Genomic DNA, 57,671 nt, shown 5'->3' with positions numbered 1-57,671 from the left:
TCCGTTTTTATTCAGCACGTCCCATCCGCCGGCTGTCACCGCAGCTTGTATGGAAGCGATTGATGTATTGCTGGAGGAGCCGGAGCATATGGAGCGCTTATGGGAAAATACGGCCTATTTTAAATCAATGCTTATGAAAATGGGTTTGACTCTCACACAGAGTGAAACGCCGATTCTTCCGATTTTAATAGGTGATGAAGGTGTGGCAAAGCAATTTTCTGATCAGCTCCTTTCGCGCGGCGTTTTTGCCCAAAGCATTGTATTTCCGACTGTTGCAAAGGGGAAAGCCAGAATTCGCACGATTATCACCGCTGAGCATACCAAAGAAGAACTGAATGAGGCGCTTGACGTCATCAAAAAGACGGCTGAAGAACTCCAGCTATTGTAAGAGGAAGAGAATACTCTTCCTCTTTTTATTCCTTATTGATTATTATTCTCAATGAGTGTACAATGATAGGTTGCCAGTTGTGCAGAGCTTCAATAACCTTTATACTGGAGGGTGGAAGTTTGGTTTGAAAGGAGAAATCATGACATGAATGAAAAACAAAAATTAGAGAGCGGACAAGTTAATCCATCGGACAAAAAATCCGAGAAGGATTACAGCAAGTACTTTGAAGCTGTTTACATTCCGCCTTCCTTAAAAGATGCGAAAAAACGAGGCAAGGAAGCCGTTACTTATCATAATGACTTTAAAATTTCTGAACAATTTAAAGGGCTGGGAGACGGAAGGAAGTTCTATATCCGTACGTACGGCTGCCAAATGAATGAACACGATACAGAGGTTATGGCAGGGATTTTTATGGCGCTCGGTTACGAAGCGACAAACTCTGTTGACGATGCCAATGTTATTTTGTTAAATACATGCGCAATCCGCGAAAATGCCGAGAACAAGGTGTTTGGTGAGCTGGGGCATTTAAAAGCGCTGAAAAAAAACAATCCCGATCTGATTTTAGGCGTGTGCGGCTGTATGTCCCAAGAGGAATCAGTCGTGAACCGGATTTTGAAAAAACATCCGTTTGTCGATATGATTTTCGGAACGCATAACATCCATCGCCTGCCAGAGCTTTTGTCAGAAGCATACCTTTCAAAAGAAATGGTCATAGAAGTTTGGTCCAAGGAAGGGGACGTTATTGAAAACCTTCCGAAAGTCCGGAACGGAAAAATTAAGGGCTGGGTCAATATCATGTACGGCTGTGACAAATTCTGTACGTATTGCATTGTGCCTTACACACGCGGAAAAGAAAGAAGCCGCCGCCCTGAAGAGATCATTCAGGAAGTGAGAAGGCTTGCAAGCGAAGGCTACAAAGAAATTACACTATTAGGCCAAAACGTAAACGCGTACGGAAAAGACTTTGAAGATATGACGTACGGTCTCGGTGATTTGATGGATGAACTGAGAAAAATCGATATCCCAAGAATCCGTTTTACAACGAGTCATCCGCGTGACTTTGACGACCGCCTTATTGAAGTGCTGGCAAAAGGCGGCAACCTGCTTGATCACATTCATCTTCCGGTTCAATCAGGAAGCTCAGAGGTTCTGAAACTGATGGCCCGCAAATATGACAGAGAGCGTTATATGGAGCTCGTTCGAAAAATTAAGGAAGCAATGCCGAATGCATCTTTGACAACGGACATTATCGTCGGATTCCCGAACGAAACGGACGAACAGTTTGAAGAAACGCTTTCTCTTTACCGTGAAGTGGAGTTTGACAGCGCCTATACGTTCATTTATTCTCCGCGTGAGGGCACTCCGGCTGCCAAAATGAAAGATAATGTACCGATGCGCGTGAAAAAAGAACGTCTGCAGCGTCTGAACGCACTAGTGAATGAAATTTCTGCTAAAAAAATGAAGGAATACGAAGGCCAGGTTGTCGAAGTATTAGTTGAGGGTGAAAGCAAAAATAACCCTGATATTCTTGCCGGCTACACTGAAAAAAGCAAGCTTGTCAATTTCAAAGGGCCGAAGGAAGCAATCGGCAAAATCGTCCGCGTGAAAATCCAGCAAGCGAAAACATGGTCGCTTGACGGAGAAATGGTAGGAGAAGCAATCGAGGTGAAATAAGATGACGCTCTACTCAAAAAAAGACATTGTGCAGCAGGCACGAAACCTTGCAAAAATGATCTCTGAAACAGAAGAGGTTGATTTTTTCAAACGGGCTGAAGCGCAAATCAATGAGAATGACAAAGTGTCTGCAATCATTAATCAGATTAAAGCCCTGCAAAAGCAAGCTGTCAATCTGAAGCATTACGAAAAGCATGAAGCGCTCAAACAAGTAGAAGCAAAAATTGACGCGCTGCAAGAAGAGCTTGAAGAGATTCCTGTCATCCAGGAATTCAGAGACTCGCAGATGGAGGTAAATGACCTTCTGCAGCTCGTTGCACACACCATTTCCAACCAAGTCACAAATGAAATCATCACGTCAACCGGCGGAAACCTTCTGAAAGGGGAAACCGGTTCAAAGGTGAAGCATTCAAATAACAGCTGTTCTTTCTAAACACGGTGCCTTTACAGGCCCGTGTTTTTTTAGACTTATGCGGGTAAAAATGAACTAAAAAATCTATGTGCCAAATGTTCAAAGTATTTTTTGGGGTTCTCACCCGCGAAGAAACTTTATCGCACTTATAAGTAAAGTTTCTAGGCGCGCCTGCATACAATGGAACAGAAACTTTGTATTTTTATATTTTAATTATAAAAATGCACACTAGACAAATGCCCAGCATAAGATAACACGAAGAAGAACAAGGAGGCATGCCGGAATGTCTGAATACAGGGAAATTATTACGAAGGCGGTAGTAGCGAAAGGCAGAAAATTCACCCAATGCACCAATACCATCTCCCCTGAGAAAAAACCGAGCAGCATTTTGGGTGGTTGGATCATTAACCACAAGTATGACGCTGAAAAAATCGGGAAAACAGTAGAAATTGAAGGGTATTATGATATAAACGTATGGTACTCTTACGCGGACAACACAAAAACAGAGGTTGTCACAGAACGGGTGAAATACGTAGATGTCATTAAACTCAGATACAGAGACAACAATTACTTAGATGATGAGCATGAAGTGATTGCGAAAGTCCTTCAGCAGCCTAACTGTCTTGAAGTGACCATTTCACCGAATGGAAATAAAATTGTTGTGCAGGCAGAAAGGGAATTTTTGGCGGAAGTGGTGGGAGAAACAAAAGTTGTTGTTGAGGTTAATCCTGACTGGGAAGAAGAGGACGAAGAAGATTGGGAAGATGAGCTTGATGAAGAGCTGGAAGACATCAATCCTGAATTTTTAGTGGGAGATCCTGAAGAATAAAAAAGGGACTAGGGGAGGCAGTACCCCCAAGTCTCTTTTTTATATTGATATATCATTCTTTTATCACTTTTTGTTTATGTTATAATGAAGGCTGGAAAAAAGAAACGTTGATACATAGTGAGGGATTAAACAATGGCCGGTTATACGCCTATGATACAGCAATATTTAAAAATAAAGGCAGAGCACCAGGATGCCTTTTTATTTTTTCGCCTTGGTGATTTTTACGAAATGTTTTTTGAGGACGCCAAAAAAGCGTCACAAGAGCTGGAAATAACATTAACGAGCAGAGACGGCGGTGCGGCTGAAAAAATACCGATGTGCGGTGTGCCGTATCATTCTGCTTCTGCGTATATTGAGCAGCTTATTAAAAAAGGGTACAAAGTGGCGATCTGTGAACAGACGGAAGATCCGAAAGCCGCAAAGGGCGTCGTGAAACGGGAAGTGGTTCAGCTTATTACGCCCGGAACAGTAATGGACGGTAAAGGCATCCATGAATCAGAAAACAACTTTATCGCATCTGTTTCCGTCTGCTCGAACGGATACGGACTGGCGCTGTCTGATTTAACAACGGGAGAAAATTTGGCTGTCTTGATTGAACGGCTTGAAGACGTCATATCAGAAATTTATTCAGTCGGTGCACGGGAAATCGTCGTTTCAGGAAGCATGGATCCTGATAAGGTCGTACAGCTGAAAGAGCGGTGCGGTGCAACGATCTCAATTGAAGACGGAGAAACAGACGAACACGTAACGATCATTGAGCACTTAAATGATGGAGATGTAATAAAAACGTTTTTACGCTTATATACGTATCTGAAAAGAACCCAAAAGCGCAGCCTAGATCATCTTCAGCCCGTACAGGTGTATGAGCTTGAGGAAGCGATGAAAATTGACTTGTACTCAAAGCGAAATTTGGAGCTCACTGAAACGATCCGTTCGAAAAATAAAAAAGGCTCTCTTTTGTGGCTGCTGGATGAAACAAAAACTGCCATGGGAGGCAGGCTGCTTAAACAGTGGATTGACCGGCCGCTCATCAGAGTCAATCAAATCGAAGAGCGCCAAGAAATGGTGGAAACATTGATATCCCATTTCTTTGAACGGGAAGATCTGCGTGAACGTTTAAAAGAAGTATATGACTTAGAACGCCTTGCAGGCCGTGTTGCATTCGGAAATGTCAATGCACGGGATTTAATTCAGCTGAAGGAATCGTTAAAGCAAGTGCCTGGTATCAAACAGCTGGTTGCTTCACTGGCTCATGACAAAGCTAAGGAACGTGCGGAACGGATTGATCCTTGCGGGGATGTGCTTGAATTGCTGGAAGAAGCGCTGTACGCTAACCCTCCTTTATCGTTAAAAGAAGGGAACCTGATTAAAGACGGATACAATCAAAAGCTCGATGAATACCGTGATGCAAGCAGAAACGGAAAGGACTGGATTGCCCGCCTGGAACAGCAGGAGCGTGAATACACAGGCATTCGCTCTTTAAAGGTCGGCTTCAATAAAGTTTTCGGTTATTATATTGAAGTGACAAAAGCGAATTTGCACTTGCTTGAGGAAGGGCGCTATGAGAGGAAGCAGACGTTAACGAATGCAGAGCGCTACATCACACCTGAATTAAAAGAAAAAGAAGCGCTCATTTTAGAAGCGGAAAATAACATCTGCGAACTGGAATACGAGCTGTTCACCGAACTGCGTGAGAAAGTGAAGCGGTATATTCCGCGTCTGCAGCAGCTTGCCAAACAGATGAGCGAGCTTGATGCACTTCAGTGCTTTGCGACAATCAGTGAAAATCGTCACTATACGAAACCGGAGTTCTCTGAAGATGAAGTCGAAGTGATTGAAGGCAGACACCCGGTTGTTGAAAAAGTCATGGACAGCCAGGAATATGTCCCGAACAATTGTATAATGGGCGATAACAGACAAATGCTTCTCATTACCGGTCCAAACATGTCAGGGAAAAGTACGTATATGAGACAAATCGCGCTCATTTCCATCATGGCGCAAATCGGCTGCTTTGTACCCGCGAAGAAAGCGGTGCTTCCGATTTTTGATCAAATATTCACGCGAATCGGCGCTGCAGATGATTTGATTTCCGGACAAAGTACATTTATGGTGGAAATGCTTGAAGCCAAAAATGCGATTGTCAATGCGACGAAAAACAGCCTTATTCTGTTTGACGAAATCGGCCGGGGAACGTCCACTTATGACGGTATGGCGCTGGCACAAGCGATTATCGAATATGTTCACGATCATATCGGCGCCAAAACGCTGTTCAGCACACACTATCACGAGCTGACCGTTCTTGAGGACAAGCTGCATCAGCTGAAAAACGTTCATGTGCGTGCAGAGGAATATAATGGAACGGTTGTCTTTCTTCATCAAATAAAAGAAGGGGCAGCCGACAAAAGCTACGGTATCCATGTAGCCCAGCTTGCCGAGCTGCCGGAAGATCTCATTTCGCGCGCTCAAGATATTTTAAAAGAGCTTGAGCATTCAGGGAACAAACCGGAAGTGCCAGTGCAGAAGCAAAAGCCCGAGGTGAAAGAAGAGCCGGCACAGCTGTCCTTTTTTGATGAAGCGGAAAAGCCTGCTGAAGCGCCGAAGCTTTCAAAAAAAGAAAAGCAAGTGCTTGATGCCTTCAAATCACTTAATATATTAGATATGACACCGCTTGAAGCGATGAATGAGATGTACAAGCTGCAAAAGAAATTACATTAAAACGGGGTGATGAATGTGGCAAAAGTCATCCAGCTGTCAGATGAGCTTTCAAATAAAATAGCGGCGGGCGAGGTTGTGGAACGGCCCGCCTCAGTCGTCAAAGAATTGGTGGAAAATGCGATCGACGCTGACAGCACAGTCATTGAAATCGATATTGAGGAAGCAGGTCTTGCATCCATTCGAGTGTTGGATAACGGCGAAGGAATGGAAAATGAAGATTGCAAGCGTGCTTTCCGCCGCCACGCAACGAGTAAAATTAAAGATGAAAATGATTTATTCAGGGTGAGAACGCTTGGGTTTAGGGGAGAAGCACTGCCGAGTATCGCGTCAGTCTCCCATCTGGAGATTACGACAAGCACCGGTGAGGGCGCAGGGACGAAGCTCGTCCTCCAAGGAGGAAACGTCATTTCTGAATCACGTTCCTCAAGCAGAAAGGGAACTGAAATCGTCGTTTCTAACCTGTTTTTTAACACACCGGCCCGCTTGAAATATATGAAAACCGTTCATACAGAGCTTGGAAATATTACTGATGTAGTCAACCGTATTGCACTGGCGCATCCGGAGGTATCAATTCGCCTGCGCCATCATGGGAAAAACCTGCTTCAAACGAACGGAAACGGAGATGTGCGTCATGTCCTGGCAGCGATTTACGGAACGGCTGTCGCCAAAAAAATGCTTCCGCTGCATGTGAGCTCTTTGGATTTTGAAGTAAAGGGATATATCGCTCTCCCAGAGATTACACGGGCGTCGAGAAATTATATGTCGTCTGTGATCAATGGCCGTTACATTAAAAATTTCCCGCTCGTCAAAGCGGTCCATGAAGGATACCATACGCTTCTGCCCATTGGGCGTCATCCGATTACCTTTATAGAAATTACAATGGACCCGATTTTAGTCGATGTCAACGTGCACCCATCGAAGCTTGAGGTCCGTCTCAGCAAGGAAACAGAGCTACATGACTTAATTCGTGACGGAATTAAAGATGTATTTAAACAGCAGCAGCTGATTCCGAGTGCCCAGCTTCCGAAAAAATCAGTACCTGTCATCAAAAATGAGCAACAGTTTATAACCTTTGATGAAAAGCCTGCGGAAAGAAAAGTTCCGGAAAAAGCGCCTGCGCCATCTTATTCCCCAATGAAGCTCAGCTCAGTCGTGAAAGAGCCGGTTGATGCGGAGGAAGAATTGCCTCCTCTCCAATTTAATGCTCCTCCTATCGTTGATGAGGAACAAAGCATTGAGGTGCCTGATGTTTCAGAAGAACAGCCTGAAGCATTTGAGCAAGAATACCACCAAGAAGAACAGCCAGAGCCAACGTCTGAGCGGGTGCCGATTATGTACCCAATCGGCCAAATGCATGGGACTTATATATTGGCACAAAACGAAAACGGCCTGTATATTATCGACCAGCACGCCGCCCAAGAGCGTATTAAGTACGAATACTTCCGTGAAAAGGTGGGAGAGGTTGAATCTGAGGTGCAGGATATGATCGTGCCGTTGACGTTCCACTACTCCACGAACGAGGCATTGATTATTGAACAGCACAAACAAGAACTCGAAAGCGTCGGTGTTTTTTTAGAGTCATTCGGCTCAAACAGCTACATCGTCCGCTGCCACCCGGCCTGGTTTCCAAAGGGGGAAGAAGCTGAGCTGATAGAAGAAATCATTCAGCAGGTGCTCGACTCCAAACATATTGATATTAAAAAACTGCGCGAGGAAGCGGCGATTATGATGAGCTGCAAGGGCTCCATCAAAGCGAACCGCCACCTCAGAAATGACGAAATCAAAGCGCTTCTGGACGACCTCCGAAGCACATCAGACCCATTTACATGCCCGCACGGCCGGCCGATCATCATACACCATTCGACATATGAAATGGAAAAGATGTTCAAACGCGTGATGTAGCGGGGTTGGGCAAAGGGTAATACCCTTTGCCCAATATTTTGTCCATACATTTTTCAAGCATTGAGATATTCTTCGAATTGATCAATGCTTTTTTTATTGTGTTTTTTGGTGATATGAATATAAACATCTGCAGTCAATATTGACTGTAGTATCGGCCAAGTCGTTCACTAACATATTTGAGATCAGCATCAGTTTCTAACAGCATGATTGCATGAGTATGCCTTAGATCATGCGGAGTAATATGGTGCAAATCTGTTTTTTCTAGAACCGCGTTTATCACTTTATTAATTGAACTTATTAATAGGGATTTATACACTGGGCTGAAGGATAAAAACGGCAGAGAGATTTACGAACATGATTTGGCCGTTTTTCTTGGTAGAACATACACGGTCTGTTACTTCAATGGTTACTATGCTTTAACACTAAATTCAAGCAATATCAACTGTATCCCGTTAAATAGCGGAATACAGTTAGAAGTGATAGGTGACGTATATCAAAATCCAAAAGTGTTAGGCGGTGCAAAATGATGATTCCTTTACAAGTTGAGCTTCAGCGGGCAGTCAAAGCCACGAAAGACGAAGCGATGACAGTTGAGCAGGCGGCGGAATATTTGAAAGTACATCCCGATTACATACCGGTGCTCGTGGCAAAGTCAGACGATCTGAAAATGATCGGTGATACCATTATCGCAAAACGGGATAAAACACATATCTGGCTGGTAGCAATCGCAGTTGCAGGGGGTATTTCCGCATTGGAAGTACTGCCGTAGTGGTTGGGAGATAGTACCAAAACTCTTATATTAGTTATCTTTTACACTCATTAAACAGTAGTCTGAGTTATAACTAGCAATAAAGTGAAACCTTCTATTCTTTTTTTCGTAATTACGATAAGGAGGTGTCATGCAGTGATGGATATAGAGAATGAATTATTCGAACTTTACATGGAAGTAAAAAAAGTTAAGAAGTTTAAGAGCATGTTTTTAGATTCACCTTTTATAAAAAAAGAGAGGGCTCAAGAAAAGAACAAGATTTATTTGCTCCTTTTTTGTAAATTAATTTCTTGTTTAGTGTTGTATATATTATGTTGGTTTTTCTTAGATAAATACTTATATGAAAATAAATTACCTTATACAGTACTTTTATTAGCTTCTTTCTTTACTTTTTGTTTTCTTACCGGTTTAAGTGTAAATCAGGCTTCAACTAAATTTGCAAGATTAGCCGGGTTTCGGGAGTTTCATCTTTTGAAAAAAAAGGTTGTTTATGAAGCTTTTGAAAAACGCTTGAGGTCTCGTAATTTTACTGTAAATCAAATAGAAAAATATCTTTTACCTTATCTAAAATCACAAAATGAAGATAGACTAGCAGGCTCTACAATAACATTTCTAAAGAATATCATTCCAACTATTTTTGTTTCGATAATTACCAGTTTTTTTGCGCTTCTTATTAACACTGCCGTTAGAGAACCGAATCTAAAACAAGAAGATTTTGATGTTGCCATGGTTACATGGATCTCATTAGGGATACAAACAATAGTAATGGGAGCTTTTATGTTTAAATTAATACATCATTTGCAGAGTATTTTAGACTATAAAAAAAATCATAAATTACTTGAAACTCTTTTTTATAATTATCTCTTAAAGAAGGATAGAAAACCATGAAGACATCCTAATAGCACAGGTCCAAGATGGAGACGCCTGCGGACACTGATCACTGTACAGAGAAATCTGTGCTTTGGTTGGTGTCAGTTTTTATTTGAACGGAGGGACGGCATGAAGAAGAGGAAGAAAAAGTCCAATAAAAACGCGCAGGAGCGTTCTGAACGGTTTTGTCGGCAAATGGTAGGGTCAAGATTGAAAAGAGGCAAAGGTGGGGTTTTAAAACGTAAATAAACGGGAGGGTAAAAATATGATCAATTAACATTAAACATTCCTCAGATTGACGAAGAAGCGACTAAATCAAAAGCAGAGAAGCTGCTTGATCAATACCGGTTATATCTCTTGCAGGTGCCAGATGATTTTTTACCAAAGGTTACACCTACTTACAGTATTGTTCCGCCCAGCATTACAAATGAGTTTCATTCTTCTACAGAAGATGCAGCATTAAAGCGTCTTGATTGGGAGATTCAGCGTGACAAATTCTTAAAAAGGATTCAAAGGGCTGTTAACCGGCTTTTTCAAAGAGATCGGCAGATCATTGTCATGCTCTATATGAAGCCGGAAGAAATGTACGATTATGAAGTGTATGCAGAAATGGGCTTAGTCAGCGCAGCTATTATCGTGTAAAAGCAAAAGCTCTCTATCGGCTGGCGATTGCTCTGAGAGAAGAAGTCTACGGCTTCTTAATGAATTTTGTTCAACCAATATGTGATCCGGAATGTATCTTCTACATCAAGAGGTTTTTAAAAAAGCAAAACATGAAGAATTACATGTTATTCGTGACCAGTATCAATTCAGGGCTCCGCATATCTGATATTCTGCAGCTGAGAGTAAGAGACGCTAAACGGCCATACTTCAATCTAATCGAGAAGAAAACGAAAAAGAAAAAGAGAATTGATATGACGCCAGAGAATAAAAAGGACGTTTAATCATAAAAATCTACCCTCGATGTATAAACCGGGGTTTTTTTATGCAAAAAAACCTATTAAATCAGGCTTTCCAGTTTTATAGTTAACATACTGTGAATGATCAGAAATTCTTTAAAAAAAGTTATTTAAAAAAGTTTTTTATAGCCTCTAAACGTATGTTATGACCACATTCTTCACAAGTATATTTTCCTTTCATATTTTCTTTAAATTGCTTATATTTCAATGTGCCTTCATATACTCTAAATTTTTTCCTGCAACTTATACAAATTACTTCATAATAAAAAATCACAAACCCCTCCTTTTCTTAAAATTAATATATACAACAAAGGACTTAATTTAAGAATTTTCATTTGAACTTTGAGCGAACTATTCAAGATACAATGAAGCATCACTCATAAAACCTAATTACGTCAGAAAAGAATTTTTGTTAGAGTATTAAACGTAATGCTTCTCCAAAGTAAAAAGACATTAGTTGCACATACAGCCAGCAATAACTACTATATGCGTTCCATACTTTATTTTAAAACAAAATGAGTGCAGTTTTCTATTCTATACTGGGGCTTAGGCAAGACAATATTTACGGACCTAAGACTAAAGCGAAAATTGAAGCGAAATTGAAATAAAAAGGGCCTTCCTCTTTATGAGGGGGCCTGTTTGTTTTTATCTCCATCTCCAATTTATTTGGTTATCTTCTTCGTAGATTCCTGGAAAAGAATTCCTACTCTTTTTTTCTCATTGTCGATGATAAACCAATTATCATCATCTAGTAGAGCATCGTCAAACTTCTCAATTGCAGAAGGATCATCTCCATCCACCACTGCTCTAAAAAATTCTTTGAATTTTTCCATATTCTCATTAGGTTTGATTTTTCCGTAAGTCCAAGGCCCCTCTATTGTTGCTCCATCTATTTCACCTAAGCATTCATTTTGATAATAAAGAAACATACTCTTCACTCCTTGGAAACATTTTTAAGTATTCTTTTGGTATCTCACCTTTAACAACTACTCTGTATCTCTACTAGTCCATTTATAGCTTTTTTCTTCCAATTGTCTGTTTGTCTCGTGTCGTTTTTTATAAGTCTCTCAATTTGTTTTGGATTCAGGATAGCAACTCCTTTTAGTTCTCCAAAACGTATGGCTTTTCGTAGAGCTGGTATATTTAATTCAAAAGTATATTCACCATAACCTTTTGCTATCTTTTTGTTAATTGTAAAACTGGTATATGGACTATTGGATTTTCCGCCTTTCCTATACCCTCCTAAAATATGTTCCGTAACAGTTACCTGACGGCCTTGATACATTCCGCTTTTGTTTGCGGGGACAAGGTTCCCGGTCTCAGGCGAAATATGAGATTTGCCGATACCATTTGGTCTTTTTGTTGCATAAGGGAAATTTTCTCCTCTGAATAAGTTGGAAGGTTTACCTGCGCCAGAATTTATTTTTAATGCTTTACCTGCACCAATCATTCCTATTGGAGCAAGTGAGGCAAGCGCACTGTTTAAGCTGTTCTCACGTCTCTCCTCGGAAATCTTATTCCCAAACATATCTCGGCCGGTTACGGCTTCTAAAACCGTTTGCTGAAGTAAGCCCGTATAGTCCTTTACTGGAAGTTTGAAGGGCAGGGAAGGTCTTAGATGTTTTATAGATATCAAGTGCTTTGTCTGCTCTATAAATGGCCTTGTTAGTTGAGTCACAGCTTTTACACCTTTGCCTAATTTACCTGCCCATCCCACAATGGGTACATTACCATCCGCATCCAGCGCGCCAGCTGCTACACGTTGGCCCTCTGTCAACTTTTCGCCGGTTACAGGATCCACGCCATCGGCGGCTCTTTTATAATCATAATATCCAGAGACTTCCCCTGTAAAATTACAAACAACATCCCACGTCTTTTCGTACCATGGCCTGTTCGCTAGCTCTTCCTGTTCTTTTACTATCCTTCTTTGTTCGGCCTGCTGATCTTTAAAGGCGATATAATCAGTTGATTGTTTTTTTACATCCTCAGTCATTTTGTGAATTTCACTGTCTCTATAGGCCTTTGCGTTATAGTGGATGGGAGAGGAACTCTTGACTTTTGCTGTTGCGTTTATGAGTGCTTGGTAATCAGCCTGAATCATTTGTTCATTTGCTTCCGATAAGGCGTATTCTGACGTTAGGTTCTCATCGACTTCACTTATTTTCTCGACTGTATTTTTTCGTTTTTTCTCAGCAGAAGATAACTCATTTTTAAAATCGTCGTTGAAAAAACATCTAAGGGAAGGATATCGTGTATTTCATTTAAGGTGTCTGTGATGGCCTTTTTTTGTTCTGACATGATGGAATTTGACTTAGAATTAGCATTAGCCAACTCATGCTCTAGGAAGGATTCTTCTATGTAGGCATCTGATAAGCTAGCGTCTTCCAAGATACCAGGAATACTCGTTAAAAAAGATATTTTCATTTTAATTAGATCAATCCATTGGTCATCAATGCCGGCCTGATCTTCATAAAATGATTTGATGTTATTGGCGCCTTTTCCTGAAAACTCGCTGTCATCTAAATCAGCGACAGCTTTGAATGCTTTCTTTAATTTGACCATTTTACTTTTTAAATCTTTGTATTCTTTTGTACAGTTGTCAGACTCGGAAAGCAGTGTTTTTGCTTCAAATACTTTCATGATCATATCTTTTCAATGAAAATCCCTTCAACAAGATATTGCCATAGGAAAATAAGGAAATAGGATACGGAGTGATTTAAAAATGCAAAATGATCAATTTAATCTGCAATTTTTACTATCCTAAATTCTTATTTGCCATAGACATGTTGTATGAAGGTTCCAACAGAATTGGTTTTCTCCTGAAAGATAAGCTCCTAATATTAATAACACAAAAAAAGTGACGATATAAATAGATGTAAAATCTTTAGGAGGGTTAATTTTGAAAAAAAATTATATTGTTTTTATTTATTTTTGGTTTTTCACTGATAGCGGGTTATATACCGGCACATGCTGAACAAACATCAACTGAAGCAAACCAAGAATGGACACTGCAAGCAAGTTTGCCTCAAGATCGAACCTCTGCTGCCACTGCTGTAGTGGGTGGAAAAATATATGTATTAGGTGGTCCCTATAAAGGGAAAACTACGGACACAAATTATATGTATGATCCAAATAATAATACATGGATACAAAAAAAGAGTATGCCTATAGCCGTAAAATAACACCACTTATGAAATGAAAAGATGTTCAAACGAGTGATGTAGCGGGGTTTGGCGGGACAACCTAGCGATACATCGGAATCAATCAAGACGCCATGAACAACGATATGAAGAAATTTAAAATATAACCAGGCTCATCCAAAACAACAAGGATGAGTCTTTTCTTTAAATCTTCATAAACAGGAATGGAATTCATTTATGAGATATCTTCAAAAAGAGAGGGTAAGTGATCGGCAAATATATAGTATTTGATTAATTGCTAAATCCTTATATAAAAAATGGTCTTAAGGAAAATGTTTGAAATAGCATAACTTGTACTATTTGTCCAAACAAAATTGTTGAAAGATTATACCTTATATGGAATAAAAATTATTGATATGAAGGAGTGAATAATTCGTGGAAAAGAGAAAGAAAAAGCGGCCGGATCAAGAGCAGGAACCTATTTTAATTAGTATTATCAACTTTAATGACTCTGCAATTTCTATTGATAATAGTAATGCTGCTGAGTGTAATGATGACAGTGCAGTTGCCCAAGGTCATAGTAGTGCTTCAGATAACCCGATGGATAGTGCAGTTGCTCAAGATTACAGTAATGCATCTAGGGACCCTGAAGATAGTTATTTTGATCAATCTGTAAAAAACAAAAAGGATTAATATAAGGGAGGTTATTATATGTTTTTTGATGATAAATATAAAGATATAGATCATAAAGATAAAGAAAAAGATAAGGAAAAGTCAAAAAAATATCAAAAACAGAATCCGGTACTAATCTCGATTGGAGATTTTGCTGATACTGCAATTGCTATTAGAAATAGTAATGCGGCCGAGGATAACGACGGCAGTGCAATTGCCCAAGATTATAGTCAAGCTTCAGATAACCCAATGAAAAGCGCAGTTGCTCAAGGTCATAGTAATGCATCTCGTGATCCCGAAAATTCAGATTTTGATCAGTCTGTTAAGCATAAAAAACGTAAAAAAGACACTGAATATAAGAAAGATGACGGTAAGCATAAAGGGAGTTCTAAAATCTGGACTCCTAAACATTAGCTGAGTGCTATTTAAGGGGAATAGTGGCACCACCCTATCTACATTCTTAAACAGTAGTAGGGTGGTATCTTTTTATTAGAAAGAGGTGAAAGCACCATGTTTAATAGACCAGAAAGACATATGGACAGGAGTTTTAAAATCAATGATAGAGATTTAATAAATAAAGAAATAAAAAAGAAAATAGAAGAAGTATTAGAAGATACACCACTTCAAATAAACATTAATCTTTATTTAACGCAAGAACAAAACCCTGAGCTTACAAATATTAGCAATGTAAAGAGAGCAGCAATAGCTATGAAGGAAAGTAATGCAGCCGAGGATACGCGAGATAGTGCAATTGCTCAAGAAAAGAGTAACGCAGTTGATAAAACAATTAATTCAGGTGAAAAATACGTGAATAAACCTATTACCAAACAAAAAAGAAATAAAGTGAGTAAAGGATCAACTCCGTTCTATCCTAAATAGAGAAGGTTGGTTATTCTTAAAATGGACAGTAACGGCCTATGACTAGAAGCTTCATGAAAACCACTTTATAGTGTTTCCCTAGAAATATTTAAGTAATAAGCAATAAATCAAATCGATAGACGCTTTCCTAAAATCGGGAGAGCGTTTTTTATTGGGATTAATCACTTGCTAAACTGTGTCTTAGCATTTAGCTTTTTTAACATTGTTTTTAATGACTCATCCAGAACTCTATGGTGAACGTTTTATTTTAATTTTTTTGAGTTCCATAAAAGATAACAGGTGTGTAATTCATTTTAGGGTTTTAGCTTGAAAACAGATAGGGCAAGGGGTTGGCGCAGTTCGACGAGTTGCACAGTATAAAACATATGGGGAATTGAGAAAAATAGGGTATTAAATGAAAAGGGGGTGTGGAACTTTGGAAATAGAGATAAGAAATGCTATCGAAATAGATAATAAACAATATAGTTTAAGTGATAATAAAATGGATCTATTTAAAAAGTTATAGAGAATCTAGCCAACACAATTTTAAAGACAGATAAGTTAGAGAAAATAGTGTTTACTGAATGCTATGAAGAAGATTTATTTGCAGTACTCAAGGAAAAAGGCAAGCCTCTCAGATATACAAATGATAGTATTGGAAATGGCCGTGCGATGATGGTGAAGTATTTAGGAGCCGAGAATATACAAAAAGCTACTATTGTTTATCACTCTGAAATTTTAACGGAGATGATATCTAATATTAGAGCAAAAGATAAAGATAATCCAGAAAACAATAGAGGTCTGAATGTCTTTTTTCATGAATTAGCTCACGTAAATGATCCAGTAAAACTTTAGTGTTAATGATTTTAATGCTAAAGGAACAGATCTAGCAATAGTTCCACTAGCTCTCATGGTTTGGAAAGAATATTTTGCAAATCGAATAGCAAATGAAATGTAACTTGATCAAGAATAAGCAGACTTTTTAATGGCGAAATGGGGAAGATCAAATAAATGACTTTGCCCATATTTTGCCCATGTTCTTCGTAATGGGTTTATGGACATATCCCTTGCCATAATAAAATGTTGCAAATAATTCAAATAAATGTATATTTTAGGTAGGGAGGTGGGAACATGACATTCGATTCAAATAGAATTATCCTTTTGGATGAGCTTGAGCATGAGATTGAAGGAATTATTTATGAATGCAGAATCTAAATCAAATCAACATTGTTTTGCTTCCTGTTTTTATGAACAGGGAGTTTTTTTGTGATGAGAAAGCAAAAAGATGTGAGCTGTTGTTTGAGTGTATCAGTTATGGAAATGTATTTTTGTTCTCTCATATTTCAATCTGGGTAAGAGTAAAAACCACTTGAAATCTCACAGGCTGTTTTTAACAGTTCCTTCATTAGGCTGTTCATCAAATGCAAGTTCAATGAAAGCCATCAATGCTGATATCACAAAAAGCAAGACATCTGGGATATATATTGACTGCATAAAGTAATCCGCAAAACAGATCGTTATGAAATTGCTGATAAAGTACAGGATAAAAGCAAAAAGTGCAGTCTTTTTCAATGAAAGTGATTTTGTCAGAATCATAGAGACAATCATTGTGAGTGGGTCTATGATCAAGCCTGCAGCAAAACAGACTAAAATAAATAAAACTAATGCTTGATTGGAATCGTATGTGATGCCCAGTATAGAGAATAACCCTTTCATCCCGAAGAAATAGCCGCCGAAGATCACTGCTAGTGCAATGGCAACGATAAGAATGATAGATACAATTACGATTAATTTCGAGCTCAGCTTTACCTCTTTAAACTGCTCGTTCTGTTCTTTTTGGCTCAAGCACGACACTCCTTTCACATGCTTACTTACTCATTGTAATATGAATCTCCTAAGCTTATTTTAATGAAAACAGCAATGGTCGAGATCCCAGTAGATCACCGGAAAACAGTATAACATATTTTTACAAAAACTTAAAAAGCCCTTTTCCAGCGAAAAGGACCTTCTTTTTTCATATTAACTCCTGAGATTCTCCGAAGCTTTTTCTTTTTTTGGCCAAATAAAATAGCTGGCGGTAAAGAGAAAATCAATGCCTAAAATGACTGTCCATGTTTTAAGAATGCCGCTTAATGCCTCGGTTCGGGCAGAATCATTGATGAAGTAGATCATTCCTGCTAATAATCCCGCACCAATAAGGTAGGCCAGCACGTGTCTTATCCAGCTTTTTGCATAGTGCTTGGCATGATCCATTCCATAACGCTTCAGCGGTTTGGCTCCTTGTTTTGTCACATAATATTGAAATCTTTCATCCGCCCATTGAATCATTTGTTTCCCGTAAGCGATCGATATACCGATGTAAACAGCCGCAATCCCGTGGGCAGCAGTTGCTGATGCTCCGCGGTAAAGGTCCACAGCAGTTGCCGCTAATAAGATCAAATCGATGACTGGGGTTAAGGCCAAGAATAGCAATCCTAAAGTACGTTGTTTGAATAGGTAGCGTACAGCAAGCCCTAAAACAATCACAACCCAAAACGCAATTTCACAGAAGACAATCATCCATGCGATACCGTTCAATCCATTCCCCTCTTTTCAATACAGTTGTATTATTTAAATGATATTTTATCATCTTTATTTTTATAACACAACTGTATTATAAAAATTGCTCTCTTATTTTTTTCTTGTTACAATAAAGCTATGCCAAAACAAATTGACCATGAGAAAAGAAGAAAACAAATTGCAGAAGCGACGTGGCGCGTGATTTTAGAACGGGGGATGGAGGGAGCCTCAGCCAGAAACATTGCAAAGGAAGCAGGATTGTCATTGGGTGCGCTGCGCCATTATTTTTCTACTCAAGATGAACTGCTTGTTTTTGCAATGAAACTTGTTCAGGAAAAGGCGATGGCCCGAATTAAGGACATTGCAATGAAGGATTTGCCCCCTAAGGAAAAAGTGTTGCATATTTTGCTTGAAATTGTCCCAACGAATGAAGAAACGATTAGAGAGATGGAGGTGTGGTTCGCCTTTACGGTTTACGCCAGACATAAAAAGGATATGTTTGATGCGGATCATGACGGGATTTACAGCGGCATGCGGAATCTGGTTGCCTATTTAGATGAATTTGATTTACTGAAGCAGAATGCTGATAAAGACATTGAAGCTGAGAGACTTTACGCGCTAATTGACGGCTTGGCTTTACATGCGATGCTTGACCCTGTGCGAGTGAATAAAGATCGCATCAAACGTGTCATTATGCAGCATGTAGCATCAATTTGCATAGAAGAAACATGTGGGATAGAAGAAAGAAATACCTAAACGAAGAGCTATTCTTGTTGGACATGCTTCCAAAGGAATAGCTTTTTTATATGCAAAAAGAACAAGGGCCTCTGAAAAAAATGGAAAACAATCATGCCGTTTGGTAAAGTGGAATGAAAGACGGACTGAGGGTTGAACAGTTTGTCTAACTTTCATTTAAGAACTTTACATGATAGGAATGGTGTAAATGAATCTTACTTATAAGGTACATCCAATTAAAACAAGGTATCAGGGCTGGACGAATTATTGCTATATCATTGAAGATATTGTAAGTAAATCTGCAATTGTTGTTGACCCCTCATGGGAACTGAGTAAAATAACATCTAAACTTTCAGAACTCGAAGCTGAATTAACAGCGATTGTATTGACACACTCTCATTATGATCATGTAAACCTGGTAGAGCCGCTGACAAAGATGTTTAACGCTCAAGTTTATATGTCCCAAAAAGAAATTGATTATTATCAATTCCGATGCAGAAATTTAATTGGCCTTCATGATCATCAGACGATCAGCATAGGAAACACAAGTGCGCAATGCCTTCTTACACCGGGGCATACAGCCGGCGGAATGTGTTATTTGTTTTCTAATAGTATTTTTACAGGAGATACGGTATTTACAGAAGGGTGCGGCATATGTGAGGATGATGGCAGTTCTGCGGAAGAGATGTTCAGAAGTATTCAAAGGATTAAGTCAGAGGTTTCACCCTATGTACGGGTTTATCCTGGTCACTCATTTGGCAAAGCGCCCGGTTATACGATAGAGGATCTTTATCAGCATAATATTTATTTTCAAATTGATAAGATAGAATATTTTGTGAAATTTCGCACCCGTAAAAACCAAAAAGGTATTTTTGATTTTAAATAATTCTTCTGAATCTATTATCCTATTTTTCTTCGAATATCTAAATAATTAGTATTTTTTAAAATGATTACATAGAAGGATTTGATTTGTATCGAAAAGGCTCAGGTGATAAGTTGAAGCGCATTGTCAGCATATGGCGACCTTTATGTGATGCAGGTCATTTTTCTTATGTTGTGTGATATGCCCTGATCCTTTATACCTTAATTGAAAAAAGCAGGAAAGCAATCGAGTAAACTGTAGGAAAAATTAACTTGACGGACATATTGACAGAGGTTACCATCAACATGAACATGCTACTATTTATCCGGTCATCACTATTTTTTAAAAAAATCATACAGAAGTGATACAAATCTACTTATCGGAAGGGTGGCTTTGAGATAATGATCACATATGTTTTTCCGGGTCAGGGTTCACAGAAACAGGGAATGGGCAGCGATCTATTTGCTGAATTTAAAGAACTGACGGCTCAGGCAGATGAGATCTTAGGGTATTCAATTAAACGTCTTTGCTTAGAAAATCCTTATTCTAATTTAAACAAAACGCAATTTACTCAGCCGGCTTTATATGTGGTAAACGCATTAAGCTACCTGAAAAAAATCCGAGAAGCAGAAGCTACGCCTGACTTTGTCGCCGGGCACAGCTTGGGTGAGTACAATGCGCTATTTGCAGCCGGGGCCTTTGACTTTGAGACAGGTTTAAAGCTTGTCAGAAAAAGAGGCGAGCTGATGAGTATGGTGAGCAACGGCGGTATGGCCGCTGTTATGGGATTAAATGAAGAGCAGGTTGCAAAGGCTCTGCAAAAATACCATTTACACAATGTTGATATCGCTAATGTGAACGCCCCATATCAAATAGTGATTTCAGGCCGAAAAGATGATATCGAAAAAGCCGCATCTCTTTTTGAAACGATGACTGAAGTTACAATGGTACTCCTCTTAAACGTAAGCGGCGCGTTTCATTCCAGATACATGAATAAAGCAAAAGAAGAATTCGAGCAGTTTCTTCATACCTTCCATTTTTCGCCTCCGTCTCTCCCGGTTATTTCTAATGTGTATGCCAAACCGTATACATACGAATTTATGAAGCAGACGCTGGCCGATCAAATCAATCATTCAGTGAAATGGACTGAGAGCATAAGCTACTTAATGAAAAAAGGCCAAATGGAGTTTGAGGAAATAGGGTCAGGAAATGTTTTAACAGGGTTGATTCACCGTATTAAGAAAGATGCGGAACCAATGCCCCGCTGAAAATGATTGTTCCTAAGACCATGCACCGCATAGGCAAGGCTAAGGACAGATTTCCTTTTATTTAGGGTATAAAGCTTTAGAGACGCAATCGTTCAATAGACACTGTTTCTAAATGAATAACTTTATATACTGTTACATAAAGAGGCTGATCAAACATATCCGCACCCTATTAGACATTTGAACTATGTCAGACAGCCGGAATATCATGACTGACCATCGCTCTCACATCAAGATGGCCTACTTTTTAACCGCACCCAAATTTAGAGTCGATGTTCTTTGCTGATCCTGTCATAACTATTTTTGAGACTAACAACATACATCTATGACCACTTCATAAAAGAGTTGCATCCAGAGCACTAATAGCAATCCTCCTAAAGTTGATTCTTCTCATTTTCTTTTTTACATCATGTCTTACCGATTAAATAATCGGATCTCAATCGCTGTTATGTATTGCATACAATGAGTTGAGATATCAAAATAGCCGTCATAAATATAAAAAAAGAAGGTATGCACATGAATGAACCGCTCGTTTTTATGTTTTCCGGACAAGGTTCCCAGTACTATCATATGGGGAAGGAATTATTTAAGGAGAATATCGTGTTTCGCCAATTGATGCTTGAAATGGATGCCATTGCAGCACGGCGCATTGGCGCATCGATTGTTGAAGAAATCTATCATCCGGATAAACGTGTGTCGGATCCGTTTGACAGCATTCTTTTTTCCCACCCTGCAATCTTTATGGTTGAGTATTCCTTATACAAAGTTTTGGAAGATAGGGGAATCTATCCTGATTACGTCTTGGGATCAAGTCTGGGAGAATTTTCATCAGCGGCTGTTTCTGGTGTATCAGGCGCAGAGAATATACTGAATTGCATACTTGAACAGGCTATTGTCATCCAAAAATCCTGCGATAAAGGGAAAATGCTGGCCATTCTTGATAAACCGCAATTACTGAATGATCATCCACAACTATTTGAAAACAGTGAACTCATTTCTATCAATTATGATTCGCACTTCGTCATTTCTGGTGAAGAAGAAAACATAAAGCAGATCATGGAGGACTTAAAAGAGAAACAGATTCTTTGCCAGCTGCTGCCTGTGTCCTATGCCTTTCATTCTTCACTTATTGATCCGGCAGAAAGTGCCTATGCAGAATATTTAAAGTCAATATTTTTTAAAAACCCGTCAATACCAGTTGTATCGAGTTTAACGGGAAGCTGCCTTCACGAAATGGACAAGCATTTCTTTTGGGATGCGGTAAGAAAGCCAATGAGATTTCGCGAAGCGATTCGATATTTGGAAAGTCAGCATGCATGCCGGTTTATCGATTTGGGGCCATCCGGCACCTTAGCTGCTTTTGTGAAACAGCTGCTCCCGGGAGATTCAGCTAACCGCAGCTGCTCGATCATGACACCATTTCATCAGGAGCTGAAAAATCTGAATACGGTTGAGTGTTTCCGTAGACCAGAAAGGAAGTTTACAAGATGATTACATATGTTTTTCCAGGGCAAGGCTCCCAGCAAAAGGGAATGGGACAAGGGCTGTTTGAACAATATCGGCATTTGACAGATCAAGCAGATCAAATATTGGGCTTTTCAATAGAGAAGCTCTGTACCGAAGAATCCTATTTGGATTTAAATCATACGCAATACACACAGCCGGCTTTGTACGTCGTCAATGCACTCAGTTATTTGAAGAGATTGGAGGAGACCGGCAGAAAACCTGATTTTGCGGCCGGACATAGCTTAGGAGAATACAATGCGCTGTTTGCAGCGGGTGCATTTGATTTCGGAACCGGATTAAGACTTGTCAAAAAAAGAGGCGAACTGATGGGGCGGATTACAGGAGGCGGAATGGCTGCTGTGATCGGCCTGAATAAGGAACAAGTTACAGCCGTTTTAGAAGAGCACCGTCTTCATGCCATTGATGTAGCAAATGAAAATACGCCCCGGCAAATTGTGATTTCCGGCCAAAAAAAAGAGATTGAAAAAGCGCGAATTGTTTTTGAAAACACCAAGGATGTAAAGCTGTTTCATGTTTTAAATGTAAGCGGGGCTTTTCATTCCAGATATATGAACGAAGCAAAACAGGAATTTAAGCAATTTATTGACTCATTCCATTTTGAGCCTCTGGCTATCCCGGTTATTTCCAATGTCTATGCAGAGCCATATCATCAGGACAGGTTAAAGGAGACATTATCTGAACAAATGGACAGCACAGTGAAATGGACGGACAGCATACGTTTTCTGATGGGAAGAGGAGAAATGGAGTTTGAAGAGATCGGGCCTGGAACTGTATTGACTAGTCTCATCCATCGGATTAAAAATGAAGCAGAACCGTTAACGCATGCACCCGAAAAGAAACTTGCTTTAAGTCATCCAGAAGCTGCTGACCATCCACATAATGTTCAAGCTGGGATTACGGCAGAGTCTTTAGGAAGTGCTGAATTTAAACGGGATTATCATCTTACATATGCTTATCTTGCAGGAGGAATGTACCGCGGCATTGCTTCGAAAGAAATGGTAGTAAAGCTGTCAAGAGCGGGAATGATGGGGTTCTTTGGCACAGGCGGCCTGAGCTTGAATGAGGTTGAAGATGCGATCCTCACCATTCAAGGTGAACTAGGGGAAGGCCAAGCCTACGGCATAAATCTCGTCCACAATATGAAACATACTGAATCAGAAGAAAAGATGATCGACCTTTTATTAAAGCATCAAGTAAGAAATGTGGAAGCTTCAGCATTTTTAAGTGTCACTCCCGCATTGGTAAGGTATCGCGCAAAAGGAGTGAGACGAAACCCCAATGGTGACGTCATGTGCTCAAATCGTCTCATAGCGAAAATATCACGGCCGGAAGTTGCAGAATCATTTTTGAGTCCTGCGCCTGAGAATATGCTGCAAAAGCTTTTAGGGGAAAATAAAATCACCATGAATGAAGCTGAGTTGCTGCGTAGCATTCCGATGGCTGACGATATTTGTGTGGAAGCTGATTCAGGAGGTCATACAGATGGCGGTGTGGCATACAGCCTGATGCCGGCCATGACATCATTAAGAGATGAAATGATGAAAAAATATCAATATCCGAAAATAGTAAGGGTTGGTGCAGCTGGAGGAATTGGAACGCCTGATGCAGCGATGGCAGCTTTTATGCTAGGTGCGGATTTTATTGTTACAGGCTCAATCAATCAATGTACAGTTGAGGCGGCAACAAGTGACAAAGTAAAGGATTTGCTTCAGCAAATGAATGTACAAGATACAGCCTATGCGCCTGCGGGTGATATGTTCGAATCTGGCAGCAAAGTACAAGTGCTGAAGAAAGGCGTGTTCTTTCCGGCGCGGGCAAACAAGTTATATGAACTGTACCAGCGATATGGGTCAATACGTGAGCTGGATGCAAAAACGTTGACTCAGCTTGAGGAGAAATACTTCAAACGCAGTATAGAAGACATCTATGAAGATATGACATTACATTATCCCGTAGCAGAAATTGAGAAGGCTGAACAAAATCCGAAGCATAAAATGGCTTTGATTTTCCGATGGTACTTCAGATACAGCTCCAACTTGGCAATCAGCGGCAACGAACATTCCAAGGTCGATTACCAAATTCACTGCGGTCCGGCGCTGGGAGCCTTTAATCAATGGGTCAAAGGGTCGGAATTAGAAAACTGGCGCAATCGCCATGTGGATGAGATCGGAAAAAAATTAATGACAGAAACAGCAGCATTGCTTCATGAACGGATGCAATCAATGTATCAACCGTCGCATTAAGCAGACAGCATAAGATTAATCGTTCGAATATTATGAAAATATACCTATAAAAAGCACTAAAATGATCCCTTGAAGGAGAGAGCGCGTTATGGATAAACAGAAAATTTTTGAAGTGTTAGTCACCAATATTTGCGAGGTGCTACCTGAATTAGACGGACACAGGTTTGAGCCTGAAGATCAGTTAGTTGAGTTAGGAGCTGACTCTGTAGACAGAGCTGAAATTATCACAATGGTGCTTGAGGATCTATCATTAAAGATTCCAAGGATTGAGCTGTCCGGGGCGAAAAACATCGGCGAACTAGCTGAGGTGCTTTATGACAAAGTGCAATCTGTCTGAGGTGGTGGTGACCGGTGTAGGCGTCACGGCTGCCATCGGTCAAGGGAAAGAGGCATTTGCTTCTTCGCTGCTGTCCGGCAGGCATGCCTTTGGTGTCATGGAGCGTCCGGGCAGACAAAAAGACAGCCGGTTTATCGGCGCTGAAATTGCGTCATTGTCTTATCCCGACCGCCTTTCTAAAAAATTGCTGCGAAAAGCGTCATTTTCAAGCCGTACTGCATTGGTGACCCTCTCAGAGGCTTGGGAGGAGGCTGAATTAGATGATGTCGATTCTGCACGTATCGGACTGGTAGTCGGCGGGTCAAATTTTCAGCAGAGAGAAACCTTACAGCTTTATGAAAGTTATCAAGACCGCTCTGGTTTTATTTCGCCGGCATATGGCCTGTCTTTCATGGATAGCGATCTTTGCGGGCTATGCACAGATCAGTTTGGCATCACAGGCTTAGCTTATACGGCGGGAGGAGCCTCCGCCAGCGGCCAGTTAGCAGTGATTCATGCGATTCAGCAAGTCTTATCAGGCGAGGTTGATGTTTGCATAGCACTGGGTGCATTAATGGATCTTTCTTACATGGAATGCGGAGCGCTCAGGGCTTTAGGCGCTATGGGAACGGACAAATATGCTGATGAGCCTGAGAAAGCGTGCCGTCCCTTTGATCAGAACAGAGACGGGTTTATTTATGGAGAATCTTGCGGCGCACTGGTGATAGAACGAAAGAAGACGGCTGTCCGCCGAGGTGTCAAACCTTATGGAGCATTGTCTGGGTGGTCAATCAAACTAGACGGGAACCGGAATCCCGATCCTTCTTTAGAAGGAGAGATTTATGTCATCCAGGAAGCGCTGAAACGTGCCGGTCTTTCACCAGAAGACATTGATTATATTAATCCCCATGGCACAGGTTCTTTTATTGGGGACGAAATTGAATTAAAGGCGCTGCATGCATGCCGGCTTTCCCATGCTTATATCAACGCAACAAAATCGATAACCGGGCACGGTCTCAGTGCGGCGGGAATCGTAGAGATTGTTTCTGTTTTGCTGCAAATGAGAGAATCTGCCCTGCACCCGAGCCGGAATTTGGATCATCCAATCGATGATTCCTTTCATTGGGTAAATGAGAAATCGATTTCATACCGCATCAAAAATGCGCTGAGCTTAAGCATGGGCTTTGGCGGAATGAACACCGCGGTTTGTATACAAAACATTGAGAAATGTGGAGGCGAATCATAAATGGTTTCAGCCGGAATAGAAGCGATGAATGTCTTTGGCGGAACGGCGTACCTTGATGTCATGGAACTGGCCAAATACAGACACTTAGATACTGCAAGATTTGAAAACTTATTAATGAAAGAAAAAGCGGTAGCACTGCCTTATGAAGATCCTGTGACCTTTGGAGTCAATGCAGCTAAGCCGATTATTGACGCTTTATCCGAATCCGAGAAGGACCGGATTGAATTGTTAATCACTTGTTCTGAATCCGGGATCGACTTTGGGAAATCGTTAAGTACATATATCCATGAATATTTAGGGCTGAACCGCAACTGCCGTTTGTTTGAGATTAAACAGGCATGTTATTCAGGAACAGCGGGATTTCAGATGGCGGTGAATTTTATATTATCCCAGACCTCTCCGGGTGCCAAAGCACTGGTTATCGCCAGTGATATTTCACGTTTTTTAATCGCTGAGGGCGGAGACGCTTTAAGTGAAGACTGGTCTTATGCCGAACCGAGTGCCGGAGCGGGAGCGGTGGCCGTTTTAGTAGGCGAAAATCCCGAGGTGTTTCAGATAGATCCGGGAGCAAATGGCTATTACGGCTATGAAGTGATGGATACCTGCCGTCCCATTCCTGATAGTGAAGCGGGAGATTCTGACCTGTCTTTAATGTCATATCTGGATTGCTGTGAACAAACCTTTCTGGAATATCAAAAACGTGTACCCGGTGCCAATTATCAGGACACGTTTCAATATCTTGCTTACCATACGCCTTTTGGCGGGATGGTGAAAGGTGCGCACCGGACAATGATGCGTAAGGTGGCGAAGGTGAAAACAGCTGAGATTGAAACGGATTTTTTAAATCGGGTAAAGCCAGGTTTAAACTACTGCCAAAGGGTTGGAAATATTATGGGGGCTGCCTTGTTTCTGGCATTGGCCAGCACGATAGACCAAGGGCGGTTTGATTCGCCTAAACGAATCGGCTGTTTTTCTTACGGATCAGGCTGCTGTTCTGAATTTTACAGCGGAATAACAACACCGCAAGGCCAGGAACGCCAGCGCTCATTTGGCATTGAGAAGCATTTAGATCGCCGATATCAGCTCTCCATGGATGAGTATGAGCTGTTGTTTAAGGGGAGCGGGATGGTGCGATTCGGGACGCGCAATGTAAAGCTGGATTTTGAGATGATACCGGGCATCATGCAGTTTACTCAAGAGAAGCCTCGATTGTTTTTAGAAGAGATTTCTGAGTTTCATCGGAAGTACAGGTGGATCTCGTGACCTATCAAACGATAAAGGTCCGCATTCATGAGTCGGTTTGCTACATCACATTTCACCGTCCTGAAGCGAATAATACGATAAATGACACACTCATAGAAGAATGTTTACAAGTGTTAACCCAATGTGAAACATCATCAGTTACGGTTGTTGTTTTAGAAGGGCTTCCCGAGGTGTTTTGCTTCGGTGCTGATTTTCAAGAAATCTATCAGGAAATGAAAAGCGGCAAAAAACAGGCAAGCTCCCAAGAGCCTCTCTATGATTTGTGGCTGAAACTGCAGACTGGCCCTTATGTCACGATTTCGCATGTCAGGGGAAAAGTGAATGCCGGCGGCCTTGGATTCGTATCTGCCACAGATATTGCCATTGCTGATGAAACGGCGTCATTCAGTCTCTCTGAGCTGTTATTCGGTCTGTATCCGGCTTGTGTTTTACCGTTTCTGATCCGCCGGATCGGCTGGCAGAAAGCGCATTATATGACGCTAATGACAAAGCCGATTTCCATTCAGGAAGCCAGTGAATGGGGGTTAATAGATGCCTTTGATGCTCAAAGTGAGGTGCTGCTAAGAAAGCATTTATTGCGCTTGCGGAGGCTGAATAAAAAAGGAATCGCACGTTATAAACAGTATATCAGCTCACTTGATCATCAAGTCAGCCGTTCGAAATCCATCGCTTTAACTGCAAATCAAGACATGTTTTCTGATCCTCAAAACCAAATGGGAATCATCAGGTATGTTGAGACAGGGCAATTTCCATGGGAGGAACAGTAATCATTTGAAAAGATGACAATCAGAACCGTTAGGAGGACATCATGACGCATTCTGTTGTAGAGCTCATCGAAATTGAGCCCGCCATTATTCAGGTAAAGATGCATGACCGCACTCATAAAAACGCGTTTTCACAAGAACTTACAGACGGTTTAATTCAAGCGTTTAAATTCATTCGGCAGAAACCAGATTATAAAGCGGTCATTTTGACGGGATATGATAATTATTTTGCTTCAGGAGGAACACAAGAAGGACTGCTTCGAATTCAGCAGGGATTGACCAAGTTCACGGATGACAATCTTTATTCTCTGGCGTTGGATTGTGAGATTCCAGTCATTGCGGCCATGCAGGGCCATGGAATTGGAGGCGGCTTTGTCATGGGGCTCTTTGCTGACATTGTCATTCTAAGCAGAGAGAGCGTGTATACGGCTAATTTTATGAAATACGGATTTACGCCTGGTATGGGCGCTACCTTTATCGTCCCTAAAAAACTGGGATTCAGCCTGGCCCAGGAAATATTAATGAATGCGGGCAGCTACCGGGGAGCAGATCTTGAAAAAAGAGGGGTTCCCTTTAAAGTGCTGCCTCGTGCGGAAGTAGTAGATTATGCTGTGGAGCTGGCGAGTGAACTGGCGGAAAAGCCGAGAAACTCATTGATTACATTGAAAGATCATTTGGTGGCCCCGCTTCGCGAGCAGCTGCCGCGCGTCATAGAACAGGAATTGATGATGCATGAGAAAACATTTCATCATGACGAAGTCAAAACGAGAATCAAAGGTATGTATGGAAATTAACTGAGAACCTACATAAAAATTGCAGGTGAAATGGAGGCAGCGCGATGAGAAATAATGATAATACCCGCATATTAGCTAACCCTTCTGTCAGCTATGGTGAGCCTTTACATATATCTGAAGAGCAGCCGGCAACAATACCTGAAGTTTTATACAGAACGGCTGCGGAGCTTGGGGATACAAAGGGAATCATTTATTTGCAGCCGGATGGAACTGAAGTGTACCAATCATATGGACGATTGTGGAATGATGCACTGCGTATCGTGAAGGGGCTCCGCCAATCAGGCTTGAAAGCAAAACAAAACGTGATTTTGCAGCTTGGCGACAATTCACAGCTTCTCCCTGCGTTCTGGGGGTGTGTTTTAGCAGGCATTGTTCCGGCTCCGTTAGCCGTTCCGCCAACGTACGTTGAATCGAGCAGCGGGACTCAAAAGCTGAAAGACGCATGGACGCTTCTTGACAAGCCGACGGTAATTACTGATCAGGACATGCACCAGGAAATGCTCGATTGGGCAAGAGAGCAAGGCCTTGAAGGATTCCGTGCAATTGCTGTAGAGGATCTGCTCAGTGCTGATGCAGAGACGAATTGGCATCAATCCAGTCCTGAAGACTTAGCGCTTTTATTGCTGACTTCAGGCAGTACGGGAACGCCCAAAGCGGTTATGCTTAATCATCGAAACATTATGAGCATGGTGAAAGGGATTATTCAAATGCAAGGCTTCACCAGAGAAGATATCACATTTAACTGGATGCCGTTTGATCATGTCGGGGGCATCGGGATGCTGCATTTGCGGGATGTCTATCTTGGCTGCCAAGAAATTAACGTCTCAAGTGAAACGATCTTAATGGAGCCGCTGAAATGGCTGGATTGGATTGATCATTACCGTGCTTCTGTTACGTGGGCGCCAAATTTTGCGTTCGGTCTTGTCACTGATTTTGCAGAAGAAATGAAAGATCGGAAATGGGATCTGTCCTCAATGCGTTACATGCTCAATGGCGGCGAAGCAATGGTAGCCAAGGTAGGGCGCAGAATGCTTGAGCTTTTAGAACCTCATGGATTGCCTGCTGATGCCATCCGACCTGCATGGGGAATGTCCGAAACTTCATCCGGCGTTATTTTCTCTCATGAGTTTACCCGGGCTGCAACTAGTGATGACGATCATTTTGTTGAAATAGGTTCCCCAATTCCAGGATTCTCTATGAGGATTGTGAATGACCAAAATGAAGTGGTTGAGGAAGGGGAGATTGGCCGTTTTCAAGTCTCTGGACTTTCCGTTACAAGCGGTTATTACCGGCGCCCAGATTTAAATGAGAGTGTGTTTACAGAAGATGGATGGTTTGAAACTGGAGATCTTGGCTTTTTGCGAAACGGGCGCTTAACCATTACGGGGCGCACGAAAGATGCCATTATCATTAACGGGATTAATTACTACAGTCATGCGATTGAGTCTGCTGTTGAAGAATTACCGGAAATCGAAACTTCTTATACAGCTGCCTGCGGAGTCCGCGTGGGTCAGAATTCAACGGATCAGCTGGCAATCTTCTTTGTTACTTCCGCAAAAATGAATGATGAGCAGATGTCTCAGCTTCTTAGAAAGATACAATCCCATGTCTCTCAGGCGATCGGAGTTACTCCAGAATATTTGCTGCCGGTACAAAAAGAAGAGATTCCAAAAACGGCTATCGGGAAGATCCAGCGCACCCAGCTGAAAACTTCATTTGAAAATGGGGAGTTCGACTACTTGCTTCACAAATCCAACAGGATGAACGATGCGGTACAGGACGGGGAGATACAGCAAGCAGATCATGCGATAAAAATAAGGGAAGAGATACAGGAGCATCTGCTCAGCTGCTTGACTGAGGAGCTGCACATTTCCCGTGATTGGGTAGAGCCAAATGCAACTATCCAGAGTCTTGGAGTGAATTCTATCAAGATGATGAAGCTCATTCGGTCTATCGAGAAAAAATACCGCTTCAAACTCACAGCCAGAGAGATACATAAATATCCTACGATTGAACGCTTGGCTCGCTATCTATCTGAACGTGAAGACATCAGCAGCTTGTCTGCTGACAGAGAGGACACTGGCACATCCAAAATGGAACAGGAAAGGAGTCAGGCATCTTTTCAGCCTCTTTCTGAGGTTCAAAAAGGATTATGGACATTGCAGAAAATGTCACCTGAAAAAAGTGCATATCACGTACCTCTCTGTTTTCGATTTTCGTCAGGGCTTCACCTAGAAACATTACAAGAGGCTTTCGGCCTTGTATTGAAGCAGCATCCGATCTTAAAGCACGTCATCCAAGAGAAAGACGGAGTGCCATTTCTTAAAAATGAGCCAGCGCTTTCACTTGAAATCCAGACAGAAGACATCTCAGGTATGAAAAAGTCTGATATTCCTACTTTTCTTAGAAAGAAAGTAAAGGAACCGTATGTAAAGGAAAACAGCCCGTTAGTGCGTGTTATGAGTTTTTCCAGATCTGATCAAGAGCATTTTTTGCTTATTGTCATTCACCATATGATTTTTGACGGAGTTTCGTCCGTCACATTTATACGCAGTCTGTTTGACAGCTATAAGCTTCTTTTAGAAGGGCAGCAGCCGGAAATATCAGTTTCTCCTGCCATTTATCATGATTTCGCGGCATGGGAGCAGATCATGCTTGCCGGAAAAGACGGTACGAAGCATCGTTCATACTGGCAGAAACAGCTATCGGGAACTTTGCCGAATCTTCAGCTGCCTAAGGTCAGTACAAGTTCAGCCGATTCTGAGTTTGAAGAGGATACATACACCCGGCAGCTGTCCAGTGGCTTCATGAATCGAGTCAGGGCGTTTGCGAAAGAGCAATCTGTGAATGTTTCGACGGTATTCTTGAGCTGCTATATGATGCTGCTGGGCCGTTATACCGGCCAAAAGGAACAGATTGTCGGCGTGCCGGCGATGGTGAGACCGGAAGAAAGATTTGATGCTTCCATTGGACATTTTCTCAATATGCTCCCGATTCGGAGTGAGCTGAACCCGGCAGACACTTTTTCTGAATTTATTTCAAAATTGCAATTCACCATGTTGGATGGGCTTGATCATGCAGCTTATCCTTTTCCGAAAATGGTGAGGGATTTGAATGTTCCTCGCAGCCAAACGGGTTCACCAGTATTTCAAACCGCTTTTTTCTATCAGAATTTTCTTCAATCTGGAAGCTATCAAAACTTGTTGAGCCGCTATGCTGATTTCTTTTCTGTCGATTTCGTTGAGCGTATTCATCAAGAGGGTGAATACGAATTAGTATTTGAACTGTGGGAAACAGAAGAAAAAATGGAGCTGAATATCAAATACAATACCGGGCTGTTTGATGCGGCTTCTATATCCGCTATGTTCGATCATTTTGTTTATGTAACAGAACAGGCGATGTTGAATCCTTCTCAGCCGTTAAAAGAGTATTCTTTGTTACCTGAAGCAGAGGAGCAGATGATTCTCAAAGCATGGAACGCCACTGACAAAACGTATCCATATACATGTTTTCATGAATTATTTGAGAAGCAGGCGAAAAAGACGCCTGATAGAGCGGCTGTCAGCTATGAAGATCAAACATTGACGTATCGGGAGCTCGATGAAAGAAGTACACAGCTGGCCATTTATTTGCAGGCGCATGGAGTGGGACCTGACCGTCTGGCGGGAATCTATGTGGATCGATCGCTGGACATGTTGGTGGGATTATTGGCGATTCTCAAGGCTGGCGGAGCATATGTGCCGTTAGACCCGTCCTATCCGGCTGATCGACTGGAATACATGCTGGAAGACAGTGAAGTTTCCATTACGCTGACGACATCAGAATTAGTAAATACTTTACGCTGGAACGGTGTCAAGACTGCTCTGTTAGATAAAGATTGGGATGACATCGCTCAAACTGCCTCTGATCGAAAAGGGCTTACACGCACTGTCACGCCGGAAAACTTGGCATATGTCATTTATACATCCGGCAGCACAGGGAAGCCAAAAGGTGTCATGATACCGCATAAAGCTTTGACAAATTTTCTCGTTTCAATGGGAGAAACGCCGGGTCTTTCGCCAGAGGATAAAATGCTCGCTGTCACAACCTACTGTTTTGATATCGCTGCCCTGGAGTTATATCTGCCTTTGATAAAGGGGGCACACTGCCATATTTGTCAAACGGAACATACAAAAGACGTTGAAAAACTGAAACGAGACATCCAAACGATCAAACCGACAGTGATGCAGGCAACCCCTGCTACATGGAAGATGCTCTTTTATGCAGGCTGGGAAAATGAAGAGAGAGTGAAAATTCTATGCGGAGGCGAAGCTTTGCCTGAGACGTTAAAACGATATTTCTTACATACGGGCAGCGAAGCCTGGAATATGTTCGGGCCAACAGAAACAACCATCTGGTCAGCGGTTCAGCGCATTAACGAAGAATGCTCACATGCCACAATAGGAAAGCCAATAGCCAATACACAAATGTACATTACGGATTCTCAGCTTGTTCCAGTTCCGGCTGGTGTCCCGGGTGAGCTTTGCATTGCAGGGGACGGCGTGGCGAAGGGCTATTACAAAAAGCAAGAATTAACGAATTCGAGATTCATTGACAGCCCTTTTGAGCCTGGAACGAAGCTTTATCGAACGGGAGACATGGCGCGCTGGCTTCCGGGAGGACGAATTGAATATATAGGCCGTATCGATAATCAGGTGAAAATACGCGGATTCCGTATTGAGCTTGGCGATATTGAAAGCAGGCTCAGTGAGTATCCCGGCATTCAGGACTGCGTCGTTGTCGCAGCTGAGGAGAATGGAATGGATAAGCTTGCTGCCTATTATACAACTAAAGATGCAAATGCATCTCTTGCGGCGAGGGAGCTGCGTCATTATGTGAAAGACGTTTTGCCTGCCTATATGGTGCCTTCTTATTTTATTCAGCTTGACCATATGCCGTTGACACCGAACGGAAAGATAGACAGAAACAGTCTTAAGCATAACGAATTAACTGCGAAGCAGCCAAAGCAAAGGGAGATCTCTCCGTTGAACATTCAGGAAGCTGTTTTCGCCATTTGGCAGGATGTATTGAAAATGAGTGACATTGAATGGGAAGACGGATTTTTTGATGTTGGCGGGGATTCGCTTCTCGCGGTTACTGTGGCTGATCGCATCAAACATAAGCTATCCTGTGAGTTTTCTGTCACAGACCTGTTTGAGTACTCAACGATCAAAAATATCAGCCAATACATCACTGAACAGCGAATGGGCGATAAAAGCGCCTCTATGCCGACAGAACCGGCTGCTCATATAGATCAGTCCACCCAGATGAGCGATCTCCCAGATTATTATGAGGATAGTGTAGCGATTATTGGTATATCGTGTGAATTTCCAGGGGCGAAAAATCATGATGAGTTTTGGGAGAACCTCAGAGACGGCAAGGAAAGCATTACGTTTTTCAGTAAGGAAGAGCTTCAGCGCTTTGGTATTTCAGAGGAGATCGCGGAGAATGCCGGATACGTCCCGGCTAAATCTTCAATTGATGGAAAAGACAGATTTGACCCAAGCTTCTTTCAAATCTCTCCTAAAGACGCTGAATTTATGGACCCGCAGCTTCGGATGCTGCTGACTCATTCATGGAAAGCAATAGAAGATGCGGGTTATGCTGCGAAACAGATTCCTCAAACCAGTGTTTTTATGTCGGCAAGCAATAATTCTTACCGCGCGCTGCTGCCGTCCGATACAACAGAAAGTCTGGAAACGCCTGACGGCTATGTCTCGTGGGTGCTTGCGCAGAGCGGGACGATTCCGACAATGATTTCTCATAAGCTCGGGCTGAAAGGGCCAAGCTATTTCGTCCACGCCAACTGCTCATCGTCTCTGATTGGATTGCATTCTGCCTATAAAAGCCTGCAGTCGGGGGAATCTGCTTATGCTTTAGTAGGCGGTGCAACACTGCATACCGAGTCAAATATCGGATATATGCATCAGCCGGGACTGAACTTTTCGAGCGACGGACATATTAAAGCTTTTGACGCTTCAGCTGACGGAATGATAGGCGGTGAGGGTGTTGCTGTTGTATTGCTGAAAAAAGCAGCGGATGCTGTAAAGGACGGGGATCATATCTATGCTTTGCTGAGAGGCATAGGTGTAAATAACGACGGCGCTGACAAAGTCGGTTTTTATGCTCCGAGTGTCAAAGGGCAGGCTGACGTGGTGCAAAAGGTCATGAATCAAACGGAGATACAGCCTGAATCCATCTGCTATGTAGAAGCGCACGGAACCGGAACGAAGCTGGGAGATCCAATCGAGCTGGCAGCTTTAACAAATGTTTACAGGCAATACACAAATAAAACGCAATTTTGCGGCATTGGATCGGTGAAAACCAATATCGGACATTTAGATACGGCCGCCGGTCTGGCTGGCTGCATTAAGGTCGTGATGAGTCTTTACCATCAGGAGCTTGCACCGAGCCTCAATTATAAGGTGCCTAATCCAAATACAGACTTATCCAGCTCTCCTTTTTACGTCGTCGATCAAAAGAAAACGTTAAGCCGTGATATCAAAACGCACAGGGCTGCACTAAGCTCGTTCGGGCTTGGCGGGACAAACACTCATGCGATTTTCGAACAATACAAAAGAGATTCTGACAAAAGAAAGATAGACGGGACCTGCATCATACCGATCTCGGCAAAAAATAAAGAGAGACTGCAAGAGTATGTGCAGGATATTCTGACCTATTTGGAAAGAAAAGGACTTGAGGACGGACAGCTGCCTGATTTTGCGTATACCCTACAGGTCGGGCGGGAAGAGATGGAGCATCGCGTTGCCTTTACTGCCGATCATGTGAACGAGTTAAAACAAAAGCTCACAGATTTTATCAATGGAAAAACAGCGATTGAAGGCTGTTTTCAAGGAAGTAAGCACAATGACAGGGAGATTTTATGGCTGACGGAGGACGAGGACAGCGCGGAACTGATCCGTAAATGGATGGCCAAAGGAAAAGTAAACAAGCTTGCGGAGATTTGGAGCAAGGGAGCGCATATGGATTGGATGCAGCTTTACAAAGGTGAGCGCCCATACAGAATGAGTCTGCCGACATATCCATTTGCAAAAGAAAGATACTGGCCATCGCAGGATGACCGCAAGCCGTCGGGTCAGATATCCGGCAATCAGACAGAGATCGGTTCCATCCATCCGCTGCTCCATCAGAATACATCTGATTTTTCTGAACAAAAATTCAGTTCTGTTTTTACTGGTGAAGAATTCTTTCTGAGAGACCATGTGGTAAGAGGAAAACCGGTGCTCCCTGGTGTTGCGTACCTTGAAATGGCGCACGCGGCTATCACGCAGGCGACGGGAAGCAATAATGGCCAGGGGGTCAGAATCAGATTGAATCATACAGTCTGGGTTCAGCCTGTTGTGGTTGACGAACATTCGGCTCAAGTGGATATCGGTCTCTTTCCTGAAGAAGATGGGAAAATCACTTTTGAGATTTACAGTACACAGGAAGACGGGGCCGACCCGGTTATTCATAGTCAAGGCAGCGCGGAGCTGGTATCTGCCGCCGAAACGCCGGTTACTGATCTCGCTGAAATTTCACGCCGCTGCGGCAAAGGAAAGATGTCGCCTGGTCAATTTTACGAAGAAGGCAGAAGCAGAGGGATGTTCCATGGTCCGGCCTTCCAAGGAATTAAGAATGTTGATATAGGAAACAGAGAGGTTCTGGCGCAGCTGAAGCTCCCAGAAATCGTTTCTGGAACGAAGGAACAGTTTGTACTGCACCCAAGTATCATGGACTCCGCCTTGCAGACGGCAACAATATGCATCATGCAGGAATTGACGGATCAAAAGCTGATTTTGCCATTTGCGCTTGAAGAGCTTGAGGTGATCAAAGGATGTTCCTCTGCTATGTGGGCATATGCTCGCTTAAGTGACAGTGATCTCTCCGGGGGGGTTGTTCAGAAAGCGGATATCGATGTCCTTGATGAGAGTGGAAACGTATGTGTCAGGATCAAAGGATTCTCAACGAGAGTATTGGAAGGAGAGGTCCATTCATCCAAGCCTTTATCACGGCATGAACGCTTAATGCTTGAGCCGGTATGGAGAGAACAGAATGGTAGATTTGAGGACGAAGATCTTTCATTCGCAGAGCATATCGTTGTTCTCTTTGAAACTGAACGAAGCTTCACCGACAGCATTGCATCAAACATGAAGGATGCCCGTGTCATTACACTGAATGAAGCTGAAGGACATATTGCTGAACGTTATCAATGTTACATGCAGAACATTTTTGAACTCATGCAAAGCAAGATCCGTGAGCATTCTGCCGGCCGTATCATCATTCAAGCTATCGTTCCGCTGAAAAAAGAGAAACAATTGTTTGCCGGTGTTTCCGGTTTGTTTAAAACAGCTGAATTAGAATTCAGCAAACTTACAGCTCAGGTTATCGAGATTGAGAAGCCTGAAGAGATGAATGATCTTCATCTCAAGCTGAAAGATGATAGCCGGAGGCCTGCTGATAAACAGATTCGATATGAGGCTGGAAACCGTTTTGTGAAAGGCTGGCGGGAAATGGCGCTTCCTTACGCTAATGAGTTTCATATGCCGTGGAGAGACGAAGGCATTTATCTGATTACAGGCGGAGCCGGAAGCTTAGGCCTTCTGTTTGCAAAGGAAATTGCCAATCGAACTGTTCGATCCACCATTGTGCTGACGGGACGCTCTGTTTTAAGTGAGCGTAAGGAAAATGAACTGAAGGCTCTTCGAAGCATGGGGGCGGAGGTTGTCTATCGAGAAGCTGATGTAAGTGATCAGAGGGCGGTTCGGCGTCTCATGGAGGAAATCAAAGAAAAGTATGGCACTCTCAACGGAATTATCCATGGTGCAGGCAGCATTAAAGATCACTTCATCGTTCATAAAACGAAGGAAGAGTTTCAAGAAGTGTTACAGCCAAAAGTGAGCGGGTTGTTACATGTAGACGAATGCAGTAAGGATTTCCCATTGGACTTTTTCATTTTATTCTCATCTGTTTCAGGATGTTTAGGAAACGCTGGACAAGCCGATTATGCTGCGGCCAATACGTTTATGGATGCATTTGCTGCATACCGCAGTTCTCTTGCTGCATCTAAGAAGCGATTCGGTTCAACCATTTCCTTCAACTGGCCGTTATGGGAAGAAGGCGGTATGCAAGTCGGCGCTGAAGATGAAAAGAGAATGCTGAAAACCATGGGAATGGTCCCGATGCCGACAGATAGCGCCTTGAAAGCATTTTATCAAGGGATAGCATCCGATAAGCCGCAAGTTTTTGTGATGGAAGGGCAGCTTCAGAAAATGAAGCAAAAACTGCTTTCTGCAGAAACGACATCCAAACGGAAGGGGCAGAAAAACGCAGATCAGGCTCACGGTCAAACTCAAAAATTAGAAGCGTCTTTCATTCAAATGGTTGGAGCGATTTTAAAAGTAAACACTGACGATATCGATGTCAATACAGAGCTGAGTGAGTACGGATTCGATTCGGTAACATTTACTGTCTTTACAAATAAGATCAACGAAGCGTACCAATTGGAACTAACGCCGACCATTTTCTTTGAATATGGAAGCATCCAAAGCTTGGCTGAATATGTAATTGCGGCGTATCCGGGAGAATTAAATCAAGATGCTGCTGTTAATGACACAGATGAAACGTCAAGCTCATTACACAGTTTAAACAGCCTGAGGGCATCATTAGGCAACATGGTCAGTGCGATTTTAAAAGTAGATAGTGAAGATATTGATGTCAATACAGAGCTGAGTGAATACGGATTTGATTCGGTTACATTTACAGTCTTTACAAACAAGATCAATGAGGCATATCAATTGGAGCTTACGCCGACCATTTTCTTTGAATATGGAAGCATCCAAAGCCTGGCTCAATATTTGATAGATGAACATGAGGCGACTTTTGTTCAGGAGGTCGAAAAATCAGAGGGGCAAGAAGAGTTACAGACAATATCCTCTACTGTGCCGAAAATCACAACACGAAGCAAGCACCGCTTCAAACAGCCTGTTATTGCAAAAGAAGAAAGAAGCAAAAAGCAGACTGCCGATTTTGAGCCGATTGCGATTGTCGGCATCAGCGGCCGATTCCCTGGTGCTAAGGATATAGATGAATTTTGGAGAAATCTTGAGGAAGGCAAAGACAGCATTACAGAGGTTCCAAAAGATCGATGGGATTGGCGGGAGCATTATGGAAACCCTGACACTGATGTCAATAAAACCGACATCAAATGGGGCGGGTTTATTGATGGTGTCGCAGAGTTTGATCCGTTGTTTTTTGGTATTTCGCCGAGAGAAGCCAATTATGTAGATCCTCAGCAGCGTCTCTTAATGACGTTTGTATGGAAGGCGCTGGAAGATGCGGGTTGCTCGCCGCAAAGCCTTTCGGGTACAGGGACGGGGATCTTTGTCGGCACAGGAAACACGGGTTATAAAGATCTATTCCATAGAGCGAATCTTCCGATTGAAGGCCATGCGGCTACAGGTCATATGATCCCTTCGGTTGGCCCGAATAGAATGAGTTATTTTTTAAATATCCACGGTCCGAGCGAACCAATCGAAACAGCTTGTTCCAGCTCTCTTGTAGCCATCCACCGTGCTGTAACCGCTATGCAAAGCGGCAATTGTGAGATGGCGATTGCAGGAGGTGTGAACACGATCCTGACCGAAGAGGCGCACATTAGCTACAGCAAGGCGGGGATGCTCAGCAAAGACGGCAGGTGTAAAACCTTCTCCGCCGATGCAAATGGCTATGTCAGAGGCGAAGGTGTCGGAATGGTCATGCTGAAAAAGCTGGCAGATGCCGAGCGTGACGGGAATCATATATACGGCGTTATTCGGGGGACGGCGGAAAATCACGGCGGAAGAGCCAATACCCTGACATCACCTAATCCGAAAGCCCAAGCTGATCTGTTGGTGCGTGCATATCGCCAAGCAGGCATAGACCCAAGCACGGTCACATATATTGAAGCCCATGGAACGGGGACTGAATTGGGGGATCCGATTGAAATAAACGGGCTGAAAGCCGCGTTTAAGGAACTATCCAATAAGAGAGGCGGCAGCCAGGCGGACATTCCAGAGAACCGTTGCGGCATCGGCTCAGTTAAAAGCAATATTGGTCATTTAGAGCTTGCCGCAGGTATTTCTGGTCTGATCAAAGTGCTGCTGCAAATGAAGCATAAAACGTTAGTGAAAAGCCTGCATTGCGAGACGCTTAATCCTTATCTTCAGCTGGCTGACAGTCCGTTTTACATCGTTCAGGAAAAACAGGAATGGAAGGCTGTAACAGATCGTGACGGAAACAAGCTTCCGCGCCGTGCCGGAATCAGTTCGTTTGGGATTGGCGGAGTAAACGCACATATTGTGATTGAAGAATATATTCCAAAAGTGAATTCAGAACAAACGGCACCAGAACAGCCAAGCATAATTGTGCTGTCGGCTAAAAATAAAAATAGGCTAATAGATCGCGCTTCACAATTGCTGGAGGCGATTCGCAAGAAAAGATATACAGATCAGGATTTGCACCGTATCGCTTACACCCTGCAAGTTGGGCGCGAAGAGATGGATGAGCGTCTGGCGTGTATTGCGGGGACAATGCAGGAACTTGAAGAAAAACTGCAAGCGTTTGTTGACGGTAAGGAAGAAACTAGTGAATTCTTCCGGGGGCAGTCTAATCGCAATAAAGAAACCCAGGCCATTTTTACAGCAGATGAGGATATGGCAATGGCACTTGAAGCTTGGTTCAGAAAAAGAAAATACGCCAAACTTGCGGATTTATGGGTCAAAGGCGTAGTGATCCAGTGGAATACATTATATGGCGAAACCAAACCGCGCCTGATCAGTCTTCCTTCATATCCATTCGCGGAGGATCACTATTGGCTACCGGCAAAGGAACATTCAGAACTTGTTGATACTAGTGAAAAGCGCACCGCATGTTTTTTGACAAAACAATGGAGTTTGAGTCCGATTGGTTCAAAAGTGCCGGGGACACGAACGGTTGCCATCCTGAGCAATCAAGAGACAGCAGATTTGGCAGCTGAAGTGTCTAAGTATTTTCCGAATCACCTTTTATTAGATGTGAGCCGGACTGACTGTTATCAGTCAGACATCGATTGGAAAGAGTTTGACGGTCTAGTGGATGTCATCGGCTGCGGTGAACATGATGAAGACCGGCTGGATTGGATTGAATGGATGCAAAGGCTTATTGAATTCGGGCATAAAGAGGGACTCAGGCTGCTTTGTGTGACGAAGGGGCTCGAATCGTTTCAAAACACATCCGTCCGGATGGCTGGAGCCTCACGAGCTGGTTTGTATCGGATGCTTCAAAGTGAGTACAGTCACCTTACATCAAGGCATATGGATGCAGAGGGGGGCATTGATTATCATCGTCTCGCCAAGCAGATCGCTGATGAGTTCTATTCGGATTCTCACGATACGGAGGTTTGCTACAGAGACGGTTTGCGGTATCAGGCTTTTCTAAAAGCGCGTCCTGAAACAGGTAAGGGAGTCAAACAAAGCATGACCTTCCCTAAAGAGCATGTGCTTTTCATTACAGGCGGGACACGAGGCATCGGACTATTATGCGCCCGGCATTTTGTGGAGCGCTATGGAGTGAAAAAGCTGGTGCTGACTGGACGAGAGCAGCTTCCTCCGCGAGAGGAGTGGGCTCGCTTTGAGACATCAAACACATCCGCGGCACAGAAAATCCAGGCAGTGCGGGAGCTGGAAGCGCAGGGTGTGCAAGTGCAAATGCTGTCGCTTACTTTATCTGATGATGCTCATGTTGAACAAACGCTGCAACATATCAGGCAAACAATAGGGCCGATTGGCGGTGTCATTCATTGTGCAGGTCTGACCGATATGGATACGCTGGCATTCATCCGAAAAACTGCCGATGATATTCAGCGGGTGCTGGAGCCTAAAGTGGCTGGGCTGACAACGCTATATCGCCACGTGTGTAACGAGCCATTACAGTTTTTTGTATTATTTTCTTCTGTTTCAGCCATTATCCCTGAGCTTTCGGCGGGACAAGCTGATTATGCGATGGCCAATAGCTATATGGATTATTTTGCGGAAGTACATCAGAAAAATGCGCCGATCATCAGTGTTCAGTGGCCGAATTGGAAAGAAACCGGTATGGGTGAAGTGACAAATCATGTATATCGGGAAAGCGGCTTGTTGAGCATTACAAATTCAGAGGGCTTACGTTTTCTAGATCAAATCTTATCGAAAACACTCGATCCGGTTGTTCTCCCTGCGGTGGCGAATCAAACAAATTGGGAGCCGGAGCTGCTGATGAAGCGGAGGAAACGTCATGAGCAGGAAGCAATTTTGCAGAGCCCGCTGGCCACAGACATCAAAGAGATTGATGACATTTCCAAAAGTGATGGGCTATTATCCGAAACACAGTCCTGGCTTGTTGAACTGTTTACCGAAGAGCTGAGAATTAATCGTGAAGACTTCGAAATTGACGGATTATTTCAAGATTATGGGGTGGATTCGATCATTTTGGCGCAGGTGCTCCAACGTATAAACCGCAAATTAGAAGCAGCGCTCGATCCATCTATTCTATATGAATACCCGACAATTCAAAGGTTCGCAGATTGGCTGATCAGCTCTTATTCCGAAACGCTGTCCGCTTTATTCGGAGACAGGATCTCGAAAACAGCAGCACCTATGGAGAGCAAAATGGAGGCAGGTGTTACTGGCCCTGCGAAAGATCGTGCTCCTGCCGCCCAGATACAAGCGCCGGCGACTATTTCGCCGGGCTCCCATGCAGAAGATATTGCTGTTGTCGGGCTGTCTTGCCGCTTTCCGGGAGCAGATAAGCTGGAAACCTATTGGTCATTATTATCTGAGGGACGTTCGTCAATCGGTCCGGTTCCGGCAGAGCGCTGGGGCTGCAAGACGCCATATTATGCCGGCGTGATTGATGATGTCAGCCATTTTGATCCTGATTTCTTTCTGCTTCATGAAGAAGATGTAAGGGCAATGGATCCGCAAGCATTACTCGTATTGGAAGAGTGTTTGAAACTCTTGTATCACGCCGGATATACACCTGAGGAAATAAAGGGGAAGCCTGTCGGCGTTTATATTGGGGGCAGAAGCCAGCACAAACCTGATGAAGAGAGTCTTCATCATGCTAAGAATCCGATTGTGACAGTCGGCCAAAATTATTTAGCGGCTAATATTTCACAATTTTTCGATGTCCGCGGCCCGAGTGTTGTAGTTGATACAGCATGTTCGTCAGCTTTGGTCGGCATGAATATGGCCATTCAGGCGCTGCGTAGCAGTGATATTCAATCTGCCTTAGTCGGCGGTGTCAGCTTGCTAAGCTCAGATGCTTCTCACAGGCTGTTTGACCGGCGCGGCATTTTAAGTAAACATTCATCCTTCCATGTGTTTGATGAACGTGCTGACGGAGTTGTTTTAGGTGAAGGCGTCGGAATGGTCATGTTAAAAACAGTAAAACAGGCGCTGGAAGACGGAGATACCATATATGCTGTCGTGAAAGCGGCCTCGGTCAATAATGACGGAAGAACGGCAGGACCGGCAACACCTAATCTGGAGGCGCAAAAGGAAGTCATGAAAGATGCGCTTGCCAAAAGCGGAAAAAAACCAGAGGACATCAGCTATCTTGAAGCAAACGGGTCAGGTTCAGTGGTAACCGATCTGCTTGAACTGAAAGCGATCCAATCGGTGTACCGTTCCGGTCACTCATCGCCTCTTTCTCTCGGCTCAATCAAGCCAAACATCGGGCATCCGCTATGTGCAGAAGGGATCGCCAGCTTTATTAAGGTTGTGCTGATGCTGAAAGAGCGAAGTTTTGTCCCGTTTTTATCAGGTGAAAAAGAGATGGCGCATTTCGATCAACAGAAAGCGAATATCACGTTCACCCGAACGCTGGAAAAATGGACAGATTCGCGGCCTGCGGCGGCCATTAACTGCTTTGCCGATGGGGGGACGAATGCTCATGTCATCGTAGAGGCGTGGGAAAAAGATGAAAAACGCGCGATCAAGCGCAATCCAATATCGCCTCCTCAATTAAAGAAACGGGCGTTTTCGCCTGGCAAGTCAAAGCCGGAAGCGGAGACCTTAAAAATGGATGCGGCAAACATATGGGATACTTATGAGGTGGAGGTCTAACGTGAAAAATATAACGAAACAACTCACATTATCGTTAAAAAATCCGTTTATATATCACCATGTGGTTTACGGACAAAATGTCCTTCCGGGATTGGCCTATATCGATATGATCTACCAGATATTCAGAGAACATGGCTACTCTTGCTCAGAGCTTCAGCTGCGAAATTTATCCATCTATCAGCCGCTGATGGTGGGACAGGATGCGATGATTGTTCTCAATATCCAATGTACGGAGAAAAAAGAAGGAAAGTGGCAAATCACAGCCAAAGGCCTTGAAAAAAGTGGCGGGAAAGAAGCTTCAGAAGAAAAGCTCTATATGAAGGCTGACATGCACGCTCATTCCCCGGTTGTATTTGAAGAAACACTGGAGATCGGTCAGATGAAAGCATCTGCGAGGAACGTTGTTCAGCTTGATGATGTATATGAACAATGCAGACGTCAGGAATTGGTGCACAGTGAATATATGAAAGTGAAAGGCTGCATCTATGAAGAGGAAGACGGCGTCCTTCTTGATCTTTCTCTCGGCTCAGAGGCCATGCGTCACGCAGAAGGCTTTATGTTTCATCCAACTCTCATAGATGGGAGCGGGGTGGGGGCCAACAATTTGCTCACATCTTTGCTTAAAGGAGAACAGAGGCTGTATTTGCCTCTGTTTTATGAATCCTTTTCCGCTTCAGCACTTTTGCAGACACATTGTATGACGAGAATTAAGCGTTCCTCCGTCCGTCAGGAAAAAGAGCTGATTTATGTAACACTTGAATTTTTCAATGCTTCCGGAGAAAAAGTGGCTGAACTGAAGAACTTCACAAGCAAACTAGTGCGTGAAGCAGAGCTGATTAGCGGAAAGCATCAGGATGTACAGGATAAACAAGAGACGAGTAAGGACATAGCTGAGCATACTCATGCTGCTGATACCGTATCTTCAACCGGCAGTATGGGAGCCTATGGCGGGGCTGAACAGTTCGTCAGCCAATTAATCGCAGACAAAATCAATAAGCCGATTGAACAGATTGAAAAACAGGTCGGCTATTATCAAATGGGACTGAATTCATCAGGATTGCTTGAAGTGGTAGAAACCATCAGTGACAAGATCGGTGAGAGCCTTTCGCCGACTCTCCTGTTTGAGCATACTACCATTGCAGAGTTGTCAGCATTTCTTGCCGAGGAATATGCCGAGCAATTTAGTGCCGCCGGTTCCGTTGTTCAAAATGAAAGAGAACACGTCTCTGATCGCATAACCGACGATAAGACTGCTGAAAGCGTACGTACTGAATCTTCTATTGTTATACCTTCTGAGGCGGCAGGCGACATTGCAATAATTGGTATGGCGGGCAGGTATCCGAAGGCGAACAATATTCATGAATTTTGGAACAATCTGAAAGAGGGGAAGGATTGCATTAGCGAGATTCCTGAGTCGCGCTGGGATTGGCGGCGCTTTGAAGGAATCACATCTCCTTCAGGCAAGGATATTTCCAAATGGGGCGGATTTATTGATGACCCAGACTGCTTCGATCCTCAATTTTTCAGAATCACGCCGAGAGAAGCAGAGACAATGGACCCTCAGGAGCGGCTGTTTTTAGAAACCTGCTGGGAAACCATTGAGGATGCTGGCTACACACCAAAGACGTTGGCTAAGCCTAAAGGACGAAATAAAAGGCATCATGTAGGAGTTTTTGCGGGCGTCATGCACAAGGATTATACACTAGTCGGCGCTGAAGAAGCATCAGCGGAAAATGTGTTTCCTCTCTCGCTCAACTATGCGCAAATCGCCAACCGTGTATCTTACTTTTGTAATTTCCACGGTCCGAGTATGGCGGTTGATACGGTATGCTCCTCGTCTCTGACTGCTGTACATCTGGCATTGGAAAGCATTCGCCACGGTGAGTGTGATGTCGCGTTAGCAGGCGGAGTGAATCTGTCCCTGCATCCTAATAAATATATGACATACGGGGTCTGGGATATGTTTTCCACTGACGGGCACTGCCGTACATTTGGCAAGGATGGGGACGGTTATGTGCCGGCCGAAGGAATTGGTGCGGTTTTATTAAAGCCTTTGCGCCAGGCGGAGGAAGACGGAGATCGTATTTATGCCGTGATTAAAGGAAGTGCCGTGAATCATGTGGGCACTGTAAGCGGCATTTCAGTGCCGAGTCCGGTTTCCCAAGCTGATCTGATTGAGGCATGCTTGGAGAAAACGGGAATTGACCCGCGGACGATCAGTTATGTGGAAGCACATGGAACCGGTACGTCCTTAGGAGATCCGATCGAAATACAAGGGTTGGTGAAAGCATTCCGCCAATATACACAGGATCGGCAATTCTGTTCAATCGGTTCTGTTAAATCGAACATCGGTCATGCTGAATCCGCAGCGGGTATCAGCGGTTTAAGCAAAGTTGCCCTTCAGCTTCACTATCAGACTCTCGTGCCTTCTTTGCATTCGGAAGAACTGAATCCGTACGTGGAATTTGAAAAGTCTCCATTTTATGTACAGCATGAAGCAGAAACGTGGAAGCAGCCTGTTATTAAGGAAAATGGGAAAGACCTCCCTTATCCGCGCCGTGCAGGTATCAGTTCCTTCGGGGCGACCGGTTCCAACGCACATATTATTGTAGAGGAATATATTCCTCAAACAGCGGAGCAGGACGTTACTTTGCCGTCAGATTCTGAAATGCCGGCTGTTATCCCGCTTTCTGCCCGTAATCAAGAACGTCTTCATGTATATGCAAAGCGTCTCTTGGATTTTCTTCATGATGGGATTCAGATTAGAGATTTGGCTTATACATTGCAGGTAGGTCGTGAACCGATGGAAGAGCGGGTTGCTTTTGTAGCAGATGGAATTCAAGAATTGACCGGTCAATTGAAGGCTTTTATAGAAGGGCACGAAACCGTTCAGCATTGCTGGATGGGCCGAGTGTCAAGAGGAAGCGATTTATCGCTTTCTGCCGAAACGGTACATAAATCGCTGGAACAAAGAAATTTCGATCTGATTGCAGAGCAGTGGGTCAACGGAGCTTCGATTGACTGGAAACTTCTTTACGATGGAAAGAAACCAAAGCGGATCAGCTTGCCGACATATCCTTTTGAGAAGGTGCGTTATTGGGTGCCGAAAGCGGAGGCAGCGACTGATCGATCCAAACGGGAAGGTCATGTCCTTCATCCTCTTCTGCATCAAAATGTGTCCGACATGTCGGGAATACGCTTCCGTTCAGCGTTCACGGGACGTGAATTTTTCCTGAAGGATCATGTCATTAAGGGCGAGCGGGTTTTACCCGGTGCAGCTTTATTGGAGATGGTTCGTGCGGCTGTGGAAAAGGCAGCTGCCAATCAGTTTCCGACAGGATTCCGACTCCGGAATATCGTCTGGGTTCGGCCGTTTGCCGTTACAGAACAGCAAGCAGACATACACATACGTTTATATCCTGAAGACAATGGTGAGATTGCATTTGAAATCTGCCAGGAGCCTGAAAGCGCAGAGAAGGAGCCAGTTGTATACGGACAAGGGAGTGCAGTGCTTTGTGAGGCTGATGAATCTCCGGTAATAAACATTGAAGAACTGAAGGCAAATGATAAAGAGCGGATTCTGTCACCTTCTGATTGTTACGACGCTTATGCGGACATGGGAATTCATTATGGTGACAGCCACAGAGCCATCGACAGCATATATGCCGGCAAAAACGGAGTTCTAGCAAAATTGACGATGCCATCTGTGATCTCTGATACGCAAGACCGTTATGTTCTGCATCCGAGCATGATAGATTCGGCATTTCAAGCATCTATCGGTTTGAGGCTGGGAGGCGATGCGAGTTTAACAGACAGAAAGGCAATGCTGCCTTTTGCATTACAGGATGTTCAAATCTTCAAAGGCTGCGAGGCGTCTATGTGGGTACGGATCACATACAGCGAGGGCAGTGCAGCTGGGGATCGTATGCAGAAGCTTGATATCGATTTGTGCAATGAAGAGGGGCAGGTTTGCGTGCGAATGAAGGGCTATTCTGCAAGAGTGTTAGAAACAGAGGCAGAAAATCCTTCTGAGACAATTGACACGCTGCTGTTTGAACACGTTTGGGAAGAAAATGCTCCTGCAGAGAAGCAAGAGCTTATAGGGTATGAGACACATAAAATCATTGTCTGTGATTTTGGAGAACAAATGGAAAGTATTCGGAATCATCTTGACTGTACAGTACTGCAGCATCATACAGAGGCAATTGATGAACGGTTTGAAGGATATGCCGTACAGTTATTTGAAGAAATCAAGCAGCTGCTGCACTCAAAAGCCGGGGGACATACACTCATTCAAGTGGCGGTGCCTGCATTGAACGAGCCGCAGCTATTAAGCGGCTTAACCGGACTGCTCAAAACGGCTGAGTTAGAAAATCCAAAACTGACAGGACAGCTGATTGAATTAGATACTGGGGTGTCTGCTAGTGACATCTTCGAAATATTAGAAGAAAACAGACGCTGTCCTCGTGACACGCATATCCGCTATTGGCAAGGAAAACGTTTTGTAAGCAAATGGAAAGAGACGTCTGGTGAGCACCTAAGTGCTGACATACTGTGGAAGGATAAAGGGGTTTATCTGATTACAGGCGGTGCAGGCGGTCTTGGCTTCATCTTTGCAAATGAAATCGCAAACGAAACGAATGATGCTGTTGTAATCCTGACAGGACGCTCTCCGCTCGATGAAAGGAAGCAGGCGATGCTTCAAGAGCTACAGAAACTTGGCGTCCGAGCAGTTTACAGAAAAGCGGATCTGACAGAGAAACGAGCTGTTGATGCCTTAATAGAAGAGATTCAAAATGTTTACGGCGGCTTGGACGGCATCATCCATAGCGCCGGTATGATAAAAGATAATTTCATTATTAAGAAAAAGAAAGAAGAAATTCAAACCGTGCTCGCTCCAAAGGTAACTGGTCTGATTCATCTTGACGAAGCAACGAAAGATATTCCGCTCGACTTCTTTATCCTTTTTTCCTCAGGTGCGGGAGCAGTGGGAAGTGCGGGACAGGCTGATTATGCAATGGCAAATGCATTTATGAATGCATTCAGCGAATATCGAAATGGCCAAGCAGCGCTCCGCAAACGTTACGGAAAAACGCTTTCGGTGTGCTGGCCGCTGTGGAAAGACGGGGGCATGCGTATTGATGCTGAAACTGCAAGGATGCTGACAAAAGAAACAGGCATGGTGGCCATGGAAACAGGTCATGGGATTCAGGCATTATACCATGGCTGGGCGTCAGGAAAGCCGCAGCTGTTGGTGGCATCAGGTGTTGCCAATCGGATTCGTGCATTTTTATATGAAACGGGACATGGTCAAGGCCAATCCCAAAATATGAAAAATACAAATGACAATCAGGATACGGAAAAAGCAGACATTGTCTTTGGAGCCGATGAAGAGACATTGAGAGAAAAAGCAGAGAACTATGTGAAACAAGTGCTTTCTTCGGTTATCAAGCTGCCGGCCAGCCAAATTGATGCTGAAGCTCCTCTTGAGGATTACGGGATCGATTCTATTATGATCATGCATGTAACTGGTCAATTAGAAAAAGTATTTGGATCTTTGTCCAAGACGCTGTTCTTTGAATACCAGGATATTCGGTCATTAACCCGGTATTTTACTGAATCCCACAGAGAAAAGCTGCTGGACATTTTGGGGATTGAAAAAGACAAACCTTCTGCTGCGGAAAATACAAAAACTGATTCAGAGCCTGAAAAGAGAGAAATCTCTGTTGCCCCAAGAAAGTCTGGATTCTTTCCTTTGCAAGAAAAAGGGCAACAACAGTCAAGAGAAAAGGGAACAGAGGAAATTGCAATCATCGGTATCTCAGGGCGCTATCCACAGGCAGAGAACATCTATGAATTGTGGGAAAACCTGAGGGACGGGCGAGACTGTATTACGGAAATTCCTGAAGACCGCTGGGATCATAGTCTCTATTATGATGAAGATAAGGACAAGCCTGGAAAAACCTACAGCAAGTGGGGCGGCTTCATGAAGGATGTAGACAAGTTTGACCCGCAGTTTTTCCATATTTCGCCGCGTGAGGCAAAATTAATGGACCCTCAAGAGCGTTTATTTTTGCAGTGTGTGTATGAAACGATGGAAGACGCAGGATATACAAGGGAGCATCTCGGCCGTAAGCGTGATTCGGAGCTTGGCGGAAGCGTCGGTGTTTACGTAGGTGTCATGTACGAAGAATACCAGCTGTATGGAGCGCAAGAGCAGGTGCGGGGCAGGTCTCTGGCTTTAACAGGAAATCCATCATCCATCGCAAACCGGGTATCTTATTATTTTGATTTTCATGGGCCAAGTATCGCTTTGGATACCATGTGTTCTTCTTCTTTAACTGCTATTCATTTGGCCTGTCAAAGCTTGCAGCGCGGAGAGTGTGAGGCGGCATTCGCGGGCGGCGTGAATGTTTCAATCCACCCAAATAAATATTTGATGCTTGGGCAGAACAAATTTATGTCCAGCAAAGGCCGATGTGAAAGCTTCGGACAGGGCGGAGACGGCTATGTGCCGGGAGAAGGCGTTGGAGCAGTGCTTCTTAAGTCATTGTCTAAAGCTCTTGAAGATGGCGATCACATTTATGGAATCATTAAGGGGACAGCTATTAACCACGGAGGAAAAACAAACGGTTACTCAGTTCCAAACCCGAATGCCCAAGCTGATGTGATCAAAAAGGCGTTTGTGGAAGCGGAGGTTGACCCGCGGGCAGTCAGTTATATAGAAGCGCACGGCACGGGAACCTCTCTAGGAGATCCTATTGAAATGACTGGGCTGTCCAAAGTGTTTACGCAACAAACGGATGACAAACAATTTTGTGCAATAGGCTCGGCCAAATCAAATATCGGGCACTGTGAGAGTGCGGCAGGTATCGCAGGGTTAACGAAGGTATTGCTCCAAATGAAATACAGGCAGCTTGCACCTTCCCTGCATTCAAACGTGCTGAATCCGAATATTGATTTCCTTAACTCACCGTTTAAAGTACAGCAAGAGCTAGAAGAATGGAAGAGGCCAATCATTTCTGTCAATGGAAAAGAAATCGAATATCCGAGAATCGCAGGCATCTCTTCATTTGGCGCCGGGGGAGTAAACGCCCATATTTTAATAGAAGAACATGTTGCCGAATCTAAGCAGGAACGTTCGCCAGCGGGGAAACAGCCGGCTGTCATTGTGCTTTCAGCAAAAAATGAGGAAAAACTTCAGAAACGGGCGGAGCGATTGCTGCATGCCATTCGTGAACAAAGATATGCTGAAGCAGATTTGCACCGAATCGCCTATACGCTGCAAGTCGGTCGTGAAGCGATGAATGAGCGTCTGGCGTTCGTTGCTGAGACGATGGTGGAACTTGAAGAAAAACTCAATGACTTTATCTCTGGAACAGAAAATCGAGAATATGTCTATCGAGGACAAGTGAAACGCAATAAAGAATCTATTGCCGCTTTTGCCGCTGATGAAGATATGTCAAAAACAATCGAGGCATGGATGCAAAAAGGAAAGTACGCGAAGGTTTTAGACCTTTGGGTAAGAGGCTTGCGTATTGATTGGAGCGCGCTCTATCAAGATCAAAAACCGCGGCGCATCAGTTTACCCGCCTATCCTTTTGCACGAGATCGCTATTGGATAGACGTAAATGCAAAGGCTGAGGAAATAAGAAAAGACGAACCGGCCGCTTCGGTACAGCCCGTCATTCAAAAGCCGTCTATTGCCAAAGAAGCCAGCGGTAAGCCTGCCAATATCACGTTACAGCCTTTAATGGCCAATCAGGATCGTTTGCAGCGTGCGGCATCTCCGCTTCCATCAGATACAGAAACAAAGACGATCGCGGCGGAAGCCTTGTGCGATGAACTAACGGCGAGCTTAGCGGAAGTGCTGTACATGGATCAAAATGAGGTTGATCCAGACGAAGCATTCATTGATATCGGAATGGACTCGATTACCGGACTCGAATGGATAAAAGCAATAAATAAACAGTATGGCACATCACTAAATGTCACCAAGGTTTATGATTATCCGACAACACGTGATTTCGCTGTTTACTTAGCACAAGAGTTAAGCACACAATCTGGAGAAAAAACAGCAGGAATCGAGGTTTCAAAACAAACCGAGCCGTACGCGCCGATGAAACAGAAAACAGCAGCACCCGCTCCAAAACCGGACAATATATCCCTGCAGCCGTTAGAGAATCATCAGCCGCTGCAGGAGGAACCTGCAGCAACCATTCAATATGCAGCAGCAGAAATATCCGCATCAAGCCAATATACTGGGGCAATTGAAACGCTGCATGAAGAATTGAGGGAAAGCATAGCAGACGTGTTATTCATGGAGCCCAACGAGGTGGATGTTGACGAAGCATTCATCGATATCGGAATGGACTCGATTACCGGGCTCGAATGGATAAAAGCGGTGAATAAGCAATATGGCACGTCCTTTTCAGTCACCAGAGTGTATGATTATCCAACGATACGTGATTTTGCCGAGATGCTAAAGTCCGAGCTTGGAACGCATTTTAAGAGAAAGCAAGAAATGACAGATCAGCATGAGGTCTCTGAAGCTGTTAAACATGTGAAACAGCCGGCAGCACTCCCTAAGGCAAAGCCGTCAGACCGTCCGCTTCAGTCTGTTCAATACCCAATAAAGAAAGAGCATGAGCAGAAACCGGCTCCTATTCAACAAGATCACCGAGAGGATGCGATAGCCATTGTCGGGATGTCGGGGAGGTACCCGGGCGCCAGTAATGTAAGAGAATATTGGGATAACCTGGTTCATGCGAGAAATGCGATTCGGGACATTCCAACATCACGTTGGGACGTTGACAAATACTATGATCCTGCCCTGAACCAAAAAGGAAAAAGCTATTGCAAATCAATGGGGATGCTTGATGATATTGAACATTTTGATCCGTTGTTTTTTAATATTCCGCCGTCAGAAGCTGAACTGATGGATCCCCAGCATCGAATATTTTTGCAGGAAGGCTATAAAGCTTTTGAGGACGCTGGATATAACGCCCGAACATTAAATGAGAAAAAATGCGGCGTTTATCTCGGGATTATGAGCAATGAATATGGAGTTATGCTGAATCGGCAGGCAAGAGCAAACGCCACCGGGAACAGCTTTGCGATTGCTGCGGCGCGTATTCCGTATTTTCTTAATTTAAAAGGGCCTGCTATTCCTATTGACACCGCATGCTCATCTTCATTGGTCGGCACACATTTAGCACGACAGGCACTCATAAACAAAGAAATTGATATGGCGCTGGTTGGCGGTGTCAGCTTATACCTGACGCCGGAATCTTACATCAGTATGTGTGAGGCCGGCATGCTTTCACCTGATGGACAATGTAAAGCATTTGACAATGGCGCGAATGGTTTTGTGCCCGGCGAGGGTGCGGGTGCGTTGGTACTGAAAAGGCTGAAAGATGCGGAAGCGGACCGTGACCATATTTACGGCATTATCATTGGCTCAGGTATTAATCAGGACGGGAAAACAAACGGAATCACGGCACCGAGTGCGAAAAGCCAAATGGATCTGGAAAGAGGTATATATGAAACATACGGAATAGATCCTGAGAGTATTAGTTATGTAGAAATGCACGGCACCGGAACAAAACAAGGCGATCCAATTGAATTAGAGGCCTTATCTACCGTTTTTCAAGAAAAAACAGATAAAAAACAGTTTTGCGCTATCGGTTCAGTCAAAAGCAATATTGGCCATACATCTGCGGCGGCCGGAGTAGCCGGAGTTCAAAAAGTGTTATTGTGTATGAACCATAAAATGTTGGTGCCGACATTGAACTTCACGACGCCGAATGAGCATTTTCAATTTGAGCATTCTCCTTTATATGTAAATACGGAGCTTAAGCCTTGGGAAACGGCTGACGGAAAACCGCGGAGGGCCTGTGTAAGCTCTTTCGGATATAGCGGGACGAATGCCCACATCGTGATAGAAGAATATCAGCCTGAAAAGAGGGATGATCGATTAATAAAGCAGTATCAGTCAACACTCTTTGTACTCTCAGCGAAAAAAGAGCAGCAGCTGAAGGCCTATGCAAAAGCAATGAAAGATTTCACAAATTCGATTGAAGAAATCAATCTGGAGGATATGGCATATACACTTCAGACGGGCCGTGAAGCGATGGATTATCGGATGGCGTTTTTGGCGGATTCAAGAGAATCGCTGATCAAAGCTTTGGATGATTATTTGGCAGATGTACCGAACAGCAACTTATATGCCGCTCACGTGAAAACGAAGAAAAGCGAAATCAAGCTGTTTGAAACAGATCACGATGCCAAAGCATTGCTGCAAACATGGATAGAGAAGAAAAGACTCAAGAAAGTAGCGGAATTATGGGTAAAAGGGCTGCAGGTCGATTGGAACGGACTTTATGGAGATCACATGCCTCGCCGAATCAGTCTGCCTGCTTATCCGTTTGCAGAAGAATATTACTGGCTGCCAAATCTAGAAGAAAACACCGAAAACAGTGGTTCAGCACTGCCTCACTCCGAACCGCTTACTAAGCATTGCATTCTGCATAAACAGTGGCAGTGTTGTCCGATTGAACCAGCAGTACGCACGAATCAAGCCGTAGCCATATTAGCAAACGAGGAAACTATGGCATTGGCGGCAGAGCTTTCGAAGTATTTCTTAGATTACCGTATATTTAACAGTCAAGAGCTCGATCATGTATCTGCCGCTGACTATGAAGATGTTGACGGAGCAATCGATCTGATCGGATGCGGAACGAGCCGTGAGCAGTCTACAAGCTGGATAAACTGGCTCCAAAAGCTGATCGAGCAAGGACGTACAAGCAAGCGCAATTTAATGATCTTGGGTGTAACGAAGGGGCTGGAGGCTTACGCAAATGAAGCTGTTCATTTGTCCGGTGCTTCGCGGGCCGGCTTATACCGCATGCTTCAAAACGAGTACAGCCATCTTACATCAAGACACGCAGACATGGAGTGCGGAGCCTCTCATGAGGAGCTGGCCAGACTGATCGCAGACGAGTTTTATGCTAATAGTGCCGAATCAGAAGTATGTTATCGAAACGGACAGAGGTATCGCGCATATTTGGCAGAGAAACCAGTAGAAGCCGAGGTTACTCCTAAGCAAGTATCGTTTTCATCAGACAAAGTCCTACTGATTACAGGCGGGACAAGAGGTCTCGGTTCGTTGTGTGCGCGGCATTTTGTGAAAACATACGGCGTTAAGCGGCTGGTGCTCATCGGCCGGGAAGAGCTGCCGCCGCGTGATCAGTGGAATTCAGTAAAAAATGCCTCACTTGAGAAGATAAAAGCCATTCAAGAGCTAGAAGCCATGGGTGCGCAAGTTCAAGTGTTGTCTCTGGACCTGACCGATTCATTTGCTGTCAAACAGAGCCTGAAGACAATACACGAAACAATGGGGGCAATTGGCGGAGTCATCCACTGTGCCGGGAAGGTGAACAAACATAATCCGGCATTTATCAGAAAATCACTAGAAGAGATCGAACAGGTGCTTGAACCGAAAGTCGAAGGCCTGCAAACGTTATTTGACCTGCTTAAAGACGAACCATTGGCGTTTTTTATCTTGTTTTCATCAGTATCAGCGGCCATTCCTGTTCTTTCAGCCGGACAAGCTGATTACGCGATGGCGAATGCTTTTATGGATTATTTTGCAGAAGCTCATAAAGGTGAATGTCCAATTGTCAGCATTCAGTGGCCTAACTGGAAGGAGACCGGTTTAGGTGAGGTTCGAAGCAAAGCTTTAGAGCAGACTGGATTGGTGAGCTTGAGAAACGATGAGGGATTACAACTGCTGGATCAGATTTTATCAGATACACACTGTGCTGTCGTGCTGCCGGCGATTCCAGATACAAATGTATGGAAGCCTGACAAGCTTATGCAACAGTCACTGCCTGTTGAAGCCCTCTCACATCCTGAGACTAAAGAGCAAGCCAGCCCTCAAAACCTGTTCCTTGAAACAGTTGACTGGCTCGTAACTCTTTTTACAGATGAACTGAAGATATCAGCTGAAGACTTTGAAACAGACGAGCCTTTCCAAGAATACGGAATCGACTCAATTATATTGGCTCAGCTGGTACAGCAGATGAACCAAACATTCAATGGAGATATTGATCCATCGATTTTGTTTGAATATCCGACAATAGAATCCTTTGCAAACTGGCTCATATCGAAATATGACGTGTCAGCTGTTTTGCATCCATCTGTTCCTGAGACACAAATACCTGCTAAGGCACAATCGGCAGTGAAACAGGCGCCCATGCAAGAACAGCAGCCACAACAAATAAGTCATAAAAAAACGGCGGGTCTTGCAGAAGATATCGCCATCATCGGTCTTACTTGCAGGTTCCCTGGAGCGGAAACACTTGAGGCATACTGGGATTTAATACGTAGTGGTCAGTCTGCGATTAAACCTGTACTGCCTGAACGATTCGGGCACTCCAGCTCTAATTACGCGGGCCTCATTGATGATATAAATCGATTTGATCATGATTTCTTCATGATGTCCGAGAACGATGTCAGAGCGATGGACCCTCAAGCGTTGGCCGTATTGGAGGAAAGCCTGAAGCTGTGGTATCACGCCGGTTATACAGAGAAAGAAGTGAAAGGCATGAGGGCTGGTGTTTATATAGGAGGCCGCAGCCAGCACAAGCCTGATCCGTCCAGTCTTTCAAAAGCAAGAAATCCGATTGTCGCTGGCGGACAAAATTATTTAGCAGCTAACATCTCACAATTTTTTGACTTAAGGGGCCCGAGTATTGTGCTGGATACTGCTTGTTCCTCTGCACTGGTCGGACTGAATATGGCCATTCAGGCTCTGCGGAGCGGAGATATTGAGGCAGCGGTTGTCGGCGGCGTCAGTTTGCTTGATGCTGATGCGCATCAAATGTTTCAGGAGCGCGGACTCTTATGTGATAAGCCGTCATTCCATATTTTTGATAAGCGGGCAGACGGTGTCATTTTAGGAGAAGGCGTGGGCATGGTTCTCGTCAAAACCGTCAGCCAGGCACTCAAAGACGGAGATTCCATATATGCTGTCATTAAAGCCGCCGCTATCAACAATGACGGAAGAACGGCAGGCCCATCTTCACCGAATCTCGAGGCGCAAAAGGATGTCATGCAGATAGCGCTTGAAAAAAGCGGCAAAAAGCCTGAAGAGATTAGTTATCTTGAAGCGAATGGCTCGGGATCAGCGGTGACAGATTTACTTGAACTGAAGGCGATTCAAGCCATTTACCGTTCCGGCTCAAAGGCGCCATTAGGGCTGGGATCAGTGAAACCTAACATCGGTCACCCTTTATGTGCAGAAGGAATAGCGAGCCTGATTAAAGTCGCTTTGATGCTGAAACATAGACAATTGGTTCCATTCCTGTCAGGTGACGAAAACATGCCGCATTTTGATATAGAAGAGACTGATTTGTATTTCTGTAAATCGCAAGACGAGTGGAAGGAGACAACGCCGGCTGCGGCAATCAATTGTTTTGCTGATGGCGGCACGAATGCCCATCTGATTGTAGAAGGCTGGAAAGACTCGGCCGAGCGTGCAATCAGAAGAAAACCTTTGCCTCTGCCGGAATTAAATCGGAAGCCCGTTTTAAGAGAACCATCGGCTCAGACCGTGCAGAAAAAAGTGCTTTCAGGCACGGGGGCTTCTAAAGAAATGTTTTGGAAAACTTTCAAATAAGAGAGGAGTGGGAAAATGATAACTGAACAACTGCACATTTCATTAAATAATCCGATCATGTCCAACC

At 43.6% G+C, this 57,671-nt stretch carries 32 protein-coding genes and 3 pseudogenes (2 of these 35 only partly in view); 29 read left to right on the top strand and 6 right to left on the bottom strand.

Features of this window, described 5'->3' with window-relative positions:
- The 6 genes from CVV77_RS03810 to mutL form a co-directional block, all read left to right on the top strand.
- Positions 1–388, top strand: the final stretch of a protein-coding gene (locus tag CVV77_RS03810; RefSeq protein WP_100274688.1) for a glycine C-acetyltransferase. 791 nt of this gene lie to the left of the window's left edge; the window shows 388 of its 1,179 coding nt (coding positions 792–1,179); its start codon lies off the left edge, out of view; its stop codon occupies positions 386–388.
- 144 nt (positions 389–532) lie between these two features.
- Positions 533–2,062 carry a tRNA (N6-isopentenyl adenosine(37)-C2)-methylthiotransferase MiaB gene (miaB, locus tag CVV77_RS03805; RefSeq protein ID WP_003238430.1) on the top strand — a complete coding sequence of 510 codons (1,530 nt, stop codon included), beginning with the start codon at positions 533–535 and terminating at the stop codon, positions 2,060–2,062.
- Position 2,063: 1 nt separating this feature from the next.
- The gene (ricA, locus tag CVV77_RS03800) at positions 2,064–2,495 is read left to right on the top strand and encodes a regulatory iron-sulfur-containing complex subunit RicA (protein WP_003238428.1); all 432 of its coding nucleotides are present in this window, start codon (positions 2,064–2,066) and stop codon (positions 2,493–2,495) included.
- 262 nt (positions 2,496–2,757) lie between these two features.
- Positions 2,758–3,303, top strand: coding sequence for an outer spore coat protein CotE (gene cotE, locus CVV77_RS03795; protein WP_003221022.1), 546 nt, complete (start codon positions 2,758–2,760; stop codon positions 3,301–3,303).
- A gap of 132 nt (positions 3,304–3,435) precedes the next feature.
- On the top strand, positions 3,436–6,018 hold the full coding sequence (gene mutS / locus CVV77_RS03790; RefSeq protein ID WP_100274687.1) for a DNA mismatch repair protein MutS: 2,583 nt from the start codon (positions 3,436–3,438) through the stop codon (positions 6,016–6,018).
- A gap of 15 nt (positions 6,019–6,033) precedes the next feature.
- Positions 6,034–7,920, top strand: a complete 1,887-nt coding sequence (gene mutL / locus CVV77_RS03785; protein WP_100274686.1) for a DNA mismatch repair endonuclease MutL — start codon at positions 6,034–6,036, stop codon at positions 7,918–7,920.
- A 133-nt stretch (positions 7,921–8,053) separates the two neighbouring features.
- On the opposite strand, the gene CVV77_RS22315 is transcribed toward mutL, so the two are convergent.
- Positions 8,054–8,200, bottom strand: coding sequence for a tyrosine-type recombinase/integrase (locus tag CVV77_RS22315; RefSeq protein WP_157999148.1), 147 nt, complete (start codon positions 8,198–8,200; stop codon positions 8,054–8,056).
- Between CVV77_RS22315 and CVV77_RS22625 the strand changes: the two genes are divergently transcribed.
- From CVV77_RS22625 to CVV77_RS03760, 4 genes and pseudogenes are all read left to right on the top strand, one after another.
- Positions 8,160–8,447, top strand: a complete 288-nt coding sequence (locus CVV77_RS22625; protein WP_100274685.1) for a YopX family protein — start codon at positions 8,160–8,162, stop codon at positions 8,445–8,447. The two genes, CVV77_RS22315 and CVV77_RS22625, sit on opposite strands and share 41 nt — an antisense overlap.
- Positions 8,447–8,689, top strand: a complete 243-nt coding sequence (locus CVV77_RS03770) for a hypothetical protein (RefSeq protein WP_100275137.1) — start codon at positions 8,447–8,449, stop codon at positions 8,687–8,689. Before CVV77_RS22625 ends, CVV77_RS03770 begins: the two co-directional genes overlap by 1 nt.
- Before the next feature lie 135 nt (positions 8,690–8,824).
- Positions 8,825–9,577 (top strand): hypothetical protein, encoded by a 753-nt coding sequence (locus CVV77_RS03765; protein WP_100274684.1) that lies wholly within the window; start codon positions 8,825–8,827, stop codon positions 9,575–9,577.
- A gap of 267 nt (positions 9,578–9,844) precedes the next feature.
- Positions 9,845–10,251, top strand: a pseudogene (locus CVV77_RS03760) (ArpU family phage packaging/lysis transcriptional regulator); the annotation flags it as partial.
- Between the two features lie 929 nt (positions 10,252–11,180).
- Here the strand turns inward: CVV77_RS03760 and CVV77_RS03745 are convergent.
- The 3 genes and pseudogenes from CVV77_RS03745 to CVV77_RS22305 all read right to left on the bottom strand — a co-directional run.
- Positions 11,181–11,447: a hypothetical protein gene (locus CVV77_RS03745; RefSeq protein WP_100274683.1), complete on the bottom strand. Its 267-nt coding sequence runs from the start codon at positions 11,445–11,447 to the stop codon at positions 11,181–11,183.
- A 50-nt stretch (positions 11,448–11,497) separates the two neighbouring features.
- The gene (locus CVV77_RS22310; RefSeq protein ID WP_258459150.1) at positions 11,498–12,511 is read right to left on the bottom strand and encodes a pre-toxin TG domain-containing protein; all 1,014 of its coding nucleotides are present in this window, start codon (positions 12,509–12,511) and stop codon (positions 11,498–11,500) included.
- A 105-nt stretch (positions 12,512–12,616) separates the two neighbouring features.
- A pseudogene (locus CVV77_RS22305) lies at positions 12,617–13,158 on the bottom strand (T7SS effector LXG polymorphic toxin); the annotation flags it as partial.
- 275 nt (positions 13,159–13,433) lie between these two features.
- Here CVV77_RS22305 and CVV77_RS03735 point away from each other — a divergent pair.
- The 5 genes from CVV77_RS03735 (at position 13,434) to CVV77_RS03710 (ending at position 16,043) form a co-directional block, all read left to right on the top strand.
- On the top strand, positions 13,434–13,700 hold the full coding sequence (locus CVV77_RS03735; RefSeq protein ID WP_157796809.1) for a Kelch repeat-containing protein: 267 nt from the start codon (positions 13,434–13,436) through the stop codon (positions 13,698–13,700).
- A gap of 393 nt (positions 13,701–14,093) precedes the next feature.
- Complete coding sequence (locus CVV77_RS03725; protein ID WP_019258441.1) at positions 14,094–14,351, top strand: hypothetical protein; 258 nt, start codon at positions 14,094–14,096, stop codon at positions 14,349–14,351.
- Between the two features lie 18 nt (positions 14,352–14,369).
- Complete coding sequence (locus CVV77_RS03720; protein WP_100274681.1) at positions 14,370–14,744, top strand: hypothetical protein; 375 nt, start codon at positions 14,370–14,372, stop codon at positions 14,742–14,744.
- A gap of 96 nt (positions 14,745–14,840) precedes the next feature.
- Positions 14,841–15,209, top strand: coding sequence for a hypothetical protein (locus tag CVV77_RS03715; RefSeq protein ID WP_100274680.1), 369 nt, complete (start codon positions 14,841–14,843; stop codon positions 15,207–15,209).
- Positions 15,210–15,761: 552 nt separating this feature from the next.
- Positions 15,762–16,043: a hypothetical protein gene (locus CVV77_RS03710; protein ID WP_250622067.1), complete on the top strand. Its 282-nt coding sequence runs from the start codon at positions 15,762–15,764 to the stop codon at positions 16,041–16,043.
- A gap of 522 nt (positions 16,044–16,565) precedes the next feature.
- Here the strand turns inward: CVV77_RS03710 and CVV77_RS03705 are convergent.
- Positions 16,566–17,033: a regulatory YrvL family protein gene (locus CVV77_RS03705; RefSeq protein WP_029316830.1), complete on the bottom strand. Its 468-nt coding sequence runs from the start codon at positions 17,031–17,033 to the stop codon at positions 16,566–16,568.
- Positions 17,034–17,207: 174 nt separating this feature from the next.
- Positions 17,208–17,765 (bottom strand): hypothetical protein, encoded by a 558-nt coding sequence (locus tag CVV77_RS03700; RefSeq protein ID WP_019258448.1) that lies wholly within the window; start codon positions 17,763–17,765, stop codon positions 17,208–17,210.
- Between the two features lie 120 nt (positions 17,766–17,885).
- Here CVV77_RS03700 and CVV77_RS03695 point away from each other — a divergent pair, with 120 nt between their 5' ends.
- The 14 genes and pseudogenes from CVV77_RS03695 to CVV77_RS03630 all read left to right on the top strand — a co-directional run.
- On the top strand, positions 17,886–18,503 hold the full coding sequence (locus tag CVV77_RS03695; protein ID WP_003238404.1) for a TetR/AcrR family transcriptional regulator: 618 nt from the start codon (positions 17,886–17,888) through the stop codon (positions 18,501–18,503).
- Positions 18,504–18,690: 187 nt separating this feature from the next.
- A complete protein-coding gene (locus tag CVV77_RS03690; RefSeq protein ID WP_100274679.1) occupies positions 18,691–19,368 on the top strand; it encodes an MBL fold metallo-hydrolase in 678 nt (225 codons plus the stop codon).
- 182 nt (positions 19,369–19,550) lie between these two features.
- A pseudogene (locus CVV77_RS22620) lies at positions 19,551–19,746 on the top strand (hypothetical protein).
- Entirely contained in the window at positions 19,746–20,612 is an 867-nt protein-coding gene (fabD, locus tag CVV77_RS03680) for an ACP S-malonyltransferase (protein ID WP_100274678.1), read from the top strand. The pseudogene CVV77_RS22620 and the gene fabD (CVV77_RS03680) overlap by 1 nt, the downstream one beginning before the upstream one ends.
- Before the next feature lie 513 nt (positions 20,613–21,125).
- Positions 21,126–22,100: an acyltransferase domain-containing protein gene (locus CVV77_RS03675; RefSeq protein ID WP_100274677.1), complete on the top strand. Its 975-nt coding sequence runs from the start codon at positions 21,126–21,128 to the stop codon at positions 22,098–22,100.
- Positions 22,097–24,379 carry an ACP S-malonyltransferase gene (gene fabD / locus CVV77_RS03670; RefSeq protein ID WP_100274676.1) on the top strand — a complete coding sequence of 761 codons (2,283 nt, stop codon included), beginning with the start codon at positions 22,097–22,099 and terminating at the stop codon, positions 24,377–24,379. Before CVV77_RS03675 ends, fabD (CVV77_RS03670) begins: the two co-directional genes overlap by 4 nt.
- 88 nt (positions 24,380–24,467) lie before the next feature.
- Positions 24,468–24,716: an acyl carrier protein gene (locus CVV77_RS03665; protein ID WP_100274675.1), complete on the top strand. Its 249-nt coding sequence runs from the start codon at positions 24,468–24,470 to the stop codon at positions 24,714–24,716.
- On the top strand, positions 24,694–25,941 hold the full coding sequence (locus CVV77_RS03660) for a beta-ketoacyl synthase N-terminal-like domain-containing protein (protein ID WP_100274674.1): 1,248 nt from the start codon (positions 24,694–24,696) through the stop codon (positions 25,939–25,941). The genes CVV77_RS03665 and CVV77_RS03660 overlap by 23 nt, the downstream gene beginning before the upstream one ends.
- Positions 25,942–27,204, top strand: a complete 1,263-nt coding sequence (gene pksG, locus CVV77_RS03655) for a polyketide biosynthesis 3-hydroxy-3-methylglutaryl-ACP synthase PksG (RefSeq protein WP_100274673.1) — start codon at positions 25,942–25,944, stop codon at positions 27,202–27,204.
- A complete protein-coding gene (locus CVV77_RS03650) occupies positions 27,192–27,971 on the top strand; it encodes an enoyl-CoA hydratase/isomerase (RefSeq protein WP_088110895.1) in 780 nt (259 codons plus the stop codon). The genes pksG and CVV77_RS03650 overlap by 13 nt, the downstream gene beginning before the upstream one ends.
- A gap of 41 nt (positions 27,972–28,012) precedes the next feature.
- Positions 28,013–28,762 carry a polyketide synthase gene (locus CVV77_RS03645; RefSeq protein WP_100274672.1) on the top strand — a complete coding sequence of 250 codons (750 nt, stop codon included), beginning with the start codon at positions 28,013–28,015 and terminating at the stop codon, positions 28,760–28,762.
- 44 nt (positions 28,763–28,806) lie between these two features.
- Complete coding sequence (locus CVV77_RS03640; RefSeq protein ID WP_100274671.1) at positions 28,807–43,923, top strand: non-ribosomal peptide synthetase; 15,117 nt, start codon at positions 28,807–28,809, stop codon at positions 43,921–43,923.
- The gene (locus CVV77_RS03635) at positions 43,907–57,604 is read left to right on the top strand and encodes a type I polyketide synthase (RefSeq protein ID WP_100274670.1); all 13,698 of its coding nucleotides are present in this window, start codon (positions 43,907–43,909) and stop codon (positions 57,602–57,604) included. Before CVV77_RS03640 ends, CVV77_RS03635 begins: the two co-directional genes overlap by 17 nt.
- Positions 57,605–57,619: 15 nt before the next feature.
- On the top strand, positions 57,620–57,671 hold the 5' end (the start) of the coding sequence (locus tag CVV77_RS03630; protein WP_100274669.1) for an SDR family NAD(P)-dependent oxidoreductase. 12,752 nt of this gene lie beyond the right edge of the window; only the first 52 of its 12,804 coding nucleotides appear in the window; the start codon lies at positions 57,620–57,622; its stop codon lies off the right edge, out of view.

The sequence above is a fragment of the Bacillus sp. SN1 genome (assembly GCF_002796895.1).
Taxonomy (GTDB): Bacteria; Bacillota; Bacilli; order Bacillales; family Bacillaceae; genus Bacillus; species Bacillus inaquosorum.
The sequence above is the reverse complement of the archived record's forward strand: the minus strand, read 5'-3'. Positions and strand labels throughout refer to the sequence as shown.

Coding starts and splice junctions, on each gene's coding strand:
- CVV77_RS03720 (WP_100274681.1), top strand. CDS start 14,370: ATGTTTTTTGATGATAAATATAAAGATATAGATCATAAAGATAAAGAA.
- CVV77_RS03635 (WP_100274670.1), top strand. CDS start 43,907: ATGAGGTGGAGGTCTAACGTGAAAAATATAACGAAACAACTCACATTA.
- CVV77_RS03745 (WP_100274683.1), bottom strand. CDS start 11,447: ATGTTTCTTTATTATCAAAATGAATGCTTAGGTGAAATAGATGGAGCA.
- pksG (WP_100274673.1), top strand. CDS start 25,942: ATGGTTTCAGCCGGAATAGAAGCGATGAATGTCTTTGGCGGAACGGCG.
- CVV77_RS03675 (WP_100274677.1), top strand. CDS start 21,126: ATGAATGAACCGCTCGTTTTTATGTTTTCCGGACAAGGTTCCCAGTAC.
- fabD (WP_100274678.1), top strand. CDS start 19,746: ATGATCACATATGTTTTTCCGGGTCAGGGTTCACAGAAACAGGGAATG.
- fabD (WP_100274676.1), top strand. CDS start 22,097: ATGATTACATATGTTTTTCCAGGGCAAGGCTCCCAGCAAAAGGGAATG.
- mutS (WP_100274687.1), top strand. CDS start 3,436: ATGGCCGGTTATACGCCTATGATACAGCAATATTTAAAAATAAAGGCA.
- CVV77_RS03715 (WP_100274680.1), top strand. CDS start 14,841: ATGTTTAATAGACCAGAAAGACATATGGACAGGAGTTTTAAAATCAAT.
- cotE (WP_003221022.1), top strand. CDS start 2,758: ATGTCTGAATACAGGGAAATTATTACGAAGGCGGTAGTAGCGAAAGGC.
- CVV77_RS03690 (WP_100274679.1), top strand. CDS start 18,691: ATGAATCTTACTTATAAGGTACATCCAATTAAAACAAGGTATCAGGGC.
- CVV77_RS03640 (WP_100274671.1), top strand. CDS start 28,807: ATGAGAAATAATGATAATACCCGCATATTAGCTAACCCTTCTGTCAGC.
- miaB (WP_003238430.1), top strand. CDS start 533: ATGAATGAAAAACAAAAATTAGAGAGCGGACAAGTTAATCCATCGGAC.
- CVV77_RS22310 (WP_258459150.1), bottom strand. CDS start 12,511: ATGACTGAGGATGTAAAAAAACAATCAACTGATTATATCGCCTTTAAA.
- CVV77_RS03660 (WP_100274674.1), top strand. CDS start 24,694: ATGACAAAGTGCAATCTGTCTGAGGTGGTGGTGACCGGTGTAGGCGTC.
- CVV77_RS03665 (WP_100274675.1), top strand. CDS start 24,468: ATGGATAAACAGAAAATTTTTGAAGTGTTAGTCACCAATATTTGCGAG.
- CVV77_RS03645 (WP_100274672.1), top strand. CDS start 28,013: ATGACGCATTCTGTTGTAGAGCTCATCGAAATTGAGCCCGCCATTATT.
- CVV77_RS03770 (WP_100275137.1), top strand. CDS start 8,447: ATGATTCCTTTACAAGTTGAGCTTCAGCGGGCAGTCAAAGCCACGAAA.
- ricA (WP_003238428.1), top strand. CDS start 2,064: ATGACGCTCTACTCAAAAAAAGACATTGTGCAGCAGGCACGAAACCTT.
- CVV77_RS03695 (WP_003238404.1), top strand. CDS start 17,886: ATGCCAAAACAAATTGACCATGAGAAAAGAAGAAAACAAATTGCAGAA.